Source organism: Desulfovibrio sp. TomC (genome assembly GCF_000801335.2).
In the GTDB taxonomy this organism is placed as follows: Bacteria; Desulfobacterota; Desulfovibrionia; order Desulfovibrionales; family Desulfovibrionaceae; genus Solidesulfovibrio.
The window spans coordinates 1-57,671 of sequence record NZ_JSEH01000027.1 but is presented as its reverse complement, the minus strand read 5'-3'; the positions used below and the strand labels follow the sequence as shown (position 1 = coordinate 57,671).

Sequence of the window (57,671 nt, the reverse complement as noted above, 5' to 3'; positions counted from 1 at the left end):
TATTCCGGCACAGACACGCAAGGACACAAGCAGCACCATGTCCAATGATGTTTTGTCTCCGGCCCTGATACAGTCCATGGTGGGGAGCTTAAGCGTCCCGGATCTCATTCGGACCACCGAGACCTTCAAGCAAAGCGGTCAGGCGGCTTCCGTCGAAGCAGCCTATGCGGCCTGGATCGGACACAACCCGGACGATCCGCTCCTCTATGCCGTGTTGTTTAATTATTCCGTGGTGCTTTCCGATGTCGGCAAGCTTGCCGAGGCCCAGCAGCGCCTGGAGCAGGCCATCGCCCTCAATGCCGATTTCATGCCGGCCTACATCAATCTCGGCCGCATCTACGAACGCCAGGGCAAGGTCGGACTGGCCATTATCCAATGGTCGGCGGCCCTGGCCCGGATGGCCGCCGTCAACGGCCCGGCCGTCACCCACAAGACCACGGCCCTCAATCAAAGCGCCCGAGCGCTCGAGGGTGTCAACCAGGACGACGCCGCCGAGAACATGCTGCGCGAGAGCCTGGAACTCGACGGCCGGCAACGCGAGGTCATCCAGCATCTGGTGGCCCTGCGCCAGCGCCAGTGCAAATGGCCGGTGACGCTTGCCTCCGAGCGCGTGGAGCGAAGCCTCCTGGTCGACGGCATGTCGCCCCTGTCTGCTGCCGCCTATACCGACGATCCCTTGTGGCAGCTGGCCCTGGCCGACCACTACAACAAGCTCGACGTCGGCATCCCGGCAGGGGCCATGACCGCCTGGCCAAAGGCCGTCCGGAACGGGGCAGCTCCCCTTCGCATCGGCTACCTCTCCTCGGACCTGCGCGAACACGCCGTGGGCTATCTCATGCACGAGGTTTTCGGCCTGCACGACCGCAGCCGGGTGGAGGTCTTTGCCTATTACTGCGGCATTGACGCCGCAGACCCGCTCCACCGGCATTTCCAGGCCACGGCCGACCATTTCGTGCCCATAAGCCAGCTCGACGACGCTGCCGCGGCCAAACGCATCGCCGATGACGGCATCCATATCCTGGTCGATTTAAACGGCTATACCCGCGACGCCAGGCTCAAACTCGTGGCCCTGCGCCCGGCCCCGATCATTGTCAACTGGCTTGGCTACCCCGGGACCATGGCCAGCCCCTACCACCACTACCTGATCGCCGACGACTGGATCATTCCCGCCTCCCACGAGGCCTATTATTCCGAAAAGATCCTGCGCCTGCCCTGCTACCAGCCAAGCAACCGCAACCGGACCGTGGCCCCGGACCGCCCCGGCCGGGCCGAGGCCGGGTTGCCCGAAGACGCCATGGTCTATTGTTGTTTTAACGGCGCGCACAAAATCCACCACGCCACCTTCGAGCGCTGGCTCGCCATCCTGGCCCGGGTTCCCGGCAGCGTGCTGTGGCTGCTGGGGAGCGGCGACGACGTCAACGCCCGTCTGCGGGCGCAGGCCCAAAGCCGGGGCATCGACCCCGAGCGGCTGGTCTTCGCCCCCAAAGCGGCCAACCCGGCCCATCTGGCCCGCTACGCCCTGGCCGACCTGTTCCTGGACACCACGCCCTATGGCGCGCACACCACCGCCTCCGACGCCCTGTGGACCGGGGTGCCGGTCCTGACCGTCAGCGGCCGGTCGTTCGCCTCCCGGGTCTGCGGCAGTCTGGTGCATGCCGCCGGCCTGCCGGAACTGGTCTGCGACACGGTGGACGCCTACGTGGAGCGGGCCGTGGCCCTGGGCAATGATCCCGCCGCCCTGGTCCCGCTGCGGCAGCGTCTGGCCGCCGCCCACGACAGCGCCGCGCTCTTTGACATGCCCGGTCTGGTGGCCGGCCTCGAAGGGCTGTACGAGACCATGTGGCAGGCCTTTGCCGCCAAGGCCCTGCCGCGCCCGGATCTGGCCAACCTCGACGTCTACCTGGAAGTCGGCAGCCAGTTCGACCACGAGGGCTCCGAGGTGCAGCGCATCGAGGACTACCAGGGCTGGTGGGCCGAACGTCTGGCCCGGCGCAACCAGCTGCGCCCCATCTCCCGCGACCGCCGGCTGGCCACAGACCCGGCCGTCTATTTCTAACGCCCGACCTCCCCGACAGCCCTTTTCCGCCCCTGACCGGACAGTCCGCCAGCCGCCGATGGAGACCCCCCTCCATCGGCGGCCGGCCTGCGGCCTTGCCCGCCTTCCTGCCCCAACGCGCCGTCCTGGCGGCCCGACACGCCCTCGTCCCGGTTTGATCATCAAACGGTAACGGCTTGCAGGGAGTATCCCGGACACTGCGTCGTGGCTGGTCCTGCCAAGCGGCCGCACCGGCCACACGCCGTACAACTTTCCCCCCGACCCAGCGGTCGACCCAAATTCCGGAGGAACATCCGCCATGCAACGCATCATTCTGGCCCTTGCCCTTGTCCTGGCCCTGGCCGCCCACGCCTTCGCGGCGGAAATCCTGGTCTACACCGCCCTGGAAGACGACCAGATCCCCCGCTACATCAAGAGCTTCAAGGAAAAACACCCGGACATCGACGTCAAATTTGTGCGCGATTCCACCGGCATCGTCACGGCCAAGCTCTTGGCCGAAAAGGACAATCCGCAAGCCGACGTCGTGTGGGGCCTGTCTGCCGTCAGCCTCATGCAGTTCAAGGCCGCCGGCCTGCTTGAGCCTTACACCCCGGCCGACGGCGGCAAGGTGCTGCCCTCGTTTAAAGACGCGGGCACGCCTCCGGTCTGGTACGGCATCGACGCCTGGATGACCGGCTTTTGCGTCAACACCGTGGAACTCGAAAACAAAAAACTGCCCATGCCGACGTCTTTCGCCGACCTCGTCAAGCCCGAATACAAAGGGCAGGTGACCATGCCCAACCCGGCCTCCTCGGGCACGGGCTTTCTCACGGTCTCGGCCATCCTGCAGCTGATGGGCGAAGAACAAGGCTGGGCCTATCTCGACCAGTTAAACGACAACATCTCAAGCTATACCCATTCCGGTTCCAAGCCCTGCAAACTGGCCGGCACCGGCGAGTCCACCATCGGCATCTCGTTCGGGTATCGGGGCATTCAGCAGAAGAAAAAGGGCGAGCCCATCGAGACGGTTTTCCCCAAGGAAGGCTCGGGCTGGGACCTGGAAGCCAACGCCCTGGTCAAAAAGGCGGCCATCAAGCCCGAGGCCAAGACCTTCCTCGACTGGGCCGTATCCCCCGAGGCCATACAGGAATATGCCCAAAGCTTCGCCGTTACCGGCTACCCCACCGGCACGCCCATTCCTGAGGGCTACCCGGCCGAGCCGACCAAACAAATGATCAAAAACGATTTCGACTGGGCGGCCAAAAACCGCGACGCCATCCTGGCCGAATGGACCAAACGCTACGACGGCAAGAGCGAACCCAAAAAATAAACGTAGCGGCAACCACTGCGGGCGGGATGCAGCTTCCCCGCAGTGGTTGCCCCAGGCCGGTCTGGCGGGCAGACATTTCCCCCGCCAGACCGGCCCGGGGCAACCGGATCACGGACGGCACACCATGGATCAGACACCGGACGCCGGCGGCAGTTATCTGGCCGCGCAACACGTGGTCAAACGCTACGGCCGCTTCACCGCCTTAAACGATGTGGGTTTTACAGCGGGCAAGGGCGAATTCATCAGCGTGCTTGGCCCCAGCGGCTGCGGCAAGACCACCCTGCTTCGGGTGGTGGCCGGCCTGGAACGCCAGGACGCCGGCCGCGTGGTCATCGCCGGCCGCGACGTTTCGGCCTTGCCGGTGTCGCGACGAAACGTGGGCATCGTCTTTCAGTCCTACGCCCTGTTTCCCAACCTGACCGCGGCCGACAACGTGGCCTACGGCCTGCGCAGCGGTCCCCAGGCCGGCGGCAACATCGCCCGCCGGGTCAACGAACTGCTCTCCCTGGTGGGCCTGACCGGGCTGCAGGGCAAATATCCGGCCCAGCTCTCGGGCGGCCAGCAGCAACGGGTGGCCCTGGCCCGGGCCATGGCCCTTTCCCCGGACATCCTGCTTTTGGACGAACCGCTCTCGGCCCTGGACGCCAAGGTGCGCGCCCGGCTGCGCAGCGAAATAAAGGGCCTGCAAACCCGCCTGGGGGTGACCGCCGTCATGGTCACCCACGACCAGGAGGAGGCCCTGACCATGGCCGACCGCATCCTGGTCATGGATCACGGCCAGGTGGTCCAGCAGGGCACGCCAAGGACCATCTACGACCGGCCGGCCACGCCCTTTGTGGCCGCCTTCATTGGCTCCATGAATTTCCTGCCCGGGGCGCAAAAACGCGGCCAGGGCGTCTACCAGCTGGGCCGACGCACGGTTGCCGTCTGGCGCGAACCCCAGCCGATCGAGACCGGCCAGACCGCCACCCTGGGCATCCGCCCCGAGGACGTGGTCCTTGGCCATGAAGAACTGCCGGCCGATGAACGCCTGCCGGCCCGGGTGTCGGGCCTGGAATTTCGCGGCGCGACCACCCGTGTGAGCCTGGCCCTGGCCGATCCCCGGCCCGAAACCGCCCTTGAGGCCGATCTGCCCGCGGCCAAGGCCCGGGAACTGGGCCTGGAAACCGGCCGTATCCTGCAAATCGTCCTGCCCCCCGACCGGGTCAGCGCCTATCTGGCGGCCTGACCGGACAGGACGGCAAACCGTTTCCCTCCCCGGCCCGGCTGCGGCAGGAAACGCCATCGGAACCGACATGACCCGCCACGCCGTCCTGAGCGTCCCGGACCAGTCCGACTGGCGGGAACCGTTTTTCTCCGAACGCCGGATCCGGACGCTCCTGCTCCTGGGGGTGGTGTTGTGGCTGGGACTGGCAGTGGTGCTGCCCCTTGGCCAACTCCTGGCCAAAAGCCTGTACGACGGCAACGACGCCTTTGTCGGACTGGCCAATTTCCGGGCCTATTTCGCCAACCCGGCCCTGTCCCGGTCCTTGGCCAACAGCCTTCGCGTGGCCCTGGCGACCACGGCCCTGGCCGTGCCCCTGGGCTTTGCCTTTGCCTACGGCCTGACCCGCACGGCCATGCCGGGCAAGGGATTTTTCCGGGGGCTGGCCATGGCCCCGCTTTTTGCCCCCACCCTCCTCTACGGCATCACGCTGATCTATCTGTTCGGGCGAAAAGGCCTTGTGACCACGGGCTTTTTCGGTTTTTTCAGCCGGGTCCTCGGCGTTGACGCCGGCTGCGACATCGGCCTGTACGGCCCGGTCGGCATCGTCATCTCCGAGACGATCTTCACCTTTCCCCAGGCCATGCTCATCCTGTCCATTGCCCTTCGCACCACCGACGCAAGGCTTTACGAGGCAGCCCGGTCCCTTGGGGCCTCGCCGGCCCGCATCTTTTTCACGGTGACCCTGCCCGGCGTCAAATACGGCCTGCTCTCGGCGGTTTTTGTCTGTTTCATTCTGTCGTTTACCGATTTCGGCGCGCCCAAGGTGGTGGGCGGGCCCTACAACGTGCTGGCCACCGACATCTACAAGCATGTGATTGGCCAGCAGAATTTCGCCATGGGAGCAACCGTCGGCGTGGTGCTGCTCTTCCCCACGCTCCTGGCCTTTTTCCTCGACCGGCTGGCCCAGCGCCGCCAGGCCTCGCTTATCGTGGCCCGGGCCGTGCCCCTGCCGCCGTGCCAAACGATCTGGGTCAACCGTCTGTATTTCGTTTTTTGCAGTTGTATTGCCTTCTTATTAATCACATTCCTGGCCACAGCCCTGTTTGCTTCCCTGGTTCGCGTCTGGCCCTATGACCTGTCCCTGTCGCTGCGCCACTTTCGCTTCGGCGACATGGGCGGCGGCGGCTACGCCGCCCTTGGCAACAGCATGGCCATGGCCGTTCTCTCGGCCGTCATCGGCACGGCCGCCACCTTCGGCTCGGCCTATCTCGTGGAAAAAACCCAGGGGGCCTCGGCCCTGCGCCAGACGGCCTATTTCCTGGCCATGGTCCCGCTGGCCCTGCCGGGCCTGGTCATCGGCCTGGCCTACATCTTTTTTTTCAACGCCCCGGGCTGGCGCCTGGCCGGCGTCGATCTGCCAAACCCGGTGCATTGGCTCTACGGCACCATGGGCATCCTGGTGCTTGCCAATGTCGTGCATTTTTATTCGGTGTGTTTTCTGACCGCCACCACAGCGCTCAAGCAGCTCGACAAGGAATTTGAAGCGGTCTCGGAGTCCATGGCCGTGCCCTTCTACAAGACCTTCTGGCGGGTCACTGTGCCGGTATGCCTGCCGGCCGTCCTGGAAATCGCCCAATTTCTCTTTGTCAACGCCATGGCCACGGTCTCGGCCGTGATCTTTCTCTACAGCGCCGACATCCCGTTGGCCTCGGTGGCCGTGGCCAACATGGACGACGCCGGCGACACCGCCCCGGCCGCAGCCATGTCGGTGTGCATCGTGGCGGTCAGCATTCTGGCCCGCCTGCTCTCAGGCGCACTCGCCGCCCGCCTGTCCCGGCGCAGCCAACGCTGGCTGGCCCCCTGACCTGTCCCCCCCCCGCCTCGTATCGCGCCGGTGCAATGCCCTCCTGCAACGACGCAGACACCATTCGAGAATGGTTTTTTTCATCGGACACGATACGAGTCGCAGACTCCCCTGTCGCAATGTGCCCCAATCCCCGGCCCGAACGCGGAAGCGATGCCGGCCGCAGGTTGACCCGCCTTTCCCCTGTCTGGCGAAGAGGCCGCTTTTGGCGTAGGGTTGCCGTCAAGAAAGCCAACCCGAACCACGAGGCCGATTATGCGCCACATCCTCTGTTGCCTGTTTGCCGCCGCTGTCCTGTGGGCCGCCGCTTGCCCGGCTCTGGCCGAAGAACTCGACTGCGTCACTACCGAATGGAAGCTCGTCGGAGCCAACCACAAAGTCTGCGTCAACGCCTTTGACGATCCCGACGTGCCCTGCATCACCTGCTACATGAGCCAGGCCCGCACCGGCGGCATCTCCGGCGCTGTCGGACTGGCCGAAGACCCCTCGGAATTCTCGCTCGACTGCCGCCAGACCTGCCCGATCACCCTGCCGGAAAAATTTCCCAAGAAAAAGAAAGTCTTTTCCGAAGGCACGTCCATCATGTTCAAAGACACCGAGGTCAACCGGCTCTACGACGCCAAGCGCAAGGCCATTGTCTATCTGGCCATCAGCCGGCGCATCGTCTCCGGTTCGCCCAAAAACTCCATCTCGACCGTCATCGTGCCTTAACCCCGCGCCTGATGACGCCGTTTGATTCCATAGCCGTCGGCGTGGTGCTGGTCGGCGACGACGGGGCCGTGGCCGAGGCCGACGCCGAAGCCAGACGGCTGCTCGGCCTCGACCTCTCCGGCGTCGTGTCCCCGCGCTGGAGCGAACTTGGCCTGTCCGCCTCGGTCCACGAGCCGCCGGCCGGTCACGGGGCCTTGGTCTCGCGCCAGGAGGACGACGGCAGCCTGCGCTGGTTTGTCCTGTCGCGCCGGCCCCTGCGGCTGGGGGGCGAGCCGGTCTACGTCTTTTCCGTCGCCGACGTCACCGCCCTGGTCGGCGACCTGGACAAGTACCGGGGGTTTTTCACCAACGCCGTGGAAGGCATCTTCCAGTCCACCCCGGGCGGCCGGTTTCTAGACGTCAACCCGGCCCTGGCCGCCATCCTCGGTTACGACGATCCCGCCGACATGATCGCCACCCTGTCGGACCTGCGTTCCGAACTCTATGTGGACCCGGCCGACCGGGACCGCTTCCTGGAACGGCTGTCCCGGGACGGCGTTGTCACCGGTCTGGAAACCCGGTTTTTCCGGAAGGACCGCTCGATCAAATGGATTTCCCAGGCCGCCCGGCTGGTGCGCGACGAGTCCGGGACGGTGCGCTACATCGAAGGCTTGAATATTGACATCACGGCCCGCAAACAGGCCGAGGAAGCCTACAACGACATCCTGGAACGCTACCGTTCCATCGTCACCGGCAGCATCGACGGCGTCATCCTGTGCGGCGCAGCCGGTGCTATTGTCACGGCCAACCCCGAATCCGAACGCATTTTCGGGCGCAGCGAAGCCGAACTGGCGGCCAGGGGCCTTGCCGGCATTATCGACGACGCCGAGGGCCGCCTCACCGCCGCCCTGGCCGAACTGGTTCAGACCGGACGGTTTCGCGGCGAACTGACCGGCCTTGGGGCCGCCGGCGAAACCGTGCCCCTGGAAGTCTCGGCCAGCGGCTTTCCCCACAAGGGCGGCCCGGACCATAGCGTGTGGATCGTGCGCAACATCGCCGACCGCAAACAGGCCGAAAGCGTGTTGCGGGAAAACGAAGAAAAATTTCGCCGCACCTTTGACCAGTCGCCCATCGGAGCCAGCATTCTGTCGCTGGACTACCGTTTCCTGCGCATAAACGACGCCCTGTGCCGCATCACCGGCTACGCCGCCACGGAATTGCAAGGCAAGTCCATGCTGGAGGTCACCCACCCCGAGGATGTGGCCGAGACCATCGACTGGGCCGAGCGGTTGCTGGCCGGGGAATTCGACCGCTACGAAATCGACAAGCGCTATGTCCGAAGCGACGGCGAAACGGTCTGGGTCCATCTGTCGGTCCGCCTCATCCGCGACGTGGCCGGCCGGCCCCTTTATTTCATGCCCATTGTCCAGGACATCACCGAGCGGGTCCGGGCCGAAAAAGCCATGCGGGAGCTTCTGGCCGAGAAGGAAAGCCTCCAGCTCAACCTCGAAGCCATCTTCCAGGCCATCCCCGACGCCATCGTGGTGGTGGACACCAAGATGCGGGTCATCAAGACCAACCGCCCCCTGACCGACGTGTGCTTTGTCGGCGACATCCTGACCGGCCCCGGCGGCCAGCAGGTGGTGTCCGGGGCCTGCCGCCGGGGTTGCTTTGCAGCCTTGCGCTCGACGCTGGCCACCCAGAAGCCGGTCATCGAATACCGGGTGGAGTGCCAGGGCCAAAACCCGGGACGGGTGGTGGTCATCAACTCCATGCCGCTGTCCGGCGAATCCGGAGCCTTTGTCGGGGCCGTGCTCATCATCCGCGACATCACCCGCCTGGCCGACCTGGAAAAGCGACTGACCGATCTGCACAGCCACCGGGGCATCATCGGCAAATCCAAGCCCATGCGCGACATCTACCCCATGCTCGACCAGCTGGGCGAGGTGGACACCACCGTGCTCGTGACCGGCGAATCCGGCACCGGCAAGGAACTGGTGGCCGAGGCCATCCACTTCGGCGGCCCCCGGGCCAAGAAACCCTTTATCCGGGTCAACTGCTCGGCCCTGTCCGACGAACTGCTCGGCAGCGAACTGTTCGGCCATGTCCGCGGAGCCTTTACCGGGGCCATCCGGGACAAGGTCGGCCGGTTCGAGGCGGCCCAGGGCGGCACCATTCTCTTGGATGAAATCGGCGACGTCTCGCCCCGGCTGCAACTCGGCCTCTTGCGCGTCCTTGAGACCAAGGAATTCGAGCGCGTGGGCGAGGCCAAGACGCGCAAGGCCGACGTCCGGGTCATCGCCGCCACCAACGTGGACCTGCCTGAGCGCATCCGGGCCGGGCTTTTCCGGACCGACCTGTACTACCGCCTCAAAGTGGTGCAGGTGCATCTGCCGCCGCTTCGGGATCGGGCCGAAGACATTCCGCTCCTTTCCGAGCATTTCCTGCGCCACTTTGCCGCCAACTTCGGCAAAACCATCACCCGGCTGTCCGAAGAGGTCATGGGCATCCTCATGGACTACCCCTGGCCGGGCAACGTGCGCGAACTCAAGTACGCCATGGAACATGCCTGCGTGCTGTGTCCGGAAGGGGAGGTGGGCATCGCGCATCTGCCCCGGGAACTGCTGTCTCCGGTCGTCCCGCAGCCCGCCGCGGCCACGGTCCGCCCCCCCTGGCGCGGGGGCCTCACGCGCGAGTCCATCGCCAGTGCCCTGCGCCAGACCCAGGGCAACCGGTCCCAGGCGGCCCGGCTGCTCGGCGTTGACCGGCGCACGCTGTACCGGAACATGGCCCGCCTGGGCGTGGACTGACCCGCCTCCGACGCTGCCGGCAGCGGGGCGCAAAGAGTGGGGCATATGTCCCATATACGCCCCACATGTGGCGTTTACGCCCCACTTCAATGCCACACCCCAAAATGTGTCCTCCACCCACACGCTCTGCAACGCGCTAAAATTACACGATTTAAACAAAGTGACCCGGACTTGCCAAGCTGGCATGTTCCTTGCCTATAATTGCGCAAAGATCTGGCGCGATTGCGCTAAATCGGAATACATTGGTGGGAGGCGAAACGGAGCAATGCGCTTCGTTTTCTGGCGCACACCTCACGGCCTTCCCGGCCAAACGCGGACGCACTGATCTTCGGTTGAGCGTCCGTCCAGGAGCGTCCACATGAGCGGCCACAAAGCGATCTACAAGTCCCTGTATTTCTGGGTCATTACCGGCATCGTCGTCGGCATCGTCCTCGGCCTCGTGCCGGCGACCAAAGGCTTTGCCGAGTCCATGCAGCCATTTGGCACGGCCTTTATCCGCATGGTCAAGATGATCATCGCGCCGATCATCTTCTGCACCGTGGTCACCGGCATCGCCAAGATGGGCGACATGGGCAAGGTCGGCCGGGTGGGCATCAAATGCATGCTCTACTTCTGGACCATGACGCTCTTCGCCCTGGCCATCGGTCTCGTGGTGGTCAACCTCTACCAGCCCGGCGCCGGCATGGACGACTATGCCGCCAAGATGCAGGCCAACCAGAAGGAAATTGCCAAGGTTGAAGATTACGCCGGCAAGGCCAAGAAGATGTCCACCGTGGACTTTCTCATGAATATCGTCCCCACCTCGGTGGTCGATGCCTTTGCCAAGGGTGAAATCCTTCAGGTCCTCTTCTTCTCCATCCTCTTTGGCGTCGGCCTGGCCAACCTCGGCGACAAGGCCAAGAACATCATCAAGATCATTGACGAATTTGGCAGAGGATTGTTCAAGGTCGTCCACTATATCATGTATTTCGCGCCACTTGGCGCGTTCGGGGCCATGGCCTACGTGGTCGCCTCCCAGGGACACGAAGCCCTCTTAAAGCTCCTCTACCTCATGCTCGGCGTCTACACGACCTGCATCATTTTCATCTTCGTGGTCCTGGCCGTGGTCTGCAAAATGGCCGGCTTCTCCCTGTGGCGCTATCTGTGCTACATCAAGGAAGAAATCCTCCTCGTCCTTGGCACCTCCTCCTCCGAGGCGGCGCTTCCCCGCATGATGGCCAAGCTGGAAAACGCCGGGGCCGACAAGTCCGTGGTCGGCCTGTGCCTGCCCATGGGCTATTCGTTCAACCTGGACGGCACCTGCATCTACCTGACCATGGCCGCCGTGTTCCTGGCCCAGGCCACCAACACGCCGCTGGATCTCAGCCACCAGCTCTACCTGCTCTTCATCCTGCTTTTGACTTCCAAGGGCGCGGCCGCCGTCACCGGCGGCGGGTTCATCACCCTGGCCGCCACGCTGCAGACCGTGGGCACCATTCCGGTGGCCTCGCTCACCCTGCTCCTTGGCGTTGACCGCTTCATGTCCGAAGCCCGGGCCATCACCAACCTGATCGGCAACGGCATCGCCACCATCGTCGTGGCCAAATGGGAAGACGCCCTGGACATGAACAAGCTCCAGGCCGTCCTGTCCGGCGCCGACGACGAGTACGCCGACGATCCCGAGGATATGCTCATCCTTGAGGAATCGGCCGAATCCGTCCCCACCAAATCGTAAGTACTCCGACGGAGGATACCAGATATGTCCGTTCCAACCACGGCAACTCACGAGGGACTGCCCATCGGCAAACTCTCGGCCTATCTCGACTGGGTCCAGATGCTGACCGGCGCGACGCTCATCCTGTTCATGTGGAGCCACCTGATCCTGGTCTCCAGCATCCTGCTCGGTCCCGGCGTCATGAACGGTCTGGCCTGGTTTTTTGAGGCCACCTACATGGCGCAAGTCGGCGGGCCGCTCATTTTCCTGTGCTTCCTGGTCCACTTCGTCCTGGCCGCCCGCAAGATTCCCTTTAATACCAAACAACAGCGGGTGATGCTCGCCAATGCCCAGCGCATGCGCCATCCCGACACCTGGCTGTGGATCGTCCAGGCCGTAACCGCCATGGGCATCCTCATCATGGGCGCCATCCATCTCTGGGTGATCCTGACCAACCTGCCCATTACCGCCGAAAAGTCCGCCGCCCGCATCCAGACCGGGTTCTGGTTCGTCTTCTACCTGTTCCTGCTCCCCATGGTCGAACTCCACGTCGGCATCGGCTTCTACCGCATCCTGGTCAAATGGGGCTTCGTCGACCGGCCGGGCCGCTGGACCATCAAAAAGAAGGAAAATCTGCTGACCGCCATTTTCATTGGCATCGGCCTGTTGTCCCTGCTGCGTTACTACTTCCTGCCGCTCAAATAAGGGTGCTGCCATGAAAATCATACAGACCGATTTGCTGTGCATCGGCGCAGGGTTGGCCGGCGAGCGCGTGGCCATCGAGGCTGCCGATAATGGATTCTCCGTCATCTGCCTGTCCATCGTCCCGGCCAGGCGTTCCCACTCCTCGGCCGCCCAGGGCGGCATGCAGGCCGCGCTTGGCAACTCGGCCATGGGCGAGGGCGATTCCCCCGACGTCCACTTTGCCGATACGGTCAAAGGTTCCGACTGGGGCTGCGACCAGGAAGTGGCCCGGCTGTTCGTCGATGCCGCCCCCATCGCCATGCGCCAGATGGCCTTCTGGGGCGTGCCCTGGAACCGCGTCGTGCCCGGCGAACAGACCTATTATAAAGGCGGCAAGCCCTTTACCGCCTTTGAAAAGCCTGAAAACGAGGGGCTCATTCACTCGCGCAACTTCGGCGGCACGGCCAAGTGGCGCACCTGCTACACCTCCGACGGCACCGGCCACTGCGTCCTTTATACCTTGGACAACCGCGCTGCCCAGATGGGCGTCAACGTCGTCGACAAGGTCGAGGCCATTGCCCTTATTCACGACGGCGACACCTGCATGGGAGCCATCGCCCGCTGCCTCAAAACCGGCGAACTGACCGCCTATCTGGCCCGGGCCACCCTGGTCGCCACCGGCGGCTTCGGCCGCATCTACCGCGAGTCCACCAACGCCGTCATCTGCGACGGCGGCGGCCTGATTGCCGCCCTGGACACCGGCGTGGTGTCCCTTGGCAACATGGAAGCCGTGCAGTTTCACCCCACCGGCATCGTGCCCACCGACATCCTGGTCACCGAAGGCTGTCGCGGCGACGGCGGCACGCTCCTGGATAAAAACGAATACCGCTTCATGCCGGATTACGAGCCGGACAAGGCCGAACTGGCCTCCCGCGACGTCGTTTCCCGCCGCATGACCGAACATATGCGCAAAGGGCTTGGCGTCCCGTCTCCTTACGGCGACCACCTGTGGCTGGACATCCGGCACTTAGGCGAACACCACATCCGCACCAAGCTGCGCGAGGTCGACGAGATCTGCCAGTCGTTCCTTGGCGTCGATCCGGTCCACCAGCTCATCCCGGTGCGCCCGACCCAGCACTATTCCATGGGCGGCGTGCGCACCAACAAGGACGGCGCGGCCTACGGGCTCAAAGGCCTGTTCTCCGCCGGCGAATCCGCCTGCTGGGACATGCACGGCTTTAACCGCTTAGGCGGCAACTCCCTGGCCGAGACGGTCGTCGCCGGCATGATCATCGGCGGCAAGATCGTCGAGTTCCTCAAGGGCACCGAGACGACCTTCTCCACGGCTGCCGTGCGCGACGCCATGAACAAACAGACCTCGCGCATCGCCGATCTCGTGGCCTGCAAACACGGCAGCGAAAACCCCTACACCGTGCGCAACGCCATGTTCGACTCCATCATGAAAGGAGCCGGCATCTTTAGAAACGGCCAGGACCTGGAAAAATGCGTTGGCGAACTCCAGGAGATCCTTGGCCGCGCCCGCAAGGTCGGCCTTCGCAGTAACGGCAAGGGAGCCAATCCCGAGCTGACCATGGCGCTTAAAATCGAAGGCATGGTCAAACTGGCGCTTTGCGTGGCCTACGGCGCGCTCAAGCGCACCGAATCGCGCGGCGCACACACCCGCGAGGATTTCCCCGAGCGCAACGACCGCGACTGGCTGACCCGCACCCTGGCCACCTGGGCCGACGGCGCGGACCTGCCCACGCTCAACTACGAGCCGGCCACCCACACCTTCGAGATGCCCCCCGGAGACCGCGGCTACGGCGGCGGCAAGATTATCCCCATGAATGGGTAAACGAGAAGACGGGGAAAAGAATGCCTCCGGCGGCCGGGGGGGATCATCCCCCCCGGACCCCCCGCAAGGGGGTTAGGGGCGAAGTGGCGCGACTGTGAGCTTGTGAGCGAAAAGGAGAAGAAAATGGGCAGAACGCTGACTTTCAATATATTCCGGTACAATCCGTCCGATCCGGCCTCCACGCCGCATATGGACAAATTCACCCTGGACGAAACCGAGCGCATGACCCTTTTTATTGCGCTCAATCGCATCCGGGAAGAACTCGACCCCACGCTCATGTTCGATTTCTGCTGCCGGGCCGGCATCTGCGGAGCCTGCGCCATGGTCATTAACGGCCGGCCGGGTCTGGCCTGCCACACCAAGACCAAGGAAATGCCGGACGAAATCACCCTCATGCCGCTGCCGGTCTTCAAGCTCGTCGGCGACCTGTCCGTCGATACCGGCGTCTGGTTTCGCACCATGTACCAGAAGATCGAATCCTGGGTGCACACCGACAAGAAGTTCGACCCGACAGCCCAGGAAGAGCGCATGGACAACGGTCTGGCCGAGCAGATCTACGAGCTGGACCGCTGCATCGAATGCGGCTGCTGCGTGGCCGCCTGCGGCACGGCCCTTATGCGCGAGGACTTCCTCGGCGCCGTGGCCCTCAATCGTCTGGCCCGGTTCATCCTCGACCCCCGCGATCAGCGCACCGAAAAAGAGTACTTTGACGTTGTCGGCACTGACGAAGGCATCTTCGGCTGCATGGGCCTTTTAGCCTGTGAAGACGTCTGCCCCAAAGAGATTCCGCTCCAGGAACAGCTCGGCAAACTGCGCCGCAAGATGGCCCTGGCGGCCGTTAAAAACATCCTGCCCAAGTTCCTCAAAAAGGACTTCTAGCATGAAGACAGTGCAAGCCAAGGATATCCGCGAAGCCGTGGCCGCCATGTGCATCGCGGCCAACCAGGAACTTCCCGCCGACGTGCGCGCCGCCTTCGAGGCCGCCCACGCCGCCGAGGACGCCCCGGCCGCCAAGGAAATCTTCCGGCAGCTGCTGGAAAATGCCGATCTGGCCCGGGACACCGGACTCCCCCTGTGCCAGGACTGCGGCCTGGGCGTCTTTTTCGTCGAGGTCGGCGAAGACGTGCGCGTGGAGGGTTCGACCCTGCGCGAAGCCATAAACGACGGCATGGTCGACGGCTACAAGGACGGGTATCTCCGCAAATCCTCCTGCGATCCGTTTACCCGCAAAAATACCGGCGACAACTCCCCGGCCATTATCCACTTCGATATCGTGCCCGGCGACAAACTCAAAATCCTCATGATGGCCAAGGGCGGCGGTTCGGAAAACATGTCCCGGGTCACCATGCTCTCCCCGGCCCAGGGCTGGAAGGGCATCAAGGAATTCGTCGTCAACCGCGTGGCCGAGGCCGGTCCCAACCCCTGCCCGCCGACCATCGTCGGCATCGGCATCGGCGGCAACTTCGAGCTGGCCGCCGTCAATTCCAAAAAGGCGCTGATGCGCGAACTGGACGACCGGCACAGCGATCCCGAAATCGCCAAGCTCGAAGACGAACTGATGGCCGCCATCAACGCCCTGGGCATCGGCCCCATGGGCCTTGGCGGCAAGACCACCAGTCTGGCCGTGAAAATCATCGTCGCGCCGTGCCATCTGGCCAGCCTGCCCCTGGCCGTCAATATCCAATGCCACAGCGCCCGCCACAAGGAGGTCATCTTCTAATGGCCGAGTACCATCTGACGACGCCCCTGACCGACGCCGACGTCGAGCCGCTCGTGTCCGGCGACGTGGTCTACATCACCGGCACCATCTACACCGCCCGCGATGCCGCCCACAAACGGCTTGTTGAGACCTTGGACGCAGGAAAAGCCCTCCCCTTTGACCTCAAAGGCGCGCTGATCTACTATGTCGGGCCTTCTCCCGCACCTCCGGGACGCCCCATCGGTTCGGCCGGCCCGACCACCAGCTACCGCATGGACACCTTTGCCCCGCGGCTGCATTCCCTGGGACTCAAGGGAACCATCGGCAAGGGCAAGCGCAGCGATGAGGTCAAGGCGGCCCTGGCCGAACATAAGGCCGTGTACCTGGGGGCCACCGGTGGAGCAGGCGCGCTTCTCTCCCAGCGCATTACCGCCGCCAAGGTCATCGCCTACGAAGAACTTGGTCCGGAGGCTATTCGGGAGCTGACGGTCAAGGACTTCCCGCTCCTGGTGATCAATGATTGCCACGGCGGGGAGCTGTACGTGAAACCAAACCTCGGCTAAGTCGCGCCAGGCTGGCGCGTAGTGGAGCATCGATGCCAAGCCGAATCCTGCGCAAGCGAAAGCTCATTCCGGGCGCGACCAGCGAACTGGTCATCGAGGCCCCGCATATTGCGGCCAAGGCCAAGCCCGGCAACTTCGTGATCCTACGGGTCTGGGAAGACGGGGAACGCATCCCCCTGACGATTGCCGACGCCGACCCCGACGCCGGGACCATCACCCTGGTCTATCTGGTCATGGGCAAGACAACCGCCCATCTGGAGACCCTGGATGCCGGAGACGACATCCTGGACCTGTGCGGCCCGCTCGGCAAAGCGACCGAAATCCACAAGGTGGACGGACCGGTCATCTGCGTCGGCGGCGGCACCGGGATCGCGGCCATGCACCACATCGCCAAAGGCCATCATCTGGCCGGCAACCATGTGGTGACCATCATCGGCGCGCGCTGCGAGGATTTGCTGCTGTTTCGCGACGAACTATGCTCCTTTTGCCCCGAGGTCCTCATTGCCACCAACGACGGCAGCTGCGGCCGGGAAGGCCTGGTCACGGACCTGCTCGTCGAACGCCTGACAAACGACAAGACCGTGGCCGAAGTGGTGGCCATCGGTCCGGTCCCCATGATGCGGGCCGTGGCCGAGGCCACCAAACCGTTTGGCGTCAAAACCACGGTCAGCCTCAATTCCATCATGGTCGACGGCATCGGCATGTGCGGCGCGTGTCGCGTCAGTGTGGGCGGCGAAACCCGGTTTGCCTGCGTGGACGGTCCGGAATTCGACGGCCATGCCGTGGATTTCACCGAACTGGCCGCCCGGCTGACGGCTTTCAAGGATCAGGAACGTCTTTCCTACGAGGAGTTTAAGAGCCATGGCTGCAAATGCTCCAAGTAAGAAAGCAAAGATCCCCCGCACCGCCATGCCCGAGCAGGACCCCAAGGTCCGGGCGCGCAATTTCCAGGAAGTGGCTCTCGGCTACACCCCGGAAATGGCCCGTATCGAAGCCGGGCGCTGCCTGCAATGTAAAAAGCCGGCCTGCCGCAAGGGCTGCCCGGTCGAAGTCGATATCCCCGGGTTTATCAAGCAGATCGTGGAGCATGATCTCGACGAAGCCTATGCCGTGCTGCGCCAGACCAACTCCCTGCCGGCCGTGTGCGGCCGGGTCTGTCCCCAGGAAAACCAATGTGAAGGGGCCTGCATCCTCGGCAAGAAAGGCGAGCCCGTGGCCATCGGCCGGCTGGAACGCTTCGCCGCCGACGCCTATCTGGCCAAGGACGCCTGCGAAACCGTCACCGGCGGCCCGGCTTGTTCCATGGCCCGCGACGACCTCAAGGTGGCCTGCATCGGTTCGGGTCCCTCTAGCCTGACCTGCGCCGGCTATCTGGCCGCCCGGGGCATCCCGGTGACGGTCTTTGAGGCCCTGCACGAGGTCGGCGGGGTGCTCGTCTACGGTATCCCGGAATTCCGCCTGCCCAAAGGGGTGGTGCGCCAGGAAATCGACGCCATGAAGGCCCTGGGAGTGGAATTTCGCCCCAACTGGGTCGGCGGCAAGACCATCACCGTGCCCGAGCTGCTTGAATCGGGCTACAATGCCGTCTTTATCGGCGTCGGAGCCGGGCTGCCGCGCTTTTTGGGCGTTCCCGGCGAAAACCTGATCGGCGTGTTCTCGGCCAACGAGTACTTGACCCGGGTCAACCTGGGCCGGGCCTACAAGTTCCCGGCCACCGACACCCCGACCTTCCCGGCCAAGCATGTCGTGGTCTTCGGCGGCGGCAACGTGGCCATGGACGCCGCCCGCACCGCCATGCGCCTGGGGGCGGAAAAAGTCTCCCTGGCCTATCGCCGCACCGAGTATGAGATGCCGTGTCGCCGGGAAGAACTCCACCATGCCAAGGAAGAGGGGCTGGACATCCTGTGCCTCAATGCCCCGGTGGAGTTTATCGGCAACGAAGCCGGCCGGCTCACCCGGATCGTCCTGCAACGCATGGAACTTGGCGAACCCGATGCCTCCGGCCGCTGTTCGCCGGTGGCCTGCCAGGGCGACACCTGCTCCATCGAGGCCGACATGGCCATCGTGGCCGTGGGCACCGGAGCCAATCCGCTCATCAGCCAGTCCACGCCGGGTCTGGAAACCTACCGCCGGGGCTATATCGTGGCCGATCCGGCCACCGGCGAAACCTCGATTCCCAACGTCTTTGCCGGCGGCGACATCGTCACCGGCGCAGCCACCGTCATCTCGGCCATGGGCGCGGGACGACGGGCGGCCAAGGCTATTGCCGACCGTCTGCTCGGCCCGACCGAGGCCGGGCACCCCCCGGAAGAAACGGCGGGACAATCCGTCGACGCATAAGCGTATAACCAACCAAGCGAGGTATCCACATGGCGCTTTTCACCAAGGAAGAGGCTCTGAACTATCATTCGACGTGGCGCACGGGCAAACTTGAAGTCGTGCCGATCAAGCCCTGTCGCAACCAGAAAGATCTGTCCTTGGCCTATTCCCCGGGCGTGGCCCACGCCTGTCTGGCCATCGCCGCCGATCCCGAACTTGGCTGGAAGTACACCAACCGCAGAAACCTCGTGGCCGTCGTCTCCAACGGCACGGCCGTCCTGGGCCTTGGCAACATCGGGGCCCTGGCCGGCAAGCCGGTCATGGAAGGCAAGGGCGTGCTCTTCAAGATCTTCGCCGACATCGACGTCTACGACATCAACTTAAATACCAAGGACCCCGAGAAGATCATCGAGACGGTGAAACTCCTCGAACCCACCTTTGGGGCCATCAACCTTGAAGACATCAAGGCCCCGGAGTGCTTCGAGATCGAACAGCGCCTAATCGAAATGATGGACATCCCGGTCTTCCACGACGACCAGCACGGCACGGCCATCATCTCCGGCGCGGGCATCATCAACGCCGTGGAGATCGCCGGCAAAAAGATCGAAGATCTCAAGATCGTGGTGTCGGGCGCTGGCGCGGCCGCCATTGCCTGTTCCCGGTTCTACGTGACCCTTGGCGTCGACCCGGCCAACATCGCCATGTTCGACTCCAAAGGTCACATCCACGCCGGCCGCACCGACCTGCATCCCACCAAGGCCCAGTTCGCCCAGAAAAAGGCCTACGCCAACATGGCCGAAGCCTTCAAGGGCGCCGACGTCTTCCTGGGCCTGTCCACCAAGGGTCTGGTCACCAAGGACATGGTCAAGAGCATGGGCAAAAACCCCATCATCTTCGCCATGGCCAACCCCGATCCCGAGATTCCCTACCACGACGCCAAGGAAGCCCGCCCCGACGCCATTATGGGCACCGGCCGCTCGGACTTCCCCAACCAGGTCAACAACGTCTCCGGCTTCCCCTTCATCTTCCGCGGCGCGCTTGACGTCGGTTCCAAGCGCATCAACGAGCAGATGAAGATGGCCGCCGCCCGGTCCCTGGCCGCCCTGGCCAAGGAGCCGGTGCCGGTCGAGGTCATGGACATGTACGGCGAAAAGGACGTGAAGTTCGGCATCGACTACGTCATCCCCAAGGCGCTGGACTTCCGTATGCTCGAATGGGAAGCCCCGGCCGTGGCCAAGGCGGCCATGGACACCGGCGTCGCCACCATCACCCTCGACCTCGAACAGTACAAAAAAGACCTGCGCGTGCGCATTGACGCCTCCCACAAGCGCATCAAGGAATACGTGGCCTCCTACGAATACGACTTCTAGTCTCTGCTTCGCCGACCAACGGCAAACGCCCGGGACGATGCGTCGTCCCGGGCGTTTTTATATTGCAAAGACAGAAGATGCCTCCGGCGGCCGGGGGGATGATCCCCCCGGACCCCTGCAATGGGAGAAGTTTGTTAAGGGTTCTTGGCGCGGGCTGAGAATCCGGTCGGTTGCGGACCGGCTTGCCCGCCCTTGCGCTTGACGGGAACCATCGTGGCTCCGTCTTGGGAAGGCCTTAGCGAATGAGGCTGCGGGGAGTGAAGATCGACAGGGCCGGGTCGGTGCGATGGCTTATCGGCCAGGGGCCGGACCGCACAAAGACGGCCAGATCGTTTTCACCGCCGTCGATCAGAGACACTGCGGCCTGCGGCCCGGACAGGGACACCGGCGGCAGCTGGCGGGCGTCCAGATCGATCTCCACAAACATCGCGTCCACATTCCAGGACGGGGCGAGAAACCCGGCCTGATCGCCCTGCCCCATCTCAAGAATCAGAAGAGCCGAGGTCACCGGGCGGTCAAACGTCACCCGGCGGATCAGGGCATGCCCGTCGGGGCTCCAGGTGCAGGCCTCCCCGCCGCCATCGGCCAGGATGGTGCGATAGGTCGCGCCGCCGTCGGTTGAGAGCCGCACCCGGGCCGCATTGGGTTCGCATTTGCGACAGGGGTTGGCGTAGACCGTGGGATAAACCCGCAGCCGCAGCTCGGTCATGGGCAGAGCCGAGGCAAAGGTATAGGCCAGGGCGCAGCCCGCGTCCGCAACGCAGACCAGGCCGCCGCGCCGTCGCGGCGAGGGGGCGATGTCGTTGGCATAGCTCATGGCCCCGCGCCCCAGGTCCGCTCCGGTCCAGTCCGGGGCAAAAAACAGCCGCCCGGCCCCACCCGGCGTCAGGGTCAGCCGGCTGCCGGCCGGGGCCAGGACCGGCACGGCAAGCTGCTGGCCGTCGATGGCCAGGGTCGGCATGGCGATACGGCCGTCCAGGCGCAGGGAAACAGGCTCGGCCTCCTGGCCCGGGGGCGGGCCGGCCAGGCGCGCCTGCCCGGCCGGAGCGGCCGCAGACAGGGCCAGTCCCGGGTTTGCCAGGGACGGATCATAGAGCAGAAGGGCCGCCCGGCCCGAGGCGTCGGCCAGGGCGGCGGCCGGGGCAAGGCCGGGATGGGCGGCCAGGAACCCGGGCAGAGCCTCGGCCGGGCTGACCCCGGCCAGACCGGCCAGGACATCCCCGGCTGGCGCGTCCGGCGCGACAAAGGCGTAGCGCCCGCTGTCCCGAGCCCCGTCCTGCGGCCAGGGCACGGCCCCGACGTTGGCCAGCCAATGTTCGGCCTGCCGGGCCAGAACCGGGACCAGGGGCTCCCCGGCTTTGTCCCCGGGAACAAGCCGGGCCTCCAGGGCCAGGGCATCGAGGCCGAGAAACCCCTCCGCCTGCCCCGGCAAATAGTTGAGCCGCACCGTCAACCGCCCGGCCCCGGCCAGGGCCGCCGGCAGTTCGTAGGTGACCGGAACCACCCGGCAGCGGCCGTCGTAAAAGTCCATTTCCTCGAAAAATCCCGGGCGGATTTCCTTGGCCCCGGTTCCGGGTTCAAAGAAGGCGTCGTGGCTGATGACGCCCAGAGGAATAAACCGGCCGTCGTCCCCGGCCGCCTCCACGGTCAGTCGGGAATCGGCCGGACGCAGACGGCTTTTTTTAAACAGCGCCGCCGTGACCGTCAGCCGCCCCCCGGCCAGGGCCATGCCCTGGGGCGTCTCGAACACCCAGGCGACCGAGGCCGGGCGGCTGTAGCGCGACGGCCGCAATTGCCCCAGGTCCCCATCGAGGGTCATGTTGTCGGCGGCAAAGGCGTCGGCGTAAAACCGCTGAGTGGCGAAATCATCGTCGTACCGCCAGGTTCCGTCCTCCCCCGGGTCCATGACCACCGGGGCGCGGCTGGCCTGGGCGACGCGACTGACCCGGGTGGTGGCGAACATGTTAGTAAAGACGGCGACCGGCCACCCCGGCAGGGCCGGTCGGGAGGCGGCCTGGGTCGTATAAAAGGTGTCCACGTCGTCGCGGATACGATAACCGGGCGCGGCAAAGGTCCCGGCCTCGCCAAAACGGCCGGGCAACATCCAACGCAGGGCCATGCGCCGGGTGTTGCGCTTGTAGCCGTGAAATTCCACCGCCGCCACATCCCCCGGCCCCTGGTCCAGCCACTGGTAAAAATCCCGGTCAAAGCTCAGCACCCGGCCATAGTAGGCGTCGTAGCGGGACAGGCTCGGCCACAAAAGCCCCAGGCCGGCCAGTCCGGCCAGCACGGCCGGCGCGGCTCGGCGCACCCGGCCGGCCGGCAACCGCTGGCCCGCAGCCGTCGCCAGCCAGACCAGTCCCAACCCGGCCAGCAGCACCAGGGCCGGAAACGCCATGATCAGATGGCGGCTGTCGAGGATGGGCCGCAGGGCCGATTTGGAGGCGATAAGGGCCAGGGTGCTCCCCCCGGCCCAGCCCAGCAGCAGCAGCGCCGCGCCCAGACGCCCGCGCCGCACGGCCACGGTCAGCCCGAGGGCCGCGGCCCCGGCCCAGACCGCCGCAAACCATGGCAGGGGGCCGTCATCGTAGCCGATGAACCCGGACAGGACCCGGACGGCAAAGGCCATATCCACGCCCTGCCAGGGATCAACCCCGGGGGCGTGCAGGAAATCGCGGAGAAAGACCACGGCCGGCAACAGCGGCCAGATCGCCAGGACCACCCCGCCAAAGGCGGCCAACCCCGGCCACAGCCGCGCCCGCCCGGTCCCGGGCTGCCGGCGCTCCATGGCCCACCCGGCCAGGCCGGCCCAGACCGCCTGCACGACAAAGACCACGAGCCCCTGGTACCCGGCGTAGACCATGGCCGCAGCGCACAGGGCATACCCGGCCCAGGCCGGCCAGGAATTGCGGTCCAAAGCCCGCACCAGCAGCCACATGGCAAAGACAGACAGGCACAACAGCAGGCTGTAGGCCTTGATGGCCTGGGCAAAGGCAATGGGAAACACCAGCCCGGCCGCCAGGGCCGCCGCGCACAGCCCGGCTCCGCGGCCCAACAGACGCGTGCCCAACAGCCCGAGCCCGGCCACGGTCAGGACGCCGGCCACCAGACTTGGCAGCCGCGCGGCCAGGGTGGAGGAGTCAAACCACAGGGCCAGATGGACCAGAGCGTAGCTCAGCGGCGGCTGGAAATCGAAGATGGTGTCGGCCGGTCCCTGCCATTGCTGGATGGCCAGCAGATCGCGAAGGGGCAGCATGGCCCGGTCCAGGTTGAGATAGTCGTCTTCCCAGGGGGCAGGCCCGTCGAGACCGTACAGCCGAAGCCCCAGTGCTGTCGCCAGGACCAGTATCCAGGCCGCCCGCCAAAACCACTGTTCGATGCGGTCCCGCGTCATACAGCCATCCAACGACGACGACGCGCCGGGAGACGACCAAGCCAGGGCCATTCATTTCCTATTACAACTATGCAAATAAATATCATATGCATAAAAACGAACTCTTCAAACATGAGTATACATGAGGGCTTGCAGACAGTCGCCACACTTCCAACGCAGATTGCCGCAGGCAATGCTCCCCTGAGAGACAAATCAGTGCTTGTCAAAAATATACCGACCCGGCATAGAATTGGAGCATATTCCCAAAACCATTTACCAGGAGAACTGTCATGAAGTTTCGCCAGAGCATTATCCTCGTCGCAGCGGCCCTGGTCCTTTGCGCCACACCGGCCCTGGCCAAGAAAAAAGCCGCCATGAACCCCATAAACGCCGACTACGCCAAGGGTGTGCAGGCTGTGAATGAACGCCACTGGAACGACGGCATCGCCCTTTTGACCAAGGTGATCGACAACCCGGCCACGCCCAAGGAGCTGGTGCCCCTGGCCCTGACCAACCGGGGCACGGCCTATGCCAACAAGAAAATGACCACCGAGGCGTTGGCCGACCTCAGCAAGGCCATCGAACTCAACCCCGACTACACGGCCGCCTACTATGACCGCGCCCGGATCCTGGCCATGCAAAACAAGCACGCCGAGGCCATTGCCGATCTGACCAAAGCCATCGAGCACAGCAAGGCCGGCAAACCCCAGGCCGTCTATTACAAAAACCGGGCGCTCAGCTACGGCGCCATGAGCAAGCTTGACGAGGCCAAGGCCGATTTCAAAAAGGCCAAGGAACTGGATCCGTCCATCAAGATTCCTCTGCACTACAAGCCCATGATGGCGCAATAAGCCAGCCGAAGGAGCCCGTGACAAAGGCCCCCTTCCGGGGCCTTTGTCACGTCTGATCCGCAGCCTGTTGCGGCGGCGACGGCCGGCTGAGCACCCGGCCCAGAGCCAGGGCCAGCTCCCGGACATCCACGGGTTTGCTCACGTAATCGTCCATGCCGGCAGCCAGGAATTTTTCCCGATCTCCGGCCATGGCGTAGGCCGTCATGGCAATGATGGGAACACGGGCCCGGGGTCCCAGGGAGGCATCGGCCCGGATGGCCTTGGTCGCGGCCACGCCGTCCATGACCGGCATCTGCACGTCCATGAGGATGCAGTCGTAGGCCGCCTCCCGCAACCGGTCGATCACCTTGGCCCCGTTGTCCACCATGTCCACGGTGTGTCCGGCTTTTTGCAGCATCCGGGCAAAACTCATCAGGCTCACGGCATCGTCTTCAGCCAAGAGCAGGCGCAGCCCGGCTGCGCTGGCCAGCCCGGGCGTCTGGGCCGGACAGACGGCCGATTGGCCGTTGGCCGCCTGGGCCAACGGCAAAGAGACATACATGGCGGTCCCGCGCCCCTCGACGCTCTCCACAGCGATTTCGCCGCCCATAAGCCGCACCAACCGGCGCACAATGGACAGGCCCAGGCCAGCCCCGCCGAAGCGGCGCATATAAACGCCTTCCACTTGGCCGAAAGGCTCGAAAATGGCGCCGAGCTGGTCATCGGGAATGCCGATGCCGGAATCGGCCACGGTAAAGAGCACCCGGAAGGCGGCGTCATGGCGCCTGGAGGCCAGACTGATATCCAGGCTCACTGTGCCCTTGTCCGTGAATTTCACGGCGTTCCCCACGAGATTGAAAAGAATCTGGCGCAGACGCACTTCGTCGGCCACCACCTGCTCCGGCAGCCCCGGGCCAAGGCTGACGGCCAGACTGATGCCTTTTTCCCGGGCGGGCAGAGCAAACAGATCCATGACCGAGTCGCGCAGGTCGGCCGGAGCGAAGGGAGCCTGCCGGATGACCAGCCGGCCAGATTCCACCAGGGACAGATCCAGGATGTCGGAAAGCAGACGGGTGAGGCGTTTGGACGACTTGACGGCATTGTCCACATACTCGGATTGCTCCTCGTCGAGGTCGGTGGTGACCAGAAGCTGGAGCATGCCGAGCACGCCGTTTAAGGGCGTGCGGATTTCATGGCTCATGTTGGCCAGGAATTCGGATTTGGACAGGCTGGCCGCCTCGGCCGCCTTCTTGGCCGCAACCAGCCGGCGATCCGCCCGCAGCCGCTCGATGATCTGGGCGCAAGCTTCAATCATGGGTCCCAGGAAGGCCAGCAGGGATCTGTCGTAGCCGCCCTCGCGGTTGGCCAGCCCGATGGAACCGACGCATTCCCGACCGTGCATGAGCGGCAGTCCCACAAAAGCATCCAGGGCAGGGTGGCCCGGAGGCAGTTGGCCGGCCAAGACGGAGGCAGCGTCCGGGCTGTTGGCGATGCCGATTTCACCGGAGGTGATGGTTGCGGCATTGAGACCATTGACCGTGGAACAGGTCACGGCCCAAGGCGCAGCCGACTCGTCGGCGGGCAGGCTTGTCGCGGCACCAGACGTGGCGGAGACTGCCAGACACTGCTGCAAGGGCCGTCCCCGGTCGTCTTCCAGAAGTTCGGTCACAAAGCCGTAGCGACTGCCGCTTATGCGCAGAAGTTCGCCAAGGGCTGTCTTGAAGATCGCCTCGGCCGTGTAACCGGCCACATAGGCCCCACGAATCCGGGCCACGGCGTCGCCCAGGACGCTTTGCCGGTGTTTTTCCTCGGCGGCCCGTCGGCGTTCGGTGATGTCCCGGGCAAAAACCAGACTGGCCGGCTGGCCCTGATGCTCAAACGGCACGGAGATCGCCTCCACCGGCACGATGCCGCCATCCAGGCGCAGGTAGTCAACCTCGACCTGGGGTTGGGGAATGCGCCTCTCGTTGACGATACGGATGCGTTCCCGCACAATTTCCCGCGAATCCGGATGCATGAGGGAGACAATGTCCCGACCGAGCAGGTCTTCGGCCGTATGCGCGCCAAAAAGGCGCAGCGCAGCCGAATTGACGGACACAAACCGGCCGTTGCATTGGATGATGATGGCGTCGGGAGCGCTTTCCACCAGTTGGCGCAGGCGCTGTTCACTGCGTGTCAGGGCCTCGGCGGCCAAGACGCGCTGGGTCACGTCCTCGAAGATGGAGGCAAACTGGTCCGGAGCCAGACGCAAGGCCGAAACCCGCAGATGCTTTTGCAAGGGGGCGAAATAAGCGTCAAAAGATTCGGGAACCCCGGTCGCCACAATGCGTTCGTAGACATCCAGGTCGGGCGGCGCAGCAAGCCCGTAGAGCTGGCAGACGCTGGCCCCCACAGCCTGCTCCCGGGAAACGCCGAGAATGGCCGTATAGCCTGGATTGATTTCAATGAGCCGGTAATCCACCGGGCGGCCGGCAGCGTCGCGTACCATTTCCAGCAGACACACGCCCTCTCCCATGGACTCGAACAAGCCATGGTAACGGGCCTCGCTGGCAGCCAGGGCCGTCTCGGCCTGTTTGCGCTCGGTGATGTCGAGTCCGTAGACATTGATATAATTGCGCTGGGGGACCGGGTGAATGGTAATCTGATAGACCCGGTCGCCAACAGCGACCTCGCCCTGGGTATTGCCCCGGGTGGCCAGGGCTTCGGCGGCAATGGAATGCAGGCATTCCGGGAAAAGCCGGCCCGGACCGCTGCCAAGCGTTTCCAGAAAATCCAGGCTGGCCGGGTTGGCGTGGATAACGGTCAGGTCCGGAGCCAGACGCAGGACCGGATTGGGATTTTCACTGGGGAAACGGGCCATGTCGCGCAGGGCTTCCTCGGCCTGCTTGCGCTCGGTGATATCCAGGGCGTAGGCCACGCGCGACACCGGGACGCCGGCGCTGTCACGCAACACCGTGACCTCAACGAGCACCGGGAACAGGCTGCCGTCCTTGCGCCGGTGCACGGTTTCAACGACGCCGTGGCCGGAAGCGTCAAAACCGGCGATGGAGGATATAACCCGCTCCCGCTCTTCATCAGGAATAAGCATGAGGAGCGATTGGCCGACCAGTTCCTGCGGATCGTAGCCCCGCTGTCGGGCAAAGGCCGCATTGACCTCGATAAACGCATTATCCTGCACACTGACGTGGGCCAACCCAAACTCGGCGCTCTCGAACACCCGGCTCCAACGCCGCGCCTGTTCCTCCAGCCGATTGCGCTCGGTGACGTCGTTGGCCACCTCCAGGATGGACACCGGCCGACTGGCCGCATCACGATTGAGCACCCAGGACACGGCCAGATCCACAATGCGCCCGTCCTTGGCCACCTTTCGCAACTCCCCGGACCAGTGGCCATCGCGCAAAAGCTGGGCGAGAAGGCTTTCCAGGGGTTGGGGAAACTCGGTGTGCAGCAATTCGTGGGAGATACGCCCCACGGCCTCTTCCTGACTCCAGCCGAAAAGCCGCTCGGAGCCGGTGTTCCAATAGGTGATGCGCCCATCCAGATCGCGCACCATGACCGTGGCCAGATCCAGGAGACGGGCCTTTTCCCGCAATTCCTCGGTGCGCCGGGCCACGAGGGCCTCAAGTTCGGCATTGCCCCGACGCAACACGGCTTCGGCCTTTTTAAGCGGCGTCACCTCGGGGAACGTCAGTACGACGCCATCCACCTCGCCCGTCAATGAACGGAACGGATACGCCCGCATGAGGAACCAGCGGTCGTCAATACAGCAGATTTCGCGTTCAACGATGCCCTCGCCGGCGAGCACGCGCTGGCAATCCTCGACTAGACGCCCGGAATCAAAGGTGGTCTTGACCTGCTCCATCGGCCGCCCGGCGTCGCTGGCGATCAGATGAAAGAGCTCTGTGGCCGCCGGGGTGAAGCGCAAGACGGTGAGCTTGGCGTCGAGCACCACGGTGCCGATATTGGTGGCTGCCAGCAGATTTTCCACGAAGCTCTGGGCTTTGGCCAGTTCCTCGATCTTGTGCTGGAGCTCGGCGTTTAAAAAAGTCAGTTCTTCGTTGAGCGATTGCAGCTCCTCACGCGAGGCGTCCATTTCCTCATTGGAGGACTGCAATTCCTCGTTGGTGCTGATGAGTTCCTCATTTGAGGCGCGCAGCTCCTCGGTCAACGTCTCATAGCGCCCCACGGACCGTTTGAGCTGATCGGCCATCCGCTCGATTTCGGCCTCATACCGGACGACCAGGGTTGTTTGCGCTTCCCCGGGCAGGGCCATCGGAAGTCCCGCCCCCTTCTCCGGGGCGACCCGCTCGAAGACCAGCAGCACAAAGGCCGGCTGGCCCCAGGCATCGGGCAGGGCCGTGCCCCGCAGCACGACGCCCACGCCCGGGAAATCCGGCAAGGCGACCGGACCGCAGCCATGCTCCCCGCCATCGGCCAAAACACCTTCGAACACCTCACGCAGACAGGGGCGCAGGGGTTTGCGCACCAGTTTGTGCACAGAAAGGCTTGGCGCGCCGGAGCCAAGTTCCAGATAGGCGTTGGCATCTCCCACCAGCCGCACCACACGTCCGGTCAGGTCGGCCAGGACGGCGGGATGGGCATAACGAGCCAGCAGGGCTGTTTCAGCCAGCCCCTCGGGATCAGGCTGCAGGAACTTCGCCGGCCCGGACAATGCGCCGCTCCCGGGGACCGGGTGGGAGAAAAACCGAGGCGGCGCTTCAAATGCGCCGACGGCCGTAGTCTTTCGTCGAAACAGCCGCCATTTCTTGTCAACCGTGAGGAAAAAGGGTTGGGCCGCACCGATAGTTTCGGCCGGTCCCAGGAGCAGATACCCGCCCGGACGCAGGGCATGGGCAAAAAGCGACAGGACCCGGGCCTGGAGGTCGGAATTCAGGTAGATCAGGAAATTGCGGCACACGATCAGGTCCATGCCAAGAAACGGAGGATCGCGCAGCAGATTGTGCACGGCAAAGACCATGTTGTCGCGCAGCTCCCGGGTCATGGTACAGGCGTCGGCCGTGCACTGACAAAAGACGGCCAGTCGGTCCGGCCCGATGTCGGCCGCCAAGCGCCTGGGATAAACGCCCTTCCTGGCCGTTTCCAGGGCCTTGGCATCCAGATCGGTGGCGAAAAGTTTGACCGCCCGTTCCTCGCCCCGCTGGCGTTGCTGCTCGGCCAGGAGCATGGCCACACTGTAGGCCTCTTCGCCTGAGGCGCAACAGGCCACCCAGGTCCGCATCACCTCGCCCGGGCCGAGATTGTCAAAAATATCGGGAATCGCCCGTTGGGCCAGCAGGTCAAAGGCCTCGGAATCGCGAAAAAAGGCTGTCACCCCGATCAACAGATCACCAAACAGCCGGGAGCGTTCATCCGTATCAGCCGCCAGTTTGGCGGCATACTCGGCCAGACTGCCAGCGCCGGTCAGAAGCATGTGTTTGCGCAGGCGGCGCATCACCGTGCTCTGCTTGTAGCCCCGCATATCGTGCCCGGTCTGTTCAAATAACAGGGCATGGATGGATTCCAGCGCAGCGCCTTCCCCGGCTGCGTCCACATCCGGAAACCGGGTTCGGGTGTTCTGGCAGATGTTCGGCAAAATTGTGGCCAGAGAGACGCCGATGTCCGCCGCCGGCAGCACCATGTCGGCCAGACCGGTCTCGGCCGCGCTGGCCGGCATGGATTCATGGATGGCTGTATCCGGCTGTTGGACGACAACCAATCCGCCGACTCCATGGATGTCGCGGATGCCGATCACGCCGTCGCTGCCCGCTCCGGACAGGATAACGGCCACGCTTGCCGCCCCTTGATCCCGGGCCAGGGATGAGAGGAACCGGTTTATGGGATGGTGGGGATATTCTTCGGCCCGTTCGGTCAGGGTCAGTACCCCGTCCCTCATGATGATGTCGTTCCCCGCCGGCAGGATATAGACAACGCCTGGTTGCGGTCGCATGTTTGCGGCAGGCTCGACAATGGGCAGGGGGCCAGCGCCGGCGAGCACTTCGGCCAGCCGGCTCTTGCCCTGGGCCGGCAGATGGGTGACCACCACCAGGGCGGCGTTCAAATCCCGAGGCAGTCCGCCAAGAAGGGCCGTGAGCGCCGGCACGCCCCCGGCCGAGGCCCCGACGCCGACAACCGGAAAACCCAGGCTACAGGCGTCGCCGCCAGCCCCCTTTACGGGTATGTCCACATCCATGCTGCACTCCCTGGCGGGCCGAGGGACGACGGCGTCACACGACAGGCGGTCTGGATACCTATAAAAAACGCGATGTTCTCAAACTGTAAAGATATAATTCCTCTCTATCATTGCCCCGCCCCCGGGGCAACTGCCGGCAAAGAAATCCAGACAGGCCCGCCAATCCGACAACGGACGAGTGTTGTCTGTCTTGAGCGCCGCCGGGCCGTCCCAAGCCACAACAACAGGTCCGTCGGCCCAAGGTTACGAGGGAAATAAGCCCACAAAAGCGCTGGAAGCGATGGGGCCAACGACAAACGCCCACCCTTGCGGCAGACCAGACCCGAGGTCTGCCGGCGCAGCCGGCCGATCCCGAACAGCCAAATGGGGGGAACGCCCGGGATCAGGCCGGACGCGCCTGCCTCACAAGGGTTGACACAGCAGCTTCGGGCTGTAGCAGCGGCGTCTGTTCAGCACCAGGCCCAGCATCGTTGCCCCCATGAGCGTCATCTTCTGGCTGGCCCGCTTGAGCACTTCCCAGTTCGTGCGGCCGCTTTGCACCGCAATCAACACGCCATCGAACAGGCTGGCCACGACATTGGTGTCCGCATCATCGACCGAATGGCCGTCCATGATGACATAATCGAACTGTTCGCCGTAGCCGGCCAGCACCTCTGCCAGGCGGTTGCCGGCCAGCAGGTCGGGCCGACCGCCGTTGGATTGAGCTCCAAAGGGCAAGAGAAAGAGGTTGGAATACGTGGTGGCCCGGGGCAAGTCCGCCGGGGCCGCCCCTTGCAGGCACTCGCACAGACCCGGCGACGGCTCGGTGTGGTAGCATCCGGCCAAGGCAGCGGCCTGGGGATTGCCGTCGATCAGGAGCACCTTGGCCCCGGTGCGGGACAGGCCATGGGCCAGTCCGATGGCACAGGTGGTTTTGCCCTCGCCGTTATGACAGCTGGTGACGTAGACGCTTTTGACCGGCCGGTCCCTGTTGGCGTCCAAGAGATTGGCCTGGGCCAGAGCCAGCTCGGGCAGACTTCCCTGGAGGCGTTGTTCGTCGTCTGCGGCCAGTCCGGGTGTGGCGAAACGGGATTCCCGCCTGCGAAGGAGCAGGCGGGGCCGGGCTGCGGCAGACTGTGATCGGCTGCGACGGCGCAGCCACAGCCAAACGGCCGAAACCAGGATGGTGGTGGCGGTCGCGGCAGCGGCCAGCGCGGCCCAAAGCGAGCAGACGTCGGCCCCGGCCGTTGCGGTGGCTGCGGGTTCGGCCGACGCCTGGGCGCGTATGCCGTCTCCCCTGCCCGCGACAGCCTCCATCCCCGTTGGGGCCTTGGCCGGGATGCCGTCAGACCTGAGCTGGGCCGGCAATACCGGTGCGGACACAGGCTCGGTGTGGGAGGCCAGGACCACCGGCGGCAAAGGCCGGGCCGCAGCCAGGGAGGAGGCCGCTCGGATTTCCCCGGCCAAAGCCGTCGATGGAGCGGCGGCAACCGGTATGGCTCCGGGCGCGGCAGCGGCCGTCGGGGCGGACGTCGGAGCAACGGACGGTCCGGCAGGGGCAGGTCCGCCGGTTGGCGGGCGGCTGGTCACCCGGGCCACCACCTTGCCCCGGCCCACTTGGCCAAGAACCATGGCCGCCTGGGGATAGTGGCCCTGGACGGCCGCCAGGACCGGACGCAAAGAGGCCTCGTCGACCGTATCGCCCAGACGCAGGCACCAGAGGCCCTCAAGGGAGACAAGCTGCATCAGTCCCGACAATTCACGCGGCAGGACGGCCAGGCCCTCCTGCATGGCCGCCATGGCCCGTCCCTGGTCGTGGTGGCAGACGATTTCCACCGAATGGACCAGGGCCAGGGATTCCTGGGCCAAGGCCGGAGCAAGAGGAGCCGCAAGCAGGGCGGCAAGCAGCACAGACACCCGTTGGAAAGCCTTACGGCAGGCAGTATGGGACATCGCGTAATCCTTGCGCAGCGGTTTGGGCGAAGACGGCCGGGCCGGCCGGGATGGCGGGCGCGGGACAGGACCGGGGCTGCGGCAAACTGGAATAGAGCATGGTTCCGGGTAAAAAACCGTCCAACAACACCGCGTTTTGAGCCAGTCCGGGCGGCAGCCCGGCCAGGGCGGCGTGGGCGGCGGCCGGGTCGGCGTAGGTCTCGTCGACGATGACGTCGCAGGCCAGACCGTAGGTCGGATGAAAATGCAGGCACAGGCGAAGGCGCACGCCCTCGTCCTGGGTCTGGCGCACCAGGGCCAGACCGGCGGCAAGATCGGCCTTGCGGGCCACCCGCACCAGCCGGCTCCCCACGGGCGGCAGAGGGCAAGCGGCCAGCGCGGGAAAAAGAAGCTGCCGCTGCGGGCGCACCCGGCGGGGATCGGCTGGCCCGGGATTGGCCAGGGCCACCCGGGCCAGCACCTGCCCGTCCACATAGCCGTAGATGCGCCGGGCCGCCTCGGCCACAGACCAGTCCGGCGGCACGGCGGCCATGCCGAGAAACACCGGCGCTGCCGCCTGGGGCTGTTCCTGGACCTGGGGCTGGGACTGGGCTTGGGCCTGGGGGGACGTTTTGTCCGAGGGGCCTGAAACCGCGGAGGCGGCAGCCCGGGCCTGGGTCGGAAACACCGCCAGCGGGGCCAGGCTTCCCCAGGCGGCCAGGGCCAGGGCCAACCCGACGCCGCCCCGCTGGCGGACCGTGCGGTCCGTCCCGGTCGCGGCGGCTATGGTCTGGTCGCTGTCGGTGGGTATCCCTGGCTTGTCCATGCGGTGTCCACCTCCCCAGGCTCGGTTCGTGTCCTGCAACGCGGAGGCTGATGCGGGCATCACTGGTAAAGCAAAAACAGCACCAACGTGCGAGAGACGTCATTCATAGTCTTTTAACTGTGCTATTTCATAGAATTAAAAATAGTCGGGCCGAACCGGCCGGACGGATGCCGCCGCCGGAATGAAACACCTTTTCACTTTTTCAAACACTCCAAAACGATCTTCCATACGCCCGCCGTGCTGCCGTGCGCCATTGTCAGCGCCAGACCGCCCGCGTCGGCATCCCGTTGGAGGTGCGGTATTCTGGCCTGAAAATCGTCGTCAGCCGTGTGGGGAAGGCCCGGGCAGCCGATAGCCGCCCTTTTCGTGCCGCCGGCGCTCAAACCGCGCCCGGCCTGGGGCGCAGCTGGGTGCGGACGTTGCGGCCGCTTTTTTGGCCACAAACATAACATTATTTCGATAACCTATATTCACCTCGGCGCGACAGAATAACTGCACCAGTCTCAAAAACAGGGCGTCGGCAGGCACATCCAAGCCAGGGGAGTGCCTTCTTTACTGTTCTCCCTAATATGGTATATTACCCCTTGATTCCTACCAGAACAGTCTGTATAGCGCCGACTTCAATTTGAATTCACCGCGAGGAAAACTATGGAAGAGTATTTGCAAAGTGCCCTGGAGATCGTGAAGGCTCAGGCCGGATCGCGTCCCATGACCGAGGAAGAGATTTTAAGTATGGTCAAATCCGTGGCCAACGGCATTGCCGCCCTGACCTCCGGCCAGATTCTGCCTGGAAAAGAAGAGCCGGCCTCGCCTGCCATGGACCCCAAAAAGGCCATCAAGGAAGCCTCGATCACCTGTCTGGAGTGCGGCAAGTCCTTCAAGGTCATCACCAGGAAGCATCTTGCGTCCCACGGACTGACCCCTGAGGAATACCGGGCCAAGTACGGCTTCAAGAAAACCCAGGCCCTGGCTTGTAAGTCATTGGCCAGAGAGCGCCGGGCCAAAATGAAGGATATGAAATTGTGGGAGCGTCGCCAAAAGCCCACGGGTAACGAATAAGCACAGTCCCCGCCCCCGGGGCTGCGCGGCAGCCCCGGGGACCCCTTTTCGTCCGAACCAACCGCCACGCCCGGAACCTTCGCCTGCGCCCCTTCCCGGGACGCCAGTCGCCTTCGCCCTCCGTTTACCCCTTGTGGCCCAAAGAGCAGGACAGCACCCGACGTCGGGCCTGTTGCCTGGCGTCCGCCCCGTCCCAGGCCGGCCGGGCAACGTCTTTCGCCTGCCGGGCCGACAGGAGACGGCGCTGCCCATGGAGATCCCAGGCCTTGCCATGGCAGCCGGCGTTTCAGGGAATAGGCCGATTGGTTCGTGTCGCGTCCGCGAAATTCGTTTCCGGAAAGACTCGGGGCAACATCCGCAGGGCGGTTATTTTAAAATACGTACGGAACCGTTAGGGGAGGCCGCACTCGCCGCGCCCAGCCTGGATCGATCAAAGCCCGTGCAGTATTTTATACCGGCCCGAAGGAGAGGGCGGGGGGATGTCCCGGCCAACCTCCTGCCCAGGACGGGCCATTTTGCGACACAGGGCGGCAGAAAGTCCGCCGCCGCCCTGGCTGGACCAAATGAAAAGGCCTTTTGGGAGCCACCCAAAAGGCCTTTTGCAAAATGTTCATTCAGAGGAAGGTATTTCTCTTAGAGCAGGAGTCGTGCCACATCTGAAAAACCGTGAAAATCAATAATTTATCCATATAATACAAATAAATAGCTATGCCGAATAAGTCCGTTGGCGCTTCGAGACTTCTCCTGGGGGTACAAAATTCTGTACCCAGCCGAAAAGGAGCCGCCAGGGAGGGCAAAAATTTGTACCGCCCCGGCCACTACCTTCGACGCGCCTGAACGCTGCCGCCCACAAGTGAACTGCCCACGTCTGCGACCGCTGGTCCGGCAGCCTCCTGGGCCAGCCGCCACACCGCTATCGAGGCGTCGCCATCGTCCAAGCGCCGGTCAGCCCTTCCCCAGAGGAAGACGAATCGTCACTTTCGTTCCCGTTTCTTCCGAGGTTTCCATGGCGAGCGTCCCGCCAAGGGCCGTGGTCATCAGCAAGGCACTGTACGTTCCAAGTCCCGTCCCCCCGGCCTTGCCGGCGGTGACGTACTTCTCGAAAAAACGAGACCGGATTTCCGCAGGGACAGGCCGGTTGTTGGCAATGACAATGACGCACTCCCCCCGCTCTTCAGCCAAATCAACAACCACAGGCGCGTCCGTGTCGCTGGCTTCCAGCGCATTGCGGAGCAGATTGGCGACAATCACATCCAGAAGGCGGCAATCAGTTTGTAAGAGGACACGATTATGCACACGAAGCTGCAGTTTTGACTGATCGGCATGACTGCCCAACCCTAAAATTTTAAAATTATCGAGCAGGATCTGGACAGGATCACAGGGCATGACCTGAAGCGTATAGGAGCCTTCTTCGATTGTCCGCAATTCCAGGGAATCATTTATCTGGCTGAGCATCTTGCGCCCGGTCACGGCAATCATGGCCACCAGTTCGCGTTGGGCCGTCGTCAGGTTGTCGTCGTCCAGAAGCAGCTCGGGGATGGCAATGATCCCGGTCAGCGGCGTGCGCAAATCGTGGCGCATGATATGATCCACGTCCCGCTGCCTCTCCTCCAGGATCGCTCTGCGCCGCAACTCGGTGCACAGCTGGACGTTTTGCTCGCGCAACTCCTCTTGTTTCCGCTCATACGCCCCCCGCAGCCAGCCTACCAGCAGGGCGAGGGGAGGCATGGTCAAGGCCAGCACGCAAAGCCGCTCCTGGTTCATCGGCACGTACTGAAACAACTGGCCGGGGATGCTCCAGTAAATGAGAGCAAAGGCCAAGGCGATGGCCACGCTGGCCAGCCCGTACGCGATGCCGCCGAGAAAGGCGGAAAGGACAATGAAATTGGCGAACAGAAGGATGGGGTTCGGCACCTGGACGTCGATGTTTCGGAGCCAGAGCAAAGCCCCGGCCAAAGCCAGGGTCAACACGGGTCCGGCTATAGCCTGGCAGCCGCTTGGCTGGGGAGAAAGCCCGGTGGGCGGCTGCTTTTCGCCTCTGGCCTCAGCCATGTTGCTCCTTCCTCATGGTGAGCCGCCCAGCGGCGCGTGGAAGTTTGTGCGCCGCCCAGGACTTTGGCGCCAAAAACCATGCGCCTTCGGCCGGCAATCGGGGCCTTGCACCTCTCGCGGCCGGCGGGTTGCGCCCTCACCCTTCCTTGGTCACCTGGGCGCGGGACCGGCATTTCCGTTCCGCGTCCAGCAACTGCTCCGTAGAGACTCTGGTCTCCACTGCATCGCGCAGGGACGATTCAATTTTCCAGATCTGGTGGTCAAGACGTTGCGTCCAACCGGAGCCGAGATTCATGGTCAGGAAAAGCGTGAGCATCGTTGCTGCAAATTTGCTTTTCATCCTCTTTCTTCCTGAAAAAAAATGAGGAATAGCGCCCCGTGTTGCAAGGCCTGGGCAAAAGGACACGGCATTGGCCCCCGGGAACGGGGCTAGCAACGAAAAATATTGTTGTCACGATAACTCTTGTTCATCTTGCCCCGACTCGTTCCCTTCTTTGGCCTGTGCCTTTCGTCCTGCTCCCTGCTTGAGACGCTTCGCTCACCCCCCCCTAACAGCCCCAGGCCCTGAAAACAGCCACCTCTTCCCTGCCCCCTGACGGACAGCCTCATGACCCTGCGCCGGGGCACAGGCGCAATCAGCCGAGCGGCGCGTCAATCGCCCCCGCAAGACACAACAAAAACCACGCCGCCGTCGTCGCCCCTCCCCTGCCCAGGTCGCCGCACCGAGCGGCCTGCGGCGAGACCGGACCTCCGGGACGTACGGGCGCTATTGCTGCCGCAACAACTCTTGCGCCGGGACACTGCCATTGATCGCTGCTCGCTGGATATCGGAGAGCCCCTTCTCCGTTTGGCCAAGTCGCATGAAGCAGAGGCCACGACCGCAGTAGGCATCCACGTTTCCAGGGTTTGACCGTATGACGTCATCAAACAGCACTATCGCTTCATCGTACCTATTTGATTCAAGCAAATTCAGAGCGCAATCAAGCAGGACAGATCTTCCGCTTTCATTGATTTCACTCTCAATGCCCTTGTCGCTCGACACGAACGATCCCTGCCTATATGCACTTGAATTCTTTGTTAAAAATAAATAATACAGACCAGACAATTGCATTCCATATTGAACAATCGTCAATAACGATTGGCCAAGTGGACGCGTCATCCCAAGTACATCCGGCAGGTCAAAAGCGGCTCCGCCTACAAACGAGATCAAGAGGAGATAGCGTGAAGCGTTGCTGTTTTTCCTGGAAACCAACAGGACAAGCCAAAGATTTGAAGCGACTGACACAACCTGCAACAAAAGCATCATCGAATCACTCAAAAACGGATTCGATTGTTGCGGTCCAAAAACGGCCAGCACAACGCCAATGACTATCGAACCAAGCCAGAGCCGTTCAAAGATGACGACATTTCGCGTTCCCTTCATTTCACAGCTCGCACAGTGCTCTCCTTGAACAATCCGGCCTGACAAAAACGGTGTGCTTCCCCAAAAGGCTTCGCCCTGACAGATAATTGCGTCCGCTCGTGTCCGTCAATGCTGGTGAGTTCCAATGCCATGCCGCGCTGCCAATTGTCTGTCTTCGCCGAGCCCTGTGCCCGTTTATGCCAATCCCGGACCACCGTGGCAACGACAATGCCCCGCCCAAGCCAGCCCTCACGCAATCCCCGCCGCACCCTCGTCGGATTGGCGCTCACCGTGCCTGTGCTTTTTTTGTCGGACTTGCCTCCCCCTGGCCCACACTGGTCCGAGTGCAGGATTTTATACGCGACCAAAACTGCGGCGGTTGGGGGCGGGAGGGGCCGGGCAGGCATTGCCGGGACAGCGGAGAGGCAACAATGCCGGAGAGGGGCAGGAAAGAGGCCATCGGCCGGCCGTTCGGCCTTGTCCAAATGAAAAAGGCCTTCCGGGAGCCACCCGAAAAGCCTTTTTGCAAAATGTTCATTCAGAGGAAGGTATTTTTCTTATAGCAGGAGCCGTGCCAAAAGACGCAGAGCACCATTTTTCGTCAAGTTATCACGTCAATTCGGCCTATTACGACAACCAATCCAGACCTTGCACACCAAAAAGTCCCACCCTCACCGTACAGAATCCTGAACCCATTCGGGAATGACCGCCCGCACGGGGCAAAAATTTGTACCAGCCCCTTTCGGCCGCGGCAACGCCGCCACGCTTCTGTGTCTGACACCCGCGGACAGGGCCGCTAAGGACACGCACTCCCCGGAAGGCATCGCTTCTTTGGCCGGTCGTACCGACAGCCGGCCACGCCGCCGTCCCCCCGCAACGCCGCCCCTGTTGTCCCAACGCCGGTGCGGAGCCGGGAACGGCGGCCCGACCCGGCGGGCGTCAGGGAACGTCGCAACGCCGTCGGGCGTCCACTCCCACTTCCACGGCTTGGCCCCGCGCCGTCCCGGCTTTTGACGCACCCTCGAAGCCGTAGCCGCAAACCCTGCCGAACCGGGCCACGTCGTTGATGTCCTTCTGGTCGAGCGGGAAAACCCGGCAGGCCTTGGGCCGGCATTTGCCGTACACCCGGCATAAATGGTCTTTTGTCAGCATCGGACAGGCAATCGTGAAATGGCAGCACGTCCCGCACTGGCGGCAGTTCCCCTGGCGGCGCCGCAGTTGCCGGGCCACGTAGCCTTTGCGGAAATGGACCGCGAAAAGACGCCGGACCTTGCCGATGAAAATACGAGCTTCCTGTCTGATGACTGCCATAGTTGTTCCTTGATGCCTCGAACTCTCTCCTGCTTGATGGGACCAGATCATGAGAAAACGCCCCGGGGAGCTGGCCTGGGACAGCGTAGCACAACGAGGGACGCAATCCCGCTTTTTGGCCAAACCGCAACCGCTGTGCCGGTCTGGCCGTTATGCCCCGGTTTCCGGGTCCGAAGCGTCCCGGAAACGGCTGTCGGTCGCGGCAACGGCGGCAGCGACGCCGGGCAGAGCTGGATTCTCCCCGTTTGCCACGTCGGGATGGGCCACAGCGACCCGTTCGCCCTCTGGCGCATCCACAATGCTGCCGCGAGGCAGGATGCCGGCCCTGCCATCCCGTCGGTCATGGACCATCGTATACGGAAAACGGCGGCGATAGGCCTGGACCTGCCGGCGATAGATCGATTCTTCAGTCTGCCCTCTGGGCTCTGTCATGCACCCCTCCTGTGCCTCCTCCAAAACGCTTTGCCCCAGCCTGGACGTCAGACGCAAGCCGACCAGTCAGGGCAGCACCCCAGCCCCCTGGACGAGGTGCGCCGAGGGCCTTCGCTCCCCCCAAACAGGCGCCAGGGCAGATGTGTCCTTGTCATCTCGGACAACCCTTGACAAGACCTCTGCCAACATTGCCCACTGGCTTGGCAGGACTTCTTCTTTTGGTGGAGTGCTTACGCGGGACAGGAGCAGGCGGGCCGGGACGTCAACTGGACCGCCCTTCCCTTCCCTCTGGGCATGGGCTATTTTCCCTCAACCGCATTCCCGTGCACGCAAACAGAATGAACCGGAGATGGACACCATGGCGCAGGCAAAAGAAAAAGGGGCCAGCCTTTCAGCTAACCCCTTGATTTCTTATGGTGCCGAGGGAGAGAATTGAACTCCCGACACGGGGATTTTCAGTCCCCTGCTCTACCGACTGAGCTACCTCGGCGGCGGCGAGACACGGTAATTATCCAAACCCGCCGGGCTTGGCAACAACTTTTTTCGAGGAATCCATGCAAAGAAGCGATTTTATTTTTTCCCTGATCGGGCTATCAAGCTACCTGCTTGTGCTGTTCTACCTCTAGGAGACCCGCCATGACTGAACTTGCCGCCTTCATCGAATCCTGGACCGATGACCAAAACGGGGTCAAAAAAGCCTTCCTGCGCCTCAAAACCGTTCTCGAAGGCCTCCAAGGAGCCACCGTCAACTTCGTCCCCAGACCGCCGACCAGCTACAGCCTGCGTGCCGAACCCCATCGCGGCCGGCCGGTCATCACCATGGTCGACGTGGCCAGCCTCGACGGCGAACGCTTCCTGTCCGTCTGTTTCTACGCCGACACCATCAAAGACCCGGAAGAACGGGGCGACCTCATCCCCGGGGGCCTGCTCTCCCAGGACGGCTACTGCTTCGACCTCGACTCCGACGACGAAGACGCCGTCAGCTACGTCGAGGCCCGCATTCTCGAAGCCGCCGTGGCCTTTTCCCTGCCCGAAGAGGGAGAAGACAGCGAAGTCGACAACGACGATTGAGCCCGTTCCGCAACGCCCGCCCCTACCACGGCTGATACAGCTGCCCGGCAGGGCCGGCATCCTCCAGCGAAAACGCATCCGGCAGATGGGTGGCCGTCAGACGCCCGGCAGTGCTGACGACGGCCACCACATCAAACCGGCAGGGCCGGTCCCACAGGTCCTGTTCGGACAAATAGGCCGAGGCCGCCCGCACGAGCTTTCGCCGCTTGGCCGGGGTGACAGCCTCGTCGGGCCGGGCCAGGCTCCCGGCCTGGCGCGCCTTGACCTCGACAAAGACCAGGGTGTCGCCGTCGCGGCAGATGAGATCGACCTCGCCGCCCCGCGTGGAAAAGTTGCGGGCCACCACGACATAGCCCTTGGCCGAAAGAAGCGCCTCGGCGCAGGCCTCGCCCTCCCGGCCGAAATCCAGATGTTTGGCGCACACGACTAGCGCCAACCATGGGGGCGACGCCCCAGCCAAAGATGGTCATGGCCGCCCACGCCCGGCGGCAAGTCCTGACGACCGTCCGACTCAGACTGGCCACCGTGGTCATAAGAGACAAGGGAGCGGATCCCCGCCAGCAAAGGACGCCATCCCCTCTCCCCCCAGGTGGGATTCCAAAGGGCTATCTCTCCCTTTGGCCGCCGGAGGCACTCTTCCGCCTTCTCTCTGCCTCTCTTCACCATACACCTACACTCCGGGCAGGCCGAGTTGGCGGGGGGAGGCGTCGGGCAGCACGCCCCGGAAGGTCAGGCGGTGGATGGGGCATGGCCCCAGGGTGCGAAGCGCGGCGAGGTGGACGGCCACGCCGTAGCCTTTGTGGGCGGCGAAGCCGTAGCCGGGGTAACGGCGGTCGTAGACGGCCAGGAGGCGGTCGCGGGCCGTCTTGGCCAGGATGGAGGCGGCGGAGATGGCCGGCACGGTCAGATCGCCGCCAATAATCGCTTCCTGCTCGATGACGTGGGCGAGATGCCCCAGACGGGCCAGGGGAATGATTTTATTGCCGTCGATGCGGGCCAGGGACGGTGCGTGGCGCAAATGGGCCAGGGCCTTGGCCATGGCGGCAAAGGTGGCCTGCAAAATATTGATCCGGTCGATCTCCCCGGGCCAGACCATGGCTACGGTCCAGGCGACAGCCTGGCGTTTGATGGCGGCGGCCAGGACGTCACGCCGGGGAGCGGTAAGTTTTTTGGAATCGGTCAGGCCGGGCAGGTCGTAGCCGGCAGGCAGGATGACTGCCCCGGCGACGACGGGGCCGGCCAGACAGCCCCGGCCGGCCTCGTCCACGCCGGCAATCAGGCCGGTGTCAGGCATGGTTGGAAAGCCCCCAAGCGGAAAAAGCCGCGCCTGTCCGCGTCCGGAAAGGACGACGGACAGGCCACGGCCAAAGAAAGGAACCAGGCGTGGTCCACGGCGAAGCGCCGGGGCCTAATCCCAGGCGGTCTTGGTCTTGATACGGGCAGCCTTGCCGCGCAACGCCCGCAGGTAGTACAGGCGGCTGCGACGGACCTTGCCCTGGGAAACCACTTCCACGCGCTCGATAAACGGCGAGTGCATGGGGAACACGCGCTCGACGCCGACGCCGTCGGACACCTTGCGCACGGTGAAGGTGGAATCGACGCCACCCTTGCGCAGACGCAGCACAGCACCCTGGAAGACCTGGATGCGCTCTTTTTCACCCTCAATGATGCGCAGGTGCACCTTGATGGTGTCGCCGGGACGAAATGCCGGCATGTCCATACGCAACTGCTCGCGCTCAAGCTTCTCGATCACGTTCATAACGCTTTCTCCTCGGATAAAGCCGCCGGACGCCCCGCGTCCCTTGGCCTTGGAATGTCGTTGTCGCCGCCCGCGCGCCTACATGGCGTCGCCAAGCAGCCTGTCGGTGAGGATGCCGGCCGCGGCCCGCACCGAAAGATGGTTGTAGTCCGAAAACGGCCGGATCGCCGGCAAAACTCCGTCGGCCCGGGCCAGCACTTCCTCGGCCAGTCCGTGGCCGGTGCCAAGGACAACCAGGGTGGCCCGCGTCGCAATCAATTCCCGCGCCGCCGCAAAGGACAGCGTGGCCGGACCCTTGGCGCTGGTGGCGACCAGGGCGGCCGGTTGGCCGTGATCGCCTGAAACAGCGGCCAGGGCCGCATCCAGGCTCTCATGGAGCCGGACCAGGGACAGGGCCTCGGCCCGGTCCGGATTGGAGCGCGAGCCCGGCCCGGTGCGCCAATGGTCCACGATGCGCCCGGCCAGGGTGAGCTGGTCCCGAAGCGGGGACACCACTTCGAACCCGCCCAATCCGTAGGTACGGGAAACGCGCGCTATATCGTGTACGTCGAGGTTTGTCAAAGACACTGTGCCCACAGACCCGTCCTTGAGCAGCACCGGCCCATGGATCAACCCCAGATGGAGATTGCGTCCGGGCCGGGTGCGCGGGATGGCGCGCAAAAAGGCGGCGTCGTCCGGCGTCAGCGGCGTGGTGTCAAAGAGATCCGGCCGTCGGGCAAAGGTGGTCTCCAGGGAGCGCTCGTGCCTCCAGGCCGCGATGGTCGCATGGTTGCCGCCAAGCAGCACCGGCGGCACGGGCAAGCCCTCAAAGACCTCCGGGCGCGTATAATGCGGATATTCCAGCAGCCCGGCGGAAAAACTTTCTTCATCCGCCGAGGCGTCCTTGCCCATGAAGCCGGGAACAAGGCGGGCCACCGATTCCATGAGACAGGCGGCAGCGGACTCCCCGCCCGAAAGCACGAAATCGCCCACCGACACCGGAGTCACGTCAAAGAGGTCGAAGATGCGGGCATCAATGCCTTCGTAGCGGCCGCACAGAAGCGTGACAGCGTCTTCACCGGCCAGCTCGGCGGCCATGCGCTGGGTCAGCGGCGCTCCGGCCGGAGACAGCATGAGAATCTTTCCCGGACGGGGCAGGCTGCGCAAGGCTCCGACCATGGTGGGCAGGCCCATGACCATGCCCGGGCCGCCACCATAGGGCCGGTCGTCCACGGTATTGTGCCGGTCGGCGGCAAAATCGCGCGGGTTGACCCGGGAAACAGTCACGACGCCCGCCTCCACCGCTTTGGCCATGAGCCCGCAGGAGAGGAAGGAATCGAAGAATTCCGGGAAGATGGTCAACACGGTAAAACGCATGCTCGTCCTATTTGAAACGCTCCCGCCGTCCGCGTCGCACCCAGCCGGCAGCGGGCATCGCCCGCCGTCCCCGGCGCAGAGTCCCACCCCACCCTCCCCCGCCCATGCGGGGGGTCCGGGGGGATCATCCCCCCGGCGGGTCCAGGGCAGCGCCCCGGCGGGTGCAGGGCAGCGCCCTGCCAGCGCTCTGCCGGCGGCCCGGTTTATTCGTCCACGAGGTAGAGGTCGAGGAGTCCGGGGGGCGGGTCGATGAGCACGACGCCGGCATCGAGGTCGATGTCCGGGACGAATTCGTCGGTTGCGGGAAATAAAATTTCACGGCCTTTGGGGTCGCGGATGACCCAGATTTCCGGGCCGCCGAGGTCGCGGATGTCTTCGATGACGCCGAGATCGGGATCGGTTGGAGCAGCGCCGGCCAGCCGCACGCGCAGGCCGAACAGATCCTGGAGAAAGACCTCGTCCGGGGCCGGCGGAACAAGCTGTTCCACAGGCACGCAGACCGCCAGTCCCCGCAGGGTTTCGGCGGCGGTGCGGTCATTGATCTCGCCGAGGGTGATGAGGAAGCGGTCCTGATGCAGGCGGGACGCGCGAACGACATAATCCCTGCCGCGCCCGGGGTCCGACGGCGGCGACAGGCGCAGGGTCGAACCACGGGCGAAGTAGGTCGGGGAATCGGCGTGGCTGTCCACGATGAGTTCCCCACGGATACCGTGGGGGCGCGCTATGCCCCCCACGATGATGTATTTGCTTGCGGCCATGGACGTTGTGCCTTGGTTGCAGCGCGGGCCGTTCGCGCCGGCCGGCCTTTATTCGAGGATTTCCAGGACCGAGCGCTTGCGGGCCTTGGTCGAGGCCGCGCCGAGGATGGTGCGCATGGCCCGGGCGGTGCGCCCCTGTTTGCCGATGACTTTGCCGAGATCTTCCTTGGCCACCTTGAGTTCGATGACCGAGGTCTGCTCGCCTTCAATCTCCGACACATGCACTTCGTCCGGATTATCCACTAACGATTTCGCCACATATTCGATCAAGTCCTTCAACATACGCACCTCCTGAGGGTAATCGTAAGAGCAAGCGAAGGACTTCCGCCTCCGATTCCGCGTATCCCCCGGGCGTGTCCGGAGGAAGATGCGGCGGCGTCGCGGCTGCCGGCCCGGATCGATACAGCCGGGCGATATCCTGTCGGATACGCCTAGACGCCTGCCTTCTGGAGCAGGGCGCGCACGGTGTCCGTGGGCTTGGCGCCGAGCGCCAGCCAGGCCCGTACTCTTTCACCATCCACTTTTATCTCCGCCGGGTCAACCATGGGGTTGTAATAGCCGAGGTATTCCAGGGCGCGGCCATCGCGGCGGGTCTCGGAATTCATGGCGACAATGCGGTAAAACGGGCGCTTTTTCGAACCCATGCGGGTCAGGCGCAGTCTCATAGCCATCGTGTCTCTCCCTTTGTATCTGGTGGACGATTCTAGTTGTGGAAGCCCGCTGCCCTGGTCGGGCTAGCGTTTTTTCCGTTTTTTCCGTTGTTCTTTCTTCTTCTTGGCAGCGGCCCGGGCACTTTCCACCGCAGCCTTGCTTGGCGCGCCGGGGGCTCCGCCCATACCGCCCATGCCCGGCGGCATCCCCGGCATGCCGGGCATCCCAGGCATGCCGCCCATGCCGCCCATCCCCCCCATGCCGGGGGGCATTCCGGGCATCTTCATGCCCGGCGGCATCTTGGGCATGGACGGCATGCCCTTGCCGCCCATCATGCGCTGCATCATCTTCTGCATCTGGGTGAAATTTTTCAGCAGCTGGCTGACTTCCAGGACCGTGGTGCCGGAACCCTTGGCAATGCGCTCCCGACGGCTGGTGTTGATGAGCTTGGGCGTCTCCCGCTCGGCCTTGGTCATGGAGTTGATGATGGCCTCGACCCGGTCCATCTCCTTCTCCGGCATCTGGACTTCACCGAGCTGCTTTCGGACCTGGGACATGCCCGGGATGAGCTTTAACAGCCCCTCCAGGGAGCCGAGCTTCTTGATGCGGCGCATCTGGGTGCGAAAGTCTTCCAGGGTGAACTGGGCCTTTCGCAGCTTGCGCTCCATCTCGGCCGCTTCCTCGGCATTGACGTCGGTCTGGGCCTTCTCAATCAGGCTCAGGATGTCGCCCATGCCCAGGATGCGCGAGGCGGCCCGGTCGGGATAGAAAAGCTCCAGGTCAGAGACTTTTTCACCCGTGCCCACGAGCTTGATCGGCTTGCCCGTCACCTGGCGCACGGACAGAGCCGCGCCGCCCCGGGCATCGCCGTCCATCTTGGTCAGGACAACGCCGGTGATGCTCAGGCGTTCGTTAAAGGCCGCGGCCACGGTGACGGCGTCCTGGCCGGTCATGGCATCGGCCACGAACAAAATTTCGCCGGGCTGGCAATCGGCCTTGATGGCCGCCAGCTCGTCCATGAGCGTCTCGTCGATGTGCAGGCGGCCGGCGGTGTCGAGCAGCACCACGTCGTGCCCGGTGCGCTTGGCCTCGGCCAGGGCGGCGCGGCAGATATCCACCGGGTTCTGGTCCGGCGTGGACGGATAGGCCTCGATGTCGAGCTGGGTGGCAAGCTTGTGGAGCTGGTCGATGGCGGCGGGACGGTAGACGTCGGCCGGGACCAGATAGGGCTTGCGCTTGAACTCGCGGCGCAGCTTGAGCGCCAGTTTGGCGCAGGTGGTGGTTTTGCCCGACCCCTGCAACCCCACGACCATGATGACGGCCGGGCTGGCGGAAAGATCAAGATCGGTGGCCTGGCCGCCGAGGATCTCAATGAGTTCCTCGTGGACGATCTTGACCACCTGCTGCCCCGGGGTGAGGCTTTTCAGGACGTCCTGCCCGGAGGCGCGTTCGCGCACGCGTTCGACGAAGTCCTTGACGACCTTGAAGTTGACGTCGGCCTCAAGCAGGGCCAGACGCACTTCACGCAGGGCGGTCTGGACATTTTCCTCGGTCAGGCGGGTCTGCCCCCTGATCTTGCGGAAGACGTCTTCGAGTCTGTCTGTTAGGTTGTCGAACATGATCCTGGCGAACCTCGGTAAAGGGCAAAGTTTGACTTGATAACCGCACGACGTCCATACGTCAAGGGCTCATTTGCAACACCGCCAACCGGCTGCTCGGCAGCGTTCACTTCGGTCGGCTGGGAAAATGAACGTCTGTCAAATTATAGAAATTACTGCGAGGTCTCAGGGAATTTCTATTTTAAGGCTGGGATCCGTTTCTACGGACTCCACAATGGCATTGTATCTGGAAAAAAGTTTCACAATTTCCTGTTTCCGCCGACTGCCGTCAAATTGTGACCACTCATAGAGATTTGTGGCAATAAATTGTTCTGCTTCCACAACATCTATACGTGCATCGACCTCAAAGCCTTTGGCCAAGGATTCAACGCCTGGACGACTTTCCGATATTGTCACAATCAAGGGCGTCAAGCCGCTTTCCAGATTACGGATACACTTCCTGATCAAGGCTTCCGTGGCTGCCGTCGTTACATGAATCGCAACGCCTTCAACGAGAAAATCACCTGCCCTGGCGTTTGGCGCGTCCGCGACCGAGGCCCCATGATGCTCAAGCTGTTTGTGCTCAGGCAAAATAAGATCAAGCTTGGCGCCGACGAGATGCTGCAACACCGTGCCCGCATACATGGTTCCGGGATTGTCTTTTTGTCGTTTAACTGCCTGCCTGAGGAGATCAGCCACAAGGGACCGCAGAGATTTCCCAGGATCGTAGCGAAGGACAAACGGCTTGCCGGAAAAGAAGTCCTTTACCCGTTTCATCCACCAAGCTTCAATCGCTTGCAGATCAGCGAGACCACAGCTGTGAAGATCGTTGATAAAAGTTAGGTAATCCCGCATGTTGCCAAGGCTGCCTCGACTGGTGCGCCCCCCTTCCTCAGCCAGGACGCGGGTGATGCCGTAGTCAGCCAAGATAGCTTGCACAGCGCTTTTACTGAGCCCCGCGACTTGTCCTGTCCCTTCGGTCACAAGAACGTCCGGCGAAAGCGGCAGCCCGCGACGAATAGCCTGCCGCGTGACGTGCAGGGCTACGGCCAACTGCCCTTTGCCGACAAACCGGCGAAGCCGGCGATATTCGGCCAAGCGCTTTTCAAGTGGATTCATCATGCACCGGGATCAATTTAGAGAGCAAATGCCTCGCCAGAAAGGCTGCGACGGGAACAGCCACGGCGTCGCCCATGGCCCGATAGGCGTCGGTGTCGCTGCCCGGCAATTTGAACTGTCGCGGGGCGCCCATCAAGCGCGCCGCTTCAACGGCCGTCAGCAAACGTGTTTTATAACGCCCGCCGTCCCGCATCACCAGGAGCTGCCGGCTGCTGCCGCCGGCCGGCGTACGCAGACAACCGGCTACATCATCAAACCGCAATTCCAGGACTTGACGACCGTCTCGGATACGCCGGTAGCCAGGAACCACGTCAAGCCCGCTCTCTTCCAGCCGCCGCCTGTGAGCAGGAGGAATGAGCGCCAGATTTTTCTGGCTGGTCGCCTCGTCATGGCAGGGACGCGAACGGTCCACAATGTCTGACAGGGAGTGCCGCCGCAGATGCGGCTTGGGCAATTTCCACCAGATAAAAGCCTCTGTTGTCTCGGCGACACGCGCAATGGCAGCAGGATGCAGCCAGTTCGGACCATCCCCGACGAGGCCAGGGGGGATAGAGACGTTCTGGCTCACCCCGACGACGAAAACCCGGGGCCGTGATTGGGGCACAAAATGCACAGCGTCAAGCACGATGGCCCCGACCCGGTAGCCGCGTCCAATCAAGGCCTCGTGCAGTTCTTTGTAGTGCCGGCCGTCATGGGCCGACAACAGACCGACGACATTTTCCGCGACAACCACAGGCGGCCTTTCGTCCATGGCGTCCATGACGCGCAGCCACTCCCAGACAAGCCCGCTGCGACTGGCCCGAATGCCCTTGGCCGCCCCGGCCAGCGAAAGATCCTGGCAAGGGAAACTCGCCCAGGACAAGGTCGCCGACGGCACATCGCCCCCGCGCACCTCGGAGACAGACCCCAGGATAAACGGTTTTCCCGGATGGTTGGCCCTGAACACGGCAGCTTTTTTCCCACACACGTCATTGGCCCAGGCCAAGTCGAACCACCGGGACAGGGCATGGCTGACCAAACCGCTGCCTGCAAAAAAATCGAGGAAGACGGGCTTTGCCGACCGCGCACCGCCGACTTCCCGAAAATCATGAGCGACAGCCCCGGCCTGACCGGCAGCAATATTCATAATGCTGCAACCGGTCTGCGGATCATTGCCGCAAAGGCATCAAATTCGCGTTCCAGGCTTCGCAACTCACACTCCCAAACAATAATCACACGCCAACCCATATGTTCCAAGATTCTTTTGTTTGTTGCATCCCTTGCCACCGTGCGCTCAAACTTTCGTCCCCAGTAGGCTGCATTGGAAGCAGGCATGGAAGCGCGTTTGCAACCAGGATGGCGGTGCCAGAAACAGCCGTGAACAAAGATGATCGTCTTGTAGCGCGGCAAGACGATGTCGGGTTTTCCAGGCAGGCCGGCCTGATACAGCCTGAATCGGAAACCGTGCCGAAACAAAAGCGAACGCAATGCTCTCTCGGGCCGGGTATCGCGTCCCTTGACGTTGGCCATGACCCTGCTTCGTTGCGCGGGACTCACCGTGTCCATGCCGACCGAATATACCGACCAGTCCCGTCCCTGCCAAGGAAATCAATGCCCCGGACCTTGGCCGTGTGCCTGGAATAAAAAAAGCCCCGTCCGGCGGTCGGACGGGGCCAGGGGATCTGCTGCGAAGCCGGCGGCCGAAAGACTACCAGCTGTTGCGACGGGAACGGTCGCCGCCGAAGCCGCCGGCGCGGGGCTGACGCTCCTCGGCCTCGTTGACCCGCAGGTCGCGGCCGCCAAAGGCCTTGCCGTTTAGGCCCTGCATGGCGGCGTCGGCGCCGTCGGCGGCCATCTCCACGAAACCGAATCCACGCAGACGGCCGGTCTCGCGATCCTCGATGAGCTTCACCGAGGTGACTTCGCCGTAGGCGGCAAACAGGTCGCGCAGTTCGTCTTCATTGGTGGAAAAGGGGAGATTGCCGACATAGAGTTTCTTGGACATCTGCTAAAGCTCCAAACTGTTACGGCTCATTCTTGAAGTCGTCGGGAGCTTGCAAACGCGAAGATCCTCTAGGACACGGACAAAAATCGAGCCAGACGTTAAAGATGCCCCGCACTATGCTCCCGGTCCACGTCTGTCAACGGTTATTTGCAGGCCAGGGCCGCAGCCAGGCTGGACCAGTCATGCCCACGCAGAATCCGCGTATCGTGAAGAATCAGGCGGTCACGAAGAGCCGTTGCGACAGCCTCCGGACCGACAACGCCGTAATGCGGCAACAGTGCGGCAAAGGCCCGGCTCTGGGCCGCTTCGGGCAGGGGCAGGAGATCTTCCGGCCGAAGCGCCTCGACATGTTCTTCCGACTGGCACGGCCGGCCAAAGACGACGAATTCCCGGCAGGCCATGGGCCGCAGGGCATAGACCGAACAGGCCCCGTCCACCAGAAACGGACAGCGCTCCCCCGTCCCGGTCGGCGAGAGCAGCAAGGCCGCGCCCACCAGCCGGGCCGGGCGGCCGGACAGCTGGGTCAGGGCGAACCAGCGCAGCCCCTGGACCTCCAGGCTCGAGACCGGGATGGGCTGCAGGCAGCAGGCGTGGCAGCCGCTGTGGCAGGCCGGGTTCCGGGAATCGGCGGCCACGGCCCGGGCGATGCCGGCATCAAGGATGGCGTAGGCTTCCAACAACGCGCCAAGCCAGGGCAGCCGGGCGCAGGCTTCGCGAAACCGATAGGGCGAACAGTTTGCCATAGGCGACTTTACGCTGCCCAGGGGCAAAGTCAACGCGACGCGGTCGCTCCTGGCAATCGTCTTCACGACTGCGACCTCCCTCCCCTCCTCGCTCCAAAGACGCCCCCTCAGCAAGGCTTCGTTGCTACCCAGCCTCCAAACAGAAACGTCTGGTAGAATCGAACGGGAGAAGTGAAGCCTGCTTCAGTGAGCAGAGCATAAAGTTCCCGTTCTGGGACAAAATCCACATCCCGTAGAATGTGCTCCTTGTCCTTGGCAAATTGCTCCGTGGAAACGCCCTGCAAGGCGTACGAAAAAAGCCATGCATCCAACAGTTTTTTGCAATCATCAGAACCGGTGTCTCCATGAAGGTCGGCAAGAACAAAAGTTCCACCCGGCTTCAGATTTTCGGCTATGGCGCGGAAGTACTTTATTTTTTCCTCATGACCTTTGATGAAATGGGCTACAAAGACAGAAATTGCCGCGTCGAACAAAAGCGGCGACTGGTACTCCTGCAAACGACTATTGATGCACTCCGCCCGATTCCCGATACCGGCTTCAGAAACACGCCGCCGACAGGCACTGAGCATATCGGAGGAAATATCAACACCGACAAAAGTCCAAAAAGGAAACAGTCTCCCAAGATTGACGATTTCAGCGCCGGTTCCGACACCGGCTGCAAGCAACCTCGCATGTTCACCGATCGGGGACAGCAACGATGCAATCATGTGATGCAAGGCATCGTAGCTGGGACAGAACAGCCGAATCCTGCGATCATACCTGCCCGCGAGGTCTTCATCGAAGTGCGCCGTAGGGTCAAATTGTTCCGATGCCTGCGTCATATTGCTTCCTGCCTACCGCGCTCCGACCATGCGCCGGCAGTTGACCGCCTACCCCCGAAGCGCCTTGGCAAAGCCGGCTTCGGCCCGGTTGATGACGGTCTCGTCCACGCAAAAGGCCAGCCGGAAATAGCCCGGCATCCCGAAGCCGCGCCCCGGCACGGCCAGGACCCGCTCGGCGGTCAGGCGCTTGAGAAAGACCAGCTCGTCGGCATCGGGCGATTTGGGGAAGAAATAAAACGCCCCGCGCGGCATGACGAATTCATACCCGGCCCGGGTCAGCACCCCGGCCATGGCCTGCCGGCGACGCTCATAGATGGTGCGGTCAACGGCCTGCCCCAGCGCCCGCAGCAACAGGGCCTGCCCTACGGCCGGCGCGTTGACGAAGCCCAGAATGCGGTTGGCAATGGTCATGGCCGCAACCAGCTGCCCCCGGCCTTCCAGCTGCGGCGACACCACCACATAGCCCACCCGCTCGCCCGGCAGGGACAGATTTTTGGAAAATGAGCCGATGACCAGCGAGTACGGATACAGCGGCAGCACCGACGGCACCTCGAGCCCGTCGTAGGCCAGGAAGCGGTAGGGTTCGTCGGCCAAGAGATAGATGGGGCGTTCCCGGCCGGCCGAGACGCGGGTCAGCATGGCCGCCAGTTCGCGCAGGGTCTCGATACTGTAGACCTGCCCGGTCGGGTTGTTGGGCGAATTGACGAGCACCACCCGGGTGCGCGGGGTGATGGCCGCCTCGATGGCCGCGATGTCCAGATCGAAGGACTCGGCCTTGGTGGGCACGGGCTTGAGAACCCCGCCGTAGTTGCCGGCATAGAAGCCGTATTCCACAAAATACGGGATGGGGCAGATGACTTCGTCGCCCGGGGTCAGGACCGCCCGGAAAAAGACATTGATGCCGCCGGCCGCGCCGCAGGTTAAAAGCAGGTCATCGGCGGCGATGGCAATGCCCTGTTCCTGGGTCAGATGCTCGGCCAGGGCGGCTCGCACGGCCGGATAGCCGGGATTTGGCATGTAGCCGAAGGCAAAGGGCTGGTCCGCCTGCTGGGCCAGATCGGCCAGACACTCGCCCACCACCGCCGGCGGCGGCAGATCGGGGTTGCCAAGGGAGAAGTCGCACACGGCGTCTTCGCCGTACTGCTTTTTCAGCTCCAGTCCCTGTTCAAAAATCTGGCGAATCCAGGCTCCGCCTGCCAAAAACTGCTCCATCTGCTCGGTGACCAGCTTCACGGTCCACCCTCCCGGAAAAACGTATCGGCAACCCATGGCATCAAAACCGAACCGTTGCAATATGGTAACGAGTTTGGCATGGCCCGGGGAGGCAAAGGGATGGCCTTGGCTACCTCCCGGAAACACAGCACGGGCAAGAAAACCAGCCTCCGGCCGGCAGCCTGCCTCAAAAAAACAATTCCCTCCGCATTGAGTTTCAGTTATGGTCTTCGCCTCACGGCGTTCCCTGCCGCTAATCCCTTCACCACGAGACTCCCATGACCGAGGCGAAAAAGCCTGAAATCCTAGCCCCAGCGGGCGATCCCTATTCCTTTATGGCGGCTGTGGCCGCTGGCGCCGACGCCGTGTACTGCGGCCTCAAACATTTTTCCGCCCGGATGCTGGCCCGCAACTTCTCCACCTCGGAGCTGGCGGCCCTGGCCGAGGTGGCCCGCGCCCGGAACGTGCGCACCTACGTGGCCATCAATACCCTGCTCAAGCCCGACGAGGCCGACAAGGCCGGCCGGCTCATCGCCCGTCTGACCGAGGACGTCGGTCCCGATGCGCTCATTGTCCAAGACCTGGGCGTGGCGGCCGTGGCCCGGCAGGCCGGCTACAAGGGCGAACTGCACCTCTCCACCCTGGCCAACGTCAGCAGCCCGACCGGCCTTTCCACGCTGGCCCAGTTTTCCATCTGCCGGGTGGTCCTGCCGCGCGAACTGTCCGTGGACGAGATGCGCGAGATGGCCGAAGCCGCGCCCGAGGGTCTCAGCCTGGAGGCCTTTATCCATGGGGCGCTGTGCTATAACGTCTCTGGGCGGTGCTACTGGAGCAGCTATCTCGGCGGCAAGTCCGGCCTTCGCGGCCGCTGCGTCCAGCCCTGCCGGCGCATTTACGACCACCGGGGCCAGAAGGGCCGCTACTTCTCCTGCCAGGACTTGAGCCTTGACGTCCTGACCAAGGCGCTGTTGACCATCCCGAAGATCACCGCCTGGAAGATAGAAGGCCGCAAGAAAGGCCCGCATTACGTCTATCATACCGTGGCCGCCTACAAGCTGTTGCGCGACGCCGCCGACGATCCGACGGCCAAGAAGATGGCCGTTGGCTTCCTGGAACAGGCCCTTGGCCGCCCGGGCACCAATTACAACTTCCTGCCCCAGCGCCCCAAAAATCCCATCGACACCAAAGAGCGCACCGGCTCGGGCCTGCCGGCCGGCAAGCTCTCCCGGGGCATCAAGTTCGGCCAGTGGAACCTGTCCACCCGGGTGGCCCTTATGCCCGGCGATCTGCTGCGCGTCGGTTTCGAGGACGAGCCCGGGCACCGCATCGTCAAGGTGACGCGCACCGTGCCCAAGGGCGGCCGCCTGACCCTGACCTTTGAAAACGAAACCCGGCCGGAATCCGGCATTCCGGTCTTTTTGATCGACCGCCGCGACCCGGCGCTCATGGCCAAGATCGGCCCTCTGGAATCCGCCGTGGCCAAGGTGACGCCCAGGGAAGCCAAGCCCTCGGAATTTGTCGCCCGGCTGCCCAAGCCGGCCAAGCCGGCCCGCATCGAACCGCTGTCGCTTTCCGTGTGGCGGCATCCCGATGTGCGCAAGGAGAATGGCCCCTTTGGCGTGTGGGTCTCCACCAACCGGGCTCACAACCTGCCCCTTGGCCGGGCCGCCACGGTCTGGTGGTGGCTGCCGCCGGTCATCTGGCCGGATGAGGAAAGCGAATTTGTGAGCCTCATTGCCGCCATTGTCTCGCGCGGCGGCAAGCGTTTTGTCCTGGGCGCACCCTGGCAGACGGCCCTTTTCCCCAAGGACGCCAAGGGCGTCGACTTCTGGGCCGGCCCGTTTTGCAACATCGCCAATCCGCTGGCCCTGGGCGAACTGGCCCGCGCCGGCTTCTACGGGGCCTTTGTCTCGCCGGAGCTGTCCGGCGAAGACCTCGTCAATCTGCCCCGGGTCTCGCCCCTGCCGCTGGGCATTGTCCACAAGGGCGCCTGGCCGCTTGGCCTGTCCCGGGTCCTTTCCGGCGAGGTCAAGACCTGCCTGCCGGTGGTCAGCCCCAAGGACGAATCCCTGTGGGCCGTCAAATACGACCGCACCTACTGGCTCTACGCCAACTGGGAGATTGATCTCTACAAGTACCGCGACGCCCTGACCCGGGCCGGGTATGTGGTGTTTGCCGATCTGCGCGAACCCCTGCCCAAAGAGCTGCCCCGGCGCGAACGCACCAGCCACTTCAACTGGGACGTCGGGTTGCTGTAATGGGACGGCCGGCCAAACTCTGCATTGCCATGGTGGGGTTGCCGGCCATGGGCAAGTCGACTATCGCCTCGAAAATAAAAGAGAATCTGGAAAAAGACGACATCAAGGTCGGCATTTTCAACAACGGCGACGTGCGTCGGCGCATGATCCCCGGCAACACGTCCCACGCCGGGTTCTATGATCCGGACAATGCCCAGGCGGTGGGGCTGCGCGAACGCATCGCCGCCGTCAGCATTGCCGAGGCCAAGGCCTTTCTCTCGGCCGAAGGCCACATCGCCATTCTCGACGCCACCAACGTCTCCCGCAAACGGCGGGAGACGTTGCGGCAAAATTTAGGCAACTACCCCATCCTGTTCGTCGAATGCGTCAACGACGACCCGGAAATCCTGGCCCTGTCCGTGGCCCGCAAGGCCCGGCTGCCCGAATTCGCCCATCTGCCCGAAGCCGAAGCCAAGAAGAGCTTTTTCACCCGCATCGGCTATTACCGCCACATTACCGATCCCCTGGACGACGAGCCCAATTTCGTGCGCCTCGACAGCCTCAACAACCGGATCATTGCCGAGCGCGTCCGGGGCGAACTCCCCTACTACGGCCGCATCCGCGACCTGCTCATGTCCGACTGGATCAAAAACCTCTTTCTCGTGCGCCATGCCGAGAGCGAATACAATCTGGAAAACCGCGTGGGCGGCGATTCCGGGTTGACCGAAAAAGGCCGCAAGATGGCCTGGGCCTTGTCGCGCCATTTTATCGGCACCCCGCTGCCCTACGTGTTCACCAGCACGCTGACCCGCACCCGGGAGATGGCCGAACCGCTGCTGGAAACCCGCAAGGGCCAGACCGTCCACCATGCCTTTGCGGAGTTCGACGAAATCAACGTTGGCGAATGCGACGGCCAGAGCTACGCCGAGATGGAAGAGGCGCGGCCGGAGCTTTTTGCCGCCCGGGGCCGCAACAAATACAATTTCGTCTATCCGGGCGGCGAGGGCTACGCCACCATGGCCGGCCGGGTCTACCGGGGGGTCAAAAAGGCCATCTACTTAAGCGGCAACTCCGAATACATCATGATTATCGGGCATCAGGCGGTCAATCGCATGATCCTGTCCGATTTTCTCTTTCGCCGGGCCGAAGACGTGCCCTATATCTTCATTCCCCAGGACAAATATTTTCACATTGTCTCGACCCAAAGCAAAAAGCTCTTTGAATTGCGCAAGTTCTAGACTGGACCAGAATGAAGTGCGCCCAACAGGCCGCGTCCGCGCCGCCCTGTCAGCCGCTGGTCGGCGCACGCAACAAAGCCATTTGCCTCAGGATATATCCGCGCTCCAGGGTACGCCTGATCTCGATCCATCCGACCTCGACGGCGCGGGGCGGGCCGGATCGCAAGGCTGCGGAAAACCGACAAAAACAGTCGAACTTTGACAAATAGCCATTCTATTTCAGAGTGTTACCGCCGCATAGCGCAACTTGACGAACCCCATGCTTTGGACTAGCTCTCGCTCTTTATGCCTGTACCATTCGCCGCCGTCCCCTGCGGGCGGTCCCGGAGCTCCGGGCTGGGCCGCATCCGTCAGGCTAACCGTATCCGAGGCCCGGCCGCCGGCCGGCCGCACTTCGCAGCAAGCCTGTTATGCCGCACAGCTTCTCAGAACTCTCGCTGATCTATGTCTCCTTCTCCGTGCTCGCCCTCTATGCCCCGGCCGTGTTGTGCGCCCTGGGGCTGGCTTTTTTCCTGTATCGCCGCCACACAAGGCTTGAACGTCGCCAGCAAAAACATCAACGCATCCGCTACGCTATCACCGAGAAAGGCCTGGACAAGCGCAAGCGCATGGCCCTGGCCACCCAGCGGCGCAACATCCGGGAGTTGGCCAAGCTCGTGCACGGCCAGCTCAAACAGCACGAGCGGGCGCTTACCCCCTACCAGAACCAGCGCACCTCGGCCTTTATCGAACGGGCCGTCACCACCGTGGACTTCGACCGGCTCTACGCCCTGCACAACCTTTTGGCCGCAAACGACGCCGCGCAGGTTTCCCCGGCCGTGGAAACATTTTTCGAGCACACGAGGTAAGCATGTCCCTGCCTGAAAACATCGGGAAATTCGTCTCCCGGCTGATCAATACCGTCAAAAGCGAATCCGCCGACTGGCAGAAGGCGCATCAGCCCGACCTGGACCGGCTCAAGGAAGAAAAGCGCGTGGCCGAGCGTGAACTCAAGCAACGCCTGGAGTTGATGGAGATCCGCTTTGCCGAGGAGTGCAAGCGGGCGCGGCTGGAAGAAGAGCGCCAGACCGAGAATTTCAGCGAATTCCTGTCCAGCATCGACGATATGAAGACCAACATGCTGGAATATTACGGCACCATGCCCAAGCCCATCGCCCTAATGATCCACCACCACGCCGCCGAACTGCTCAAAGAGGCCTGGCATAATCCCGATGCCCGGGAACGCCTGCAAAAGCAGACGCGCTTTACAAGCCTCATGCTCACCATCACCGAGGATCTCTCGGAGATCGGCCGCGACGGCGGGCAAAAAGCCCTGCCCGAAAAGACCATCGCCTTTATTCAAAACAAGCTGGAGTAAGGGGGGAGGGAGAGGGAGAAGAGAAAGAGTGCCTCCGGCGGCCAAAGGGACTGAGTCCCTTTGGAATCCCCTTTGGGAGTTTGGTTTGACTATGGGCGTTGCCGAGTCGATGAGCGGCAGTTCCGCACGAAAAGAGGAGAGAGGTCCGGGGGGATCATCCCCCGCGCCGGAGCAACGGTGGTTGCCGTCACGGGCAAACGGGCAGACAGGCATGACCACAACCGACCCGTTTGACACCCCCCATCAAAAACCCCTTAAAAAG

The 57,671-nt window shown here is 63.5% G+C and carries 46 protein-coding genes and 1 tRNA gene; 22 read left to right on the top strand and 25 right to left on the bottom strand.

The window, feature by feature from the left end; translation table 11 throughout:
• The first annotated feature begins 37 nt into the window (after nt 1-37).
• From NY78_RS19200 to NY78_RS19130, 15 genes are all read left to right on the top strand, one after another.
• Nucleotides 38-2,056, top strand: coding sequence for an O-linked N-acetylglucosamine transferase, SPINDLY family protein (locus NY78_RS19200; protein WP_043639745.1), 2,019 nt, complete (start codon nt 38-40; stop codon nt 2,054-2,056).
• A gap of 298 nt (nt 2,057-2,354) precedes the next feature.
• Nucleotides 2,355-3,365: a putative 2-aminoethylphosphonate ABC transporter substrate-binding protein gene (locus tag NY78_RS19195; protein WP_043639742.1), complete on the top strand. Its 1,011-nt coding sequence runs from the start codon at nt 2,355-2,357 to the stop codon at nt 3,363-3,365.
• A 124-nt stretch (nt 3,366-3,489) separates the two neighbouring features.
• Nucleotides 3,490-4,593, top strand: a complete 1,104-nt coding sequence (locus NY78_RS19190; protein WP_043639739.1) for a putative 2-aminoethylphosphonate ABC transporter ATP-binding protein — start codon at nt 3,490-3,492, stop codon at nt 4,591-4,593.
• A 67-nt stretch (nt 4,594-4,660) separates the two neighbouring features.
• Nucleotides 4,661-6,436 (top strand): putative 2-aminoethylphosphonate ABC transporter permease subunit, encoded by a 1,776-nt coding sequence (locus tag NY78_RS19185; protein ID WP_082140105.1) that lies wholly within the window; start codon nt 4,661-4,663, stop codon nt 6,434-6,436.
• Between the two features lie 255 nt (nt 6,437-6,691).
• Nucleotides 6,692-7,147: a CreA family protein gene (locus tag NY78_RS19180; protein ID WP_043639736.1), complete on the top strand. Its 456-nt coding sequence runs from the start codon at nt 6,692-6,694 to the stop codon at nt 7,145-7,147.
• An 11-nt stretch (nt 7,148-7,158) separates the two neighbouring features.
• Nucleotides 7,159-9,936 (top strand): PAS domain S-box protein, encoded by a 2,778-nt coding sequence (locus tag NY78_RS19175; protein WP_043639734.1) that lies wholly within the window; start codon nt 7,159-7,161, stop codon nt 9,934-9,936.
• A 358-nt stretch (nt 9,937-10,294) separates the two neighbouring features.
• The gene (gene dctA / locus NY78_RS19170) at nt 10,295-11,650 is read left to right on the top strand and encodes a C4-dicarboxylate transporter DctA (RefSeq protein WP_043639730.1); all 1,356 of its coding nucleotides are present in this window, start codon (nt 10,295-10,297) and stop codon (nt 11,648-11,650) included.
• Between the two features lie 24 nt (nt 11,651-11,674).
• The gene (locus NY78_RS19165; protein WP_043639727.1) at nt 11,675-12,334 is read left to right on the top strand and encodes a fumarate reductase; all 660 of its coding nucleotides are present in this window, start codon (nt 11,675-11,677) and stop codon (nt 12,332-12,334) included.
• Between the two features lie 10 nt (nt 12,335-12,344).
• The gene (locus NY78_RS19160) at nt 12,345-14,168 is read left to right on the top strand and encodes a fumarate reductase flavoprotein subunit (protein ID WP_043639724.1); all 1,824 of its coding nucleotides are present in this window, start codon (nt 12,345-12,347) and stop codon (nt 14,166-14,168) included.
• 123 nt (nt 14,169-14,291) lie between these two features.
• Complete coding sequence (locus NY78_RS19155; RefSeq protein ID WP_043639721.1) at nt 14,292-15,047, top strand: fumarate reductase iron-sulfur subunit; 756 nt, start codon at nt 14,292-14,294, stop codon at nt 15,045-15,047.
• A 1-nt stretch (nt 15,048) separates the two neighbouring features.
• The gene (locus tag NY78_RS19150; RefSeq protein ID WP_043639719.1) at nt 15,049-15,888 is read left to right on the top strand and encodes a fumarate hydratase; all 840 of its coding nucleotides are present in this window, start codon (nt 15,049-15,051) and stop codon (nt 15,886-15,888) included.
• Nucleotides 15,888-16,430 carry a Fe-S-containing hydro-lyase gene (locus tag NY78_RS19145; protein ID WP_043639716.1) on the top strand — a complete coding sequence of 181 codons (543 nt, stop codon included), beginning with the start codon at nt 15,888-15,890 and terminating at the stop codon, nt 16,428-16,430. The genes NY78_RS19150 and NY78_RS19145 overlap by 1 nt, the downstream gene beginning before the upstream one ends.
• A gap of 32 nt (nt 16,431-16,462) precedes the next feature.
• The gene (locus NY78_RS19140) at nt 16,463-17,314 is read left to right on the top strand and encodes a sulfide/dihydroorotate dehydrogenase-like FAD/NAD-binding protein (protein ID WP_043639713.1); all 852 of its coding nucleotides are present in this window, start codon (nt 16,463-16,465) and stop codon (nt 17,312-17,314) included.
• On the top strand, nt 17,292-18,770 hold the full coding sequence (gltA, locus tag NY78_RS19135) for an NADPH-dependent glutamate synthase (protein WP_043639710.1): 1,479 nt from the start codon (nt 17,292-17,294) through the stop codon (nt 18,768-18,770). Before NY78_RS19140 ends, gltA begins: the two co-directional genes overlap by 23 nt.
• Before the next feature lie 29 nt (nt 18,771-18,799).
• Nucleotides 18,800-20,119 (top strand): malic enzyme-like NAD(P)-binding protein, encoded by a 1,320-nt coding sequence (locus NY78_RS19130; protein WP_043639707.1) that lies wholly within the window; start codon nt 18,800-18,802, stop codon nt 20,117-20,119.
• Between the two features lie 235 nt (nt 20,120-20,354).
• Here NY78_RS19130 and NY78_RS19125 read toward each other — a convergent pair whose 3' ends face one another.
• Entirely contained in the window at nt 20,355-23,513 is a 3,159-nt protein-coding gene (locus tag NY78_RS19125) for a glycosyltransferase family 39 protein (RefSeq protein WP_043639704.1), read from the bottom strand.
• A 269-nt stretch (nt 23,514-23,782) separates the two neighbouring features.
• Between NY78_RS19125 and NY78_RS19120 the strand changes: the two genes are divergently transcribed.
• Complete coding sequence (locus NY78_RS19120; protein WP_043639703.1) at nt 23,783-24,343, top strand: tetratricopeptide repeat protein; 561 nt, start codon at nt 23,783-23,785, stop codon at nt 24,341-24,343.
• Between the two features lie 46 nt (nt 24,344-24,389).
• On the opposite strand, the gene NY78_RS19115 is transcribed toward NY78_RS19120, so the two are convergent.
• The 3 genes from NY78_RS19115 to NY78_RS19105 all read right to left on the bottom strand — a co-directional run bounded on the left by NY78_RS19115 (nt 24,390) and on the right by NY78_RS19105 (nt 33,249).
• Entirely contained in the window at nt 24,390-30,512 is a 6,123-nt protein-coding gene (locus NY78_RS19115) for a PAS domain S-box protein (RefSeq protein ID WP_047960293.1), read from the bottom strand.
• 402 nt (nt 30,513-30,914) lie between these two features.
• A complete protein-coding gene (locus NY78_RS19110) occupies nt 30,915-32,444 on the bottom strand; it encodes a CpsD/CapB family tyrosine-protein kinase (RefSeq protein WP_047960292.1) in 1,530 nt (509 codons plus the stop codon).
• A complete protein-coding gene (locus tag NY78_RS19105; RefSeq protein WP_043639697.1) occupies nt 32,422-33,249 on the bottom strand; it encodes a hypothetical protein in 828 nt (275 codons plus the stop codon). Before NY78_RS19105 ends, NY78_RS19110 begins: the two co-directional genes overlap by 23 nt.
• A gap of 648 nt (nt 33,250-33,897) precedes the next feature.
• Here NY78_RS19105 and NY78_RS19100 point away from each other — a divergent pair.
• Entirely contained in the window at nt 33,898-34,308 is a 411-nt protein-coding gene (locus NY78_RS19100; RefSeq protein WP_043639694.1) for a MucR family transcriptional regulator, read from the top strand.
• A gap of 945 nt (nt 34,309-35,253) precedes the next feature.
• On the opposite strand, the gene NY78_RS23270 is transcribed toward NY78_RS19100, so the two are convergent.
• The 6 genes from NY78_RS23270 to NY78_RS19070 all read right to left on the bottom strand — a co-directional run bounded on the left by NY78_RS23270 (nt 35,254) and on the right by NY78_RS19070 (nt 39,995).
• Complete coding sequence (locus NY78_RS23270) at nt 35,254-36,276, bottom strand: sensor histidine kinase (protein WP_197084275.1); 1,023 nt, start codon at nt 36,274-36,276, stop codon at nt 35,254-35,256.
• 220 nt (nt 36,277-36,496) lie between these two features.
• Nucleotides 36,497-36,700, bottom strand: coding sequence for a hypothetical protein (locus tag NY78_RS19090; protein WP_043639692.1), 204 nt, complete (start codon nt 36,698-36,700; stop codon nt 36,497-36,499).
• 426 nt (nt 36,701-37,126) lie between these two features.
• The gene (locus NY78_RS19085) at nt 37,127-37,783 is read right to left on the bottom strand and encodes a tetratricopeptide repeat protein (protein WP_043639689.1); all 657 of its coding nucleotides are present in this window, start codon (nt 37,781-37,783) and stop codon (nt 37,127-37,129) included.
• Nucleotides 37,784-38,701: 918 nt separating this feature from the next.
• Entirely contained in the window at nt 38,702-39,073 is a 372-nt protein-coding gene (locus NY78_RS19080; protein ID WP_047960291.1) for a hypothetical protein, read from the bottom strand.
• Nucleotides 39,074-39,223: 150 nt separating this feature from the next.
• Nucleotides 39,224-39,505 carry a hypothetical protein gene (locus NY78_RS19075; RefSeq protein WP_043639686.1) on the bottom strand — a complete coding sequence of 94 codons (282 nt, stop codon included), beginning with the start codon at nt 39,503-39,505 and terminating at the stop codon, nt 39,224-39,226.
• Between the two features lie 414 nt (nt 39,506-39,919).
• Nucleotides 39,920-39,995: transfer RNA gene (locus NY78_RS19070), tRNA-Phe, on the bottom strand.
• Nucleotides 39,996-40,141: 146 nt separating this feature from the next.
• On the opposite strand from NY78_RS19070, the gene NY78_RS19065 reads away from it, so the two are divergent.
• Nucleotides 40,142-40,576, top strand: coding sequence for a hypothetical protein (locus NY78_RS19065; RefSeq protein WP_043639683.1), 435 nt, complete (start codon nt 40,142-40,144; stop codon nt 40,574-40,576).
• A gap of 22 nt (nt 40,577-40,598) precedes the next feature.
• Here NY78_RS19065 and NY78_RS19060 read toward each other — a convergent pair whose 3' ends face one another.
• The 15 genes from NY78_RS19060 to NY78_RS18995 form a co-directional block, all read right to left on the bottom strand.
• On the bottom strand, nt 40,599-41,000 hold the full coding sequence (locus NY78_RS19060; protein WP_043639679.1) for a YraN family protein: 402 nt from the start codon (nt 40,998-41,000) through the stop codon (nt 40,599-40,601).
• Nucleotides 41,001-41,246: 246 nt separating this feature from the next.
• The gene (locus tag NY78_RS19055; RefSeq protein ID WP_043639675.1) at nt 41,247-41,870 is read right to left on the bottom strand and encodes a ribonuclease HII; all 624 of its coding nucleotides are present in this window, start codon (nt 41,868-41,870) and stop codon (nt 41,247-41,249) included.
• 114 nt (nt 41,871-41,984) lie between these two features.
• A complete protein-coding gene (rplS, locus tag NY78_RS19050; protein WP_043639672.1) occupies nt 41,985-42,335 on the bottom strand; it encodes a 50S ribosomal protein L19 in 351 nt (116 codons plus the stop codon).
• A 78-nt stretch (nt 42,336-42,413) separates the two neighbouring features.
• A complete protein-coding gene (trmD, locus tag NY78_RS19045) occupies nt 42,414-43,691 on the bottom strand; it encodes a tRNA (guanosine(37)-N1)-methyltransferase TrmD (RefSeq protein WP_043639668.1) in 1,278 nt (425 codons plus the stop codon).
• A gap of 203 nt (nt 43,692-43,894) precedes the next feature.
• Nucleotides 43,895-44,449 (bottom strand): ribosome maturation factor RimM, encoded by a 555-nt coding sequence (gene rimM / locus NY78_RS19040; RefSeq protein ID WP_043639665.1) that lies wholly within the window; start codon nt 44,447-44,449, stop codon nt 43,895-43,897.
• A gap of 48 nt (nt 44,450-44,497) precedes the next feature.
• Nucleotides 44,498-44,731 (bottom strand): KH domain-containing protein, encoded by a 234-nt coding sequence (locus NY78_RS19035; protein ID WP_043639663.1) that lies wholly within the window; start codon nt 44,729-44,731, stop codon nt 44,498-44,500.
• Between the two features lie 149 nt (nt 44,732-44,880).
• Nucleotides 44,881-45,120 carry a 30S ribosomal protein S16 gene (gene rpsP / locus NY78_RS19030; RefSeq protein ID WP_043639661.1) on the bottom strand — a complete coding sequence of 80 codons (240 nt, stop codon included), beginning with the start codon at nt 45,118-45,120 and terminating at the stop codon, nt 44,881-44,883.
• A gap of 63 nt (nt 45,121-45,183) precedes the next feature.
• Nucleotides 45,184-46,719, bottom strand: a complete 1,536-nt coding sequence (gene ffh, locus NY78_RS19025) for a signal recognition particle protein (protein ID WP_043639658.1) — start codon at nt 46,717-46,719, stop codon at nt 45,184-45,186.
• Nucleotides 46,720-46,884: 165 nt separating this feature from the next.
• Nucleotides 46,885-47,820: a DUF4928 family protein gene (locus tag NY78_RS19020; protein ID WP_197084274.1), complete on the bottom strand. Its 936-nt coding sequence runs from the start codon at nt 47,818-47,820 to the stop codon at nt 46,885-46,887.
• On the bottom strand, nt 47,804-48,943 hold the full coding sequence (locus tag NY78_RS19015) for a DNA cytosine methyltransferase (protein ID WP_082140103.1): 1,140 nt from the start codon (nt 48,941-48,943) through the stop codon (nt 47,804-47,806). The genes NY78_RS19020 and NY78_RS19015 overlap by 17 nt, the downstream gene beginning before the upstream one ends.
• The gene (locus NY78_RS23970; protein ID WP_082140102.1) at nt 48,940-49,362 is read right to left on the bottom strand and encodes a very short patch repair endonuclease; all 423 of its coding nucleotides are present in this window, start codon (nt 49,360-49,362) and stop codon (nt 48,940-48,942) included. The genes NY78_RS19015 and NY78_RS23970 overlap by 4 nt, the downstream gene beginning before the upstream one ends.
• Nucleotides 49,363-49,504: 142 nt before the next feature.
• Entirely contained in the window at nt 49,505-49,801 is a 297-nt protein-coding gene (locus tag NY78_RS19010; RefSeq protein ID WP_043639655.1) for an RNA recognition motif domain-containing protein, read from the bottom strand.
• A gap of 143 nt (nt 49,802-49,944) precedes the next feature.
• Nucleotides 49,945-50,544, bottom strand: a complete 600-nt coding sequence (locus NY78_RS19005; RefSeq protein ID WP_043639753.1) for a YkgJ family cysteine cluster protein — start codon at nt 50,542-50,544, stop codon at nt 49,945-49,947.
• A gap of 107 nt (nt 50,545-50,651) precedes the next feature.
• Entirely contained in the window at nt 50,652-51,365 is a 714-nt protein-coding gene (locus tag NY78_RS19000; protein ID WP_043639652.1) for a class I SAM-dependent methyltransferase, read from the bottom strand.
• A 48-nt stretch (nt 51,366-51,413) separates the two neighbouring features.
• On the bottom strand, nt 51,414-52,598 hold the full coding sequence (locus tag NY78_RS18995) for a pyridoxal phosphate-dependent aminotransferase (RefSeq protein ID WP_043639650.1): 1,185 nt from the start codon (nt 52,596-52,598) through the stop codon (nt 51,414-51,416).
• 257 nt (nt 52,599-52,855) lie between these two features.
• Here NY78_RS18995 and NY78_RS18990 point away from each other — a divergent pair, with 257 nt between their 5' ends.
• From NY78_RS18990 to NY78_RS18975, 4 genes are all read left to right on the top strand, one after another.
• Entirely contained in the window at nt 52,856-54,835 is a 1,980-nt protein-coding gene (locus NY78_RS18990; protein ID WP_043639647.1) for a peptidase U32 family protein, read from the top strand.
• A complete protein-coding gene (locus NY78_RS18985; protein ID WP_043639643.1) occupies nt 54,835-56,052 on the top strand; it encodes a bifunctional nucleoside/nucleotide kinase/histidine phosphatase family protein in 1,218 nt (405 codons plus the stop codon). Before NY78_RS18990 ends, NY78_RS18985 begins: the two co-directional genes overlap by 1 nt.
• Nucleotides 56,053-56,462: 410 nt before the next feature.
• Nucleotides 56,463-56,900 (top strand): hypothetical protein, encoded by a 438-nt coding sequence (locus NY78_RS18980; protein ID WP_043639641.1) that lies wholly within the window; start codon nt 56,463-56,465, stop codon nt 56,898-56,900.
• Between the two features lie 2 nt (nt 56,901-56,902).
• On the top strand, nt 56,903-57,409 hold the full coding sequence (locus tag NY78_RS18975) for a hypothetical protein (RefSeq protein WP_043639638.1): 507 nt from the start codon (nt 56,903-56,905) through the stop codon (nt 57,407-57,409).
• The last annotated feature ends 262 nt before the right edge of the window (nt 57,410-57,671 follow it).

Excerpts from the sequence above, each read along its gene's own strand:
- NY78_RS19115 (WP_047960293.1), bottom strand. The coding sequence starts at position 30,512 with ATGGATGTGGACATACCCGTAAAGGGGGCTGGCGGCGACGCCTGTAGC.
- NY78_RS19160 (WP_043639724.1), top strand. The coding sequence starts at position 12,345 with ATGAAAATCATACAGACCGATTTGCTGTGCATCGGCGCAGGGTTGGCC.
- NY78_RS19140 (WP_043639713.1), top strand. The coding sequence starts at position 16,463 with ATGCCAAGCCGAATCCTGCGCAAGCGAAAGCTCATTCCGGGCGCGACC.
- NY78_RS18990 (WP_043639647.1), top strand. The coding sequence starts at position 52,856 with ATGACCGAGGCGAAAAAGCCTGAAATCCTAGCCCCAGCGGGCGATCCC.
- rpsP (WP_043639661.1), bottom strand. The coding sequence starts at position 45,120 with ATGGCTATGAGACTGCGCCTGACCCGCATGGGTTCGAAAAAGCGCCCG.
- NY78_RS19200 (WP_043639745.1), top strand. The coding sequence starts at position 38 with ATGTCCAATGATGTTTTGTCTCCGGCCCTGATACAGTCCATGGTGGGG.
- NY78_RS19100 (WP_043639694.1), top strand. The coding sequence starts at position 33,898 with ATGGAAGAGTATTTGCAAAGTGCCCTGGAGATCGTGAAGGCTCAGGCC.
- NY78_RS19185 (WP_082140105.1), top strand. The coding sequence starts at position 4,661 with ATGACCCGCCACGCCGTCCTGAGCGTCCCGGACCAGTCCGACTGGCGG.
- rplS (WP_043639672.1), bottom strand. The coding sequence starts at position 42,335 with ATGAACGTGATCGAGAAGCTTGAGCGCGAGCAGTTGCGTATGGACATG.
- NY78_RS19065 (WP_043639683.1), top strand. The coding sequence starts at position 40,142 with ATGACTGAACTTGCCGCCTTCATCGAATCCTGGACCGATGACCAAAAC.
- NY78_RS19190 (WP_043639739.1), top strand. The coding sequence starts at position 3,490 with ATGGATCAGACACCGGACGCCGGCGGCAGTTATCTGGCCGCGCAACAC.
- NY78_RS19010 (WP_043639655.1), bottom strand. The coding sequence starts at position 49,801 with ATGTCCAAGAAACTCTATGTCGGCAATCTCCCCTTTTCCACCAATGAA.
- ffh (WP_043639658.1), bottom strand. The coding sequence starts at position 46,719 with ATGTTCGACAACCTAACAGACAGACTCGAAGACGTCTTCCGCAAGATC.
- dctA (WP_043639730.1), top strand. The coding sequence starts at position 10,295 with ATGAGCGGCCACAAAGCGATCTACAAGTCCCTGTATTTCTGGGTCATT.
- NY78_RS19125 (WP_043639704.1), bottom strand. The coding sequence starts at position 23,513 with ATGACGCGGGACCGCATCGAACAGTGGTTTTGGCGGGCGGCCTGGATA.
- NY78_RS19035 (WP_043639663.1), bottom strand. The coding sequence starts at position 44,731 with ATGTTGAAGGACTTGATCGAATATGTGGCGAAATCGTTAGTGGATAAT.
- NY78_RS18975 (WP_043639638.1), top strand. The coding sequence starts at position 56,903 with ATGTCCCTGCCTGAAAACATCGGGAAATTCGTCTCCCGGCTGATCAAT.
- rimM (WP_043639665.1), bottom strand. The coding sequence starts at position 44,449 with ATGGCCGCAAGCAAATACATCATCGTGGGGGGCATAGCGCGCCCCCAC.
- NY78_RS19015 (WP_082140103.1), bottom strand. The coding sequence starts at position 48,943 with ATGAATATTGCTGCCGGTCAGGCCGGGGCTGTCGCTCATGATTTTCGG.
- trmD (WP_043639668.1), bottom strand. The coding sequence starts at position 43,691 with ATGCGTTTTACCGTGTTGACCATCTTCCCGGAATTCTTCGATTCCTTC.
- NY78_RS19195 (WP_043639742.1), top strand. The coding sequence starts at position 2,355 with ATGCAACGCATCATTCTGGCCCTTGCCCTTGTCCTGGCCCTGGCCGCC.
- NY78_RS19130 (WP_043639707.1), top strand. The coding sequence starts at position 18,800 with ATGGCGCTTTTCACCAAGGAAGAGGCTCTGAACTATCATTCGACGTGG.
- NY78_RS19175 (WP_043639734.1), top strand. The coding sequence starts at position 7,159 with ATGACGCCGTTTGATTCCATAGCCGTCGGCGTGGTGCTGGTCGGCGAC.
- NY78_RS19155 (WP_043639721.1), top strand. The coding sequence starts at position 14,292 with ATGGGCAGAACGCTGACTTTCAATATATTCCGGTACAATCCGTCCGAT.
- NY78_RS19180 (WP_043639736.1), top strand. The coding sequence starts at position 6,692 with ATGCGCCACATCCTCTGTTGCCTGTTTGCCGCCGCTGTCCTGTGGGCC.
- NY78_RS18980 (WP_043639641.1), top strand. The coding sequence starts at position 56,463 with ATGCCGCACAGCTTCTCAGAACTCTCGCTGATCTATGTCTCCTTCTCC.
- NY78_RS19020 (WP_197084274.1), bottom strand. The coding sequence starts at position 47,820 with ATGATGAATCCACTTGAAAAGCGCTTGGCCGAATATCGCCGGCTTCGC.
- NY78_RS19105 (WP_043639697.1), bottom strand. The coding sequence starts at position 33,249 with ATGGACAAGCCAGGGATACCCACCGACAGCGACCAGACCATAGCCGCC.
- NY78_RS19150 (WP_043639719.1), top strand. The coding sequence starts at position 15,049 with ATGAAGACAGTGCAAGCCAAGGATATCCGCGAAGCCGTGGCCGCCATG.
- NY78_RS19085 (WP_043639689.1), bottom strand. The coding sequence starts at position 37,783 with ATGAAGGGAACGCGAAATGTCGTCATCTTTGAACGGCTCTGGCTTGGT.
- gltA (WP_043639710.1), top strand. The coding sequence starts at position 17,292 with ATGGCTGCAAATGCTCCAAGTAAGAAAGCAAAGATCCCCCGCACCGCC.
- NY78_RS23970 (WP_082140102.1), bottom strand. The coding sequence starts at position 49,362 with ATGGACACGGTGAGTCCCGCGCAACGAAGCAGGGTCATGGCCAACGTC.
- NY78_RS19090 (WP_043639692.1), bottom strand. The coding sequence starts at position 36,700 with ATGAAAAGCAAATTTGCAGCAACGATGCTCACGCTTTTCCTGACCATG.
- NY78_RS19075 (WP_043639686.1), bottom strand. The coding sequence starts at position 39,505 with ATGACAGAGCCCAGAGGGCAGACTGAAGAATCGATCTATCGCCGGCAG.
- NY78_RS19000 (WP_043639652.1), bottom strand. The coding sequence starts at position 51,365 with ATGACGCAGGCATCGGAACAATTTGACCCTACGGCGCACTTCGATGAA.
- NY78_RS18985 (WP_043639643.1), top strand. The coding sequence starts at position 54,835 with ATGGGACGGCCGGCCAAACTCTGCATTGCCATGGTGGGGTTGCCGGCC.
- NY78_RS19120 (WP_043639703.1), top strand. The coding sequence starts at position 23,783 with ATGAAGTTTCGCCAGAGCATTATCCTCGTCGCAGCGGCCCTGGTCCTT.
- NY78_RS19145 (WP_043639716.1), top strand. The coding sequence starts at position 15,888 with ATGGCCGAGTACCATCTGACGACGCCCCTGACCGACGCCGACGTCGAG.
- NY78_RS19005 (WP_043639753.1), bottom strand. The coding sequence starts at position 50,544 with ATGGCAAACTGTTCGCCCTATCGGTTTCGCGAAGCCTGCGCCCGGCTG.
- NY78_RS19055 (WP_043639675.1), bottom strand. The coding sequence starts at position 41,870 with ATGCCTGACACCGGCCTGATTGCCGGCGTGGACGAGGCCGGCCGGGGC.
- NY78_RS19080 (WP_047960291.1), bottom strand. The coding sequence starts at position 39,073 with ATGGCAGTCATCAGACAGGAAGCTCGTATTTTCATCGGCAAGGTCCGG.
- NY78_RS19165 (WP_043639727.1), top strand. The coding sequence starts at position 11,675 with ATGTCCGTTCCAACCACGGCAACTCACGAGGGACTGCCCATCGGCAAA.
- NY78_RS19110 (WP_047960292.1), bottom strand. The coding sequence starts at position 32,444 with ATGTCCCATACTGCCTGCCGTAAGGCTTTCCAACGGGTGTCTGTGCTG.